We start from the raw sequence: 55696 nt of genomic DNA on the forward strand, positions 1-55696 counted from the left end.
CTTGATCAGGTCGGCCGCCGTGCCCTGCATCGGCGCGTTGATGGCCGCGCGCTCGGCCGCCTGGCGGCGCGGGCCGTTGCCGCCGTTGATCTCCGGCAGCCACAGGCGGCGACCGAAAACGGTTTCGACGTAGCCCTTCTCCTTCGCCACCGAGCGCGTGTCTTCCATGTACTGCGCGACGCCCGGGTAGCGCGCGAAATAACGGTCGATATAGAGTTTCGCGGCGTCACGCGTGATGCCGAGGTTCGACGCGAGGCCGAACGCGCTCATCCCGTAGATGAGCCCGAAGTTGATCACCTTCGCGATCCGGCGCTGGTCGGAATTGACCTCCAGCGGCGTCACGCCGAACACCTCGGCGGCCGTCGCGCGGTGGATGTCCTCGCCCTGCGAGAACGCACGCAGCAGCGACGCATCGCCCGAGATGTGCGCCATGATCCGCAGTTCGATCTGCGAATAGTCGGCCGACACGATCCGGTGGCCCGGCGGCGCGACGAACGCCTCGCGGATGCGCCGGCCTTCGGCCGTGCGCACCGGAATGTTCTGAAGATTCGGATCGTTCGATGCGAGGCGGCCCGTCACCGCGACGGCCTGCGCATAGTTCGTGTGCACGCGACCCGTCGAAGGGTTCACCATGCGCGGCAGCTTGTCGGTATAGGTCGACTTCAGCTTCGACAGCCCGCGATGCTCGAGCAGCAGCTTCGGCAGCGGGTAGTCCTCCGCCAGCTTCTGCAGCACCTCTTCGTCGGTCGACGGCGCGCCGCTCGGCGTCTTCTTCACGACGGGCAACTGCAGCTTCTCGAAGAAGATCTGCCCGATCTGCTTCGGCGAGCCGAGATTGAATTCGCCGCCGGCCAGTTCGTACGCCTGCGCTTCAAGCTCGATCAGGCGCGTCGCGATTTCGGTGCTTTGCGCCTGCAGGCGCGCATCGTCGATCAGCACGCCCGTGCGCTCCATCTTGCGCAGCACGAGCGAGACGGGCATCTCGATCTCGCGATACACGCGCTCGAGGCCCGGTTCGCGCGCGACCTGCGGATACAGCGCGTGATGAAGCTGCAGCGTGACGTCCGCATCTTCGGCCGCGTATGCAGCGGCCTCCGCAAGCGCCACTTCGTCGAAGCCGATCTGCTTCGCGCCCTTGCCCGCGACGTCTTCGTACTTGATCGTCTTGACACCCAGATGACGCAGCGCGAGGCTGTCCATGTCATGCGTGCGGTGCGATTCGACGACGTACGATTCGAGCAGCGTGTCGTGCTCGATGCCGTTCAGCGCGATGTCGTAGTTCGCGAGCACCTGCGCGTCGTACTTCATATGCTGGCCGACCTTCTTGCGATCGGCCGATTCGAGCCACGGCTTCAGGCGCGCAAGCACCTCGTCGATCGGCAGCTGATCGGGCATGTCGGGGCCGCGGTGTGCGACCGGCAGGTACGCGGCCTTGCCCGGCTCGACCGAGAACGACAGGCCGACGAGCCGCGCGAGCATCGGGTCGAGCGCGGTCGTCTCGGTGTCGAACGCGGTCAGTGCGGCCGCATCGATCTTCGCGAACCACGCGTCGAATTGCTCCCAGGTCTGGATCGTGTCGTATTCGCGCACGATGTCGGCCGCCACCACCGGTGCCGGCTCGCCTTCCGGCGCATCGGCGCCGCCGCCTTCGGCCGGTGCGCTGTCGACTTCGCGCAGCCAGGTCTTGAAGCCGTAGCGCGCGAAGATGTCACGCATCAGGTCGCGCGCTTCGCCGTCGCTTTTCAGCGATGCTTCGATCGATTCGAGATGCGGTGCAAGATCGCAGGCCGTCTCGACCGTCACGAGCGTGCGGCCGAGCGGCAGGAAATCGAGCGCACGGCGCAGGTTGTCGCCGACCACGCCCTTGATCTCGCCCGCGTGCTCGATCACACCATCGAGGTTGTCGTATTGCGCGAGCCATTTCACGGCCGTCTTCGGTCCGCACTTCTCGACGCCCGGCACGTTGTCGACGGTATCGCCGATCAGTGCGAGGTAATCGATGATGCGCTCGGGCGGCACGCCGAACTTCGCGATCACGCCGTCGCGGTCGAGCGTCTCGTTGGTCATCGTGTTGACGAGCGTGACGTGGTCGGTCACGAGCTGCGCGAGATCCTTGTCGCCGGTCGACACGATCACGTTCATCCCGTGCCGTTCGGCTTCGCGTGCGAGCGTGCCGATCACGTCGTCGGCCTCGACGCCTTCGACCATCAGCAGCGGCCAGCCGAGCGCGCGCACGGCGCCGTGGATCGGTTCGACCTGCAACGCAAGATCGGGCGGCATCGACGGACGGTTTGCCTTATAGTCGGCATAAAGGTCGTCACGGAACGTCTTGCCCTTTGCATCGAACACGCAAGCGCTATACTCTGCACTGACTTCCTTGCGCATACGGCGCAGCATGTTGATGATTCCGTAGAGCGCTCCGGTCGGCTCCCCGCCAGGGCCACGCAAATCAGGCATCGCATGGTAAGCCCGATACAGATAGCTCGAACCGTCAACCAATAGCAGGGTCTTACCTTCCAGATTTCGTTCTTCAGGCATTATGAACAAGAGAAAAGTGATTCCGAGTCTGCGTTCGCTCGCAGATCAAGAACGCGCGACGGCCAAGAAGGCGCGCGCATCGTGGCAGATGTTCACGATTATGGCAGAGTTTATCGAGGCGACCGAGTACCTGTCGGAGATCCGCCCGGCTGTCAGCATCTACGGTTCTGCCCGCCTCAAACCCGACACGCCGCACTACAAGCTCGCCGTGCAGATCGCACGCAAGCTGTCCGATGCCGGCTTCGCCGTGATCTCCGGCGGCGGCCCCGGCATCATGGAAGCCGCGAACAAGGGCGCGCACGCCGGCAAGGCGCCGTCGGTCGGCCTGAACATCGAGCTGCCGCACGAACAGGCCGGCAACCACTATCAGGACATCTCGCTGCGCTTCCGCCACTTCTTCACACGCAAGGTCACGTTCGTGAAGAACTCGGATGCGGTGATCGTGATGCCGGGCGGCTTCGGTACGCTCGACGAGCTGTCCGAAGTCCTCACGCTGATCCAGACGAAGAAGTCGCGCCTCGTGCCGATCATTCTCGTCGGCAGCGAATTCTGGAAGGGGCTGCTGCAGTGGTTCCGCGATCAACTGATTCCGATGGGCCTGATCAATCCGGACGACATGGATCTGATGCAGGTGATCGACGATCCCGACCAGGTGCTCGATGCCGTGCTCGCGTTCTACGAGGACCGCGGCGAAGAAGAAGGTTCGGACGAAGACGGGCATCCGCCGCGCCCCGAAGAAGACCGGATGTTCTATCTGTAACCACTTCGTGACGACAGCCGGCCCGACGGCCGGCGTACTGCTTTTCCCACGGCAGGCATCGCGATCCGCCCGCCAGCCGCGCGCGACTTTGTAACGCGTTGTTAATCCCGCGTCGAAGCCGCGCGCCGCCGAATGTCAAATTCGCGCGACCGGCGCGGCGCAATGCAGCATGGTCACCCGCACTCGCGGCCCGCCATTGTCAAATGTGCGGCCCAACACTCGCATCCCGCGCCTGCGAACCGCCAACCCGCTGTAATAAACCCCCCTCGCCTTTTCCATCGCGTGCCCGCACACTGCATTGTGTCGGCGCGGCGTTCCCCCGGTGGAACGGTCCCCCTCGCTTCCATCGCGTCGTGCCGGCCACCTCACAACGACATCACGGAAAAGAACATGAAGCGCTCTCTGATCGCCCTCGCCTTCACCGGGCTCGGCCTCTCGCTGTCGGGCCTCGCTCACGCCGTCAACGTCGACGTCAACATCGGCACGCCCGCGCCGGTCGTCGTCGCGCCTGCGCCCGTCATGGTCGCCCCCGCGCCGGCCGTCATCGTCGGCTGGCACGGCGACCGCTACTGGGATGGCCGCCGCTACTGGGAACGCCGTGAATGGGAAGATCACCAGCGTTATCGCGGGCATGACGATCGTCGCGGCTATCACTGCCCGCCGGGACACGCGAAGAAGGGCGAGTGCTAAGCGACGCCGCGCGCTCACCCGCCATGCAAGGCCGTCCGCGCGCTTCGGCGCCGGGCGGCCTTGCTGCTTTTGGCGACGCGCCTCACCTGCCCCGACCGGCCGGATCGACCCGGCCGGTCGGAAGGACGCCATCCATCGCCATCACCCTCCACAGCGAGCCATGTCAAGCACGGGCTTCCACAAACGAAAGCGGCTCCAGATCCGGATGCGCACCGAGCCGTGCAACGAGGAAGTCCATCAGCAAACGGTTCCTGCGCGGCAGATGCTCACGCTGCGGCATGCACAGGTAGAGGCCATACCGGCAAGTGACGTGCCGGGTCAGCAGCGGCACGAGACGTCCTTCGCGTACATGCTCGTGGACCGAATAGCCGAAGAACTGGCCGATCGCGGCACCGCTCAGCACCGTATCGAGTTCCGCGTCGATGTCGTTGGTCGCGATGAACGGGACGATCTGGCGCGTGTCGACTCGTCCGTCGACGAGGAATTCCCACGGGAACGGCTTGCCCGTACGAGGGTACAGGAACGCGGTGCAACGATGATCGCTCAGTGCGTCGATCGTCTGCGGTTCGCCATGGCGGCGCACATACGCGGGCGCCGCGCAGACAATCAGCTGCAGCCCGGCAATGCGCCGCGCGATCAGCCCGCTATCGGGCAGATCCCCGGTTCGAACCGCGATATCGATCCGCTGCTCGACGATGTCGGCCATGTCGTCGCTGACGATCAGCTCGGCGGTCATGCCCGGATGCTGGTCGCAGAATTCGCCGAGCAACGGTGCGAGAAAACGCCGTGCCAACGAGTAAGGCGCCGCAACGCGTAGCGTGCCGACCGCGTGCTCGCGAGCGTCGTCGAGCATGCGCAGTGCGGTCTCCAGTTCCCCGACGGCGCCGCGGCACTGCGCGAGGAGGCGCTCACCTTCGACCGTCAACGCAATCCGGTGTGTCGAGCGCTGGAACAATCGGATATTCAGCAAAGCCTCCAGCGCGGCCACCTGCTTGCTGGCCGCCTGCGGCGTCATGCCAAGCTCGCGGGCACCCGCGCTGATGCCGCCCGCGACTGCGACGCGGACGAACACCGTCAGCGCCTTCAAACGATCCATTCGATGCTCCCGTCGAACCGGGCACGCCCGGGCATTCATCCATGGCGTCGCGACATCGCTCCGTCAAGTTGAATCGGTTTCAACCGGACCGGCGCTATGCGCGTGCCGTTCCGCTTCGCACAATGGCGCGGTCTTCAACGATCAGCCCCAACGGGCCGTTCACCATGAAACTGCGCGCATTTTCCACCGCTTTCCGGGCCGCCGCCGTGGCCGCGCCGATCATCGCCGGTGCGTCATCGCCCGCGCTCGCGCAGGAAACCGGTGCGCCTGCCCGAACCGTCGAAACGGTACTGCTGCGAACCACGCACGCGTGGGACGGCTCGCCCTATCGCGCCTATCCGGCCGGTCGACCGGAGGTGACGGTCGTACGTTATCGCATCCCGCCGCACGCCGTCCTGCCGTGGCATACGCATCCGTCGATCAACATCGGCTACGTCCTGTCGGGGCATCTGACCGCCGTGCGCCGCAGCGACGGCAAGCGGCAAGCACTTGGCCCCGGCGACGTGGTGCCGGAAATGGTCGACGGCGCCCATCGCGGCGAGACCGGCAGCGAGACCGCCGAATTGATCGTGTTCTACGCAGGCACGCCCGGCACACCGCTGACGGTTCCGGACGGCGAAGACTGAACGCCGGCCCATCGGCCGCCTGATTTCACCCTGGCACGGAGTCCTGCACATCATGTCCGATTCACGCATCTTATCAACCCGCTCCACCGCGACGCACCACCGGCTCGGCGGGCGCGTCGCACTCGTCACGGGCGGCGGCACCGGCATCGGACGGGCAGCCGCGCTCGCGTTCGCGCGGGAAGGCGCTCGCGTCGTCGTCGCCGGACGGCGCGCGGCTCCGCTCGACGAAACCGTCCGGACAATTACCGAAGGCGGCGGCGAAGCCTTCGCAATAGCCGTCGACATCGCCTCCGCCGATGGCGTGCGCGCGCTCATCGACACGACGATCGCGCGCTACGGTGCATTGCACGCAGCCTTCAACAATGCCGGGACGGAAGGCACGTTCGCGCCGATCGTAGAACAATCGGAGGCCGACTTCGACGACGTGATGGCCACCAATCTCAAGGGCACATGGCTGTCGATCAAATACGAGATGGAAGCGATGCTCGCGCACGGCGGCGGGGCGATCGTCAACACGTCGTCGTGGCTCGCGAAAGGCGCACTTGCCGGCTCGTCGACCTATTCGGCGAGCAAGGGCGCACTCGATGCGCTGGTGCGCGCGGTCGCGCTCGAAGGCGGCCCGCACGGCATCCGGATCAACAACGTGAACCCCGGCATCATCGACACGCCGATGGCACGCCGCTTCGGCGACGACGAGATGTTTCGGCCGTTCGCCGCGTTTACGCCCGTACGGCGGATCGGCACCCCTGATGACGTGGCCGACGCAGCCGTCTGGCTCTGCAGCGACGAAGCACGTTTCGTGACCGGCGAGTCGATCCTTGTCGACGGCGGCTACACGATCGGCGGCATGCGCTGACCGGTGCCGCAACGGAGGTCGAACCGATGGAATACGTGAGACTGGGAACGTCCGGGTTGAAGGTATCGAAGCTGTGCCTGGGTTGCATGACCTACGGCCATCCGTCGTGGCGGCCGTGGGTGGTAACCGAGGAGGTGGCGCGCCCGTTCATCCGCGCGGCGCTCGACGCGGGCGTAACGTTCTTCGATACGGCCGACATCTACTCGGGTGGCGAGAGCGAGCGCATTCTCGGACGCGCACTGCGCGACTTCACGGCACGCGATGACGTGGTGATCGCAACCAAGGCGTTCTTCCCGACCGGCGACGGGCCGAATGCACGCGGGCTGTCACGCAAGCATCTGCTCGCGAGCATCGACGCGTCGTTGCAGCGCCTTGGCACCGACTACGTCGATCTCTACGTCATCCACCGGTTCGATCCGGATACGCCGATCGACGAAACGCTCGACGCGCTCGATGCCATCGTCAGGAGCGGCAAGGCCCGATATCTGGGCGCATCGTCGATGCACGCGTGGCAATTCATGAAGATGCTCGCCTTCCAGCGACATCACGGCCTCGCGCCGTTCGTGTCGATGCAGAGCCAGTACAGCCTGATCTGCCGGGAAGACGAGCGCGACATGCTGCCGCTGTGCGTCGAGGAAGGCATCGCGTACACGCCATGGTCTCCGCTCGGCCGCGGGCTGCTGGCCGGCTCGCGCAGCGCGGAGACGACGCGCGCCGCGACCGATCAGCAGATGGTGTCCTGGTACGACGGTCGCGATGCGGTCGCCGCAACCGTCGAAGCGGTCAGGCAGGTGGCGCAGGCGCGCGGCCTGCCTCCTGCCCGGATCGCGCTCGCATGGGCGCTGCGGCAACCCGGCGTGACGGCGCCGATCGTCGGGTTGTCGAAGCCGTATCACATGACCGATGCGCTCGCGGCACTCGATCTGGCGCTCGACGAACGCGAAACCGCGATGCTCGAGGCAGCTTTCGACAGGATGGTCGAACCGGTGCAATGGTGAGCGCGGCGCCTGCGGCCCGGTCGGACCAGGATATCGGTACCGCACCAGCCATGGCCGGCACGCGGTCGCGAACCGCCGGCTATCGCACTCGTTTCGTACGAGCGATCCGGCAGTCGGCTGGATCGCATGACGTCGATGGCGGGATTGCCCTTGTCCGAGGCCAATCCCGCCCGCATGCCGTTGATCCGAAGGGAGCAGCGGCTGGCGAGCAAGCGGCACGCGGATGCGCGCCGGGTCGTCGACGCAGTGTCCGATTCGATGCGGGAAACGGATCAGAACGGGGTGCACGAAGCGGCCGCCGGGGCCGTGCGCTGACGCCGGTTCGCAGGAGGAAAGCGGTGGTGCCCCGGTTGGCGGTTGCGTCGACCATCGCGGCGCGCGCCCCGACCGGGGCCGGCGTTCACATTACTGGAACGCCACTTCCGCAAAGCTCCGCAGCTTGCGGCTATGCAGCTTGTCGAGCCCGTTGGTACGCAGGATCTCCATCGCCCTCACGCCGATTTGCAGATGCTGGTCGACCTGCCCGCGATAGAAGGTGTCGGCCATGCCCGGCAGCTTCAGCTCGCCATGCAGCGGCTTGTCCGATACGCACAGCAGCGTGCCGTACGGCACCCGGAAGCGGAAGCCGTTCGCGGCGATCGTCGCGCTTTCCATGTCGAGCGCGACCGCGCGGCTCTGCGACAACCGCTGCACGGGCTCGCGATGATCGCGCAATTCCCAGTTGCGGTTGTCGACGCTCGCGACCGTGCCCGTGCGCATCACGCGCTTCAGTTCCACGCCCTCCAGCCGCGTGACGTCGGCCACCCCGCGCTCGAGCGCGAGCTGCACTTCGGCCAGCGCCGGAATCGGCACCCACAGCGGCAGGTCGTCGTCGAGCACGTGATCCTCGCGCACGTAGCCGTGCGCGAGCACGTAGTCGCCGAGACGCTGCGTGTTGCGCAGCCCCGCGCAGTGGCCGAGCATCACCCACGCGTGCGGACGCAGCACCGCGATGTGATCGGTGATCGTCTTCGCGTTCGACGGACCGACGCCGATGTTGACCATCGTGATCCCGCTGCCGTCCGCGCGCTTCAGGTGATACGCGGGCATCTGCGGCAGGCGCGGCGGCGCGGCGCCCTCGGCCGGCTCGCTGCCGAGGTTCGCGTTGTACGTGACGACATCGCCCGGCTCGACGAACGAGCTGTACTGGCTGCGATATGCGCGCACCTCGGGATCGTCGCTCTCCGTCATCACCGTGCGGCCCAGCTTCACGAACTCGTCGATGTAGAACTGGTAGTTCGTGTAGAGCACGTAGTTCTGGAAATGCGTGGGCGACGTCGCCGTGTAATGGCGCAGCCGGTGCAGCGAGAAGTCGACACGCGCGGCCGTGAACAGCGCGAGCGGATGAGGCTCGCCCGGGGCCGGCTCGAACGTGCCGTTGACGATGCGGTCGTCGAGATACGACAGGTCGGGCGTGTCGAAGATGTCGCGCATCGCGAGCAGGCGGTCGCGGTCGAGCTCGCCCTCGAGATGGATGCCTTCCGGAAACGCGAAATGAATCGGGATCGGCTGCGACGACACGCCGATCTCGATCTTGACATGGTGGTTCTTCGCCAGCAGGCGCAGCTGCTCACGATAGTAGTTCGCGAAGAGGTCGGGGCGCGTGACCGTCGTCTCGAACACGCCGGGGCCGGCGACGAAACCGTACGAGCGGCGCGAATCGACGTGCGTGTTGACATCGGTGCGGATCCGCACGAACGGATAGCACGCGCGCACGTGCTCGGTAATCGGTTCGTGGCGGCGATAGCGCGCGAACGCGTCGCGCAGGAACCCCGTATTCGTGTCGTAAATGGCGGACAGCCGCGCAACGGCGGCGATCGGATCGTCGAAAGCCTCGACCGACGGGCTTTCGGGCGACAGCACTCGGTGCCGGCGGCTCAAATCGTTCTTCATTTTCATCACCTCGTCTGATCGAACGACATTACCACGGAACCCGGTCACGCTTATGGCCGTCCCTGCGCACGCGAGGGCCGGATGGCCCGCAGTATTTGCTAAAATCGGTAGGTTCACTGGAGACTCATCATGAAGCCGCTCATTCTCGTCGTCGCTGCCGCCGCGCTTGCCGCCGCCAGCGCCGCTTACGCCGCCGGCGGCACGCCTGACGCCGATGCGCAGGCCCGGGCCGAGGCCAACGAGGCCGCCGGCCTGCCCGATCTCCGCAAGATCAACCGGCCGGGCGCCGAAGTCACGTCGAAAGTGGACTTCGCGGACATCCGCCGCACGCCGAGCTTCCACGAAAAAAGCAAGAACGGCACCGAGGTCACCGAGTACCGCGACCGCGGCAAGCCGGTCGAGATCGACGTGAAGTCGAATTTCGGCACGCGCTACCAGATGAGCTCGACGCCCGACACGTCGCCGAAGCCGCACGACGCGGGCATCCCGATCACGCGCCTGCCGTCGCTGAACCTGCGCTACTGATTCCGTGGCCCGCCGCGTCGTTCGCGGTGCGCCGCCTCCCTTCACCTGCTGTCGCGACGCACGCCGCCCGCGTGCCGACACCCTGACCTGACGCATCCCGCATGGCCGTTTTCACTGCTGTTTCCGACTCCGATCTCGCGCAATGGATGCGCCACTACGAACTGGGCGACGTGCTTGCGTTCCGCGGCATTCCGTCCGGTATCGAAAACAGCAATTTCTTCCTGACGACGACGCGCGGCGAGTACGTCCTCACGATCTTCGAAAAGCTGTCGGCGCAAGAGTTGCCGTTCTACCTCGACCTGATGCGCCACCTGGCCGGCCACGGCGTGCCGGTGCCGGATCCGGTTCCGCGTGACGACGGCGCCTTGTTCGGCGAGTTGCACGGCAAGCCGGCCGCGATCGTCACGAAGCTCGACGGTGCGGCCGAGCTCGCGCCGGGGGTCGAACACTGCATCGAGGTCGGGCAGATGCTCGCGCGCCTGCACCTTGCAGGGCGCGACTATCCGAACACCCAGCCGAACCTGCGCAGCCTGCCGTGGTGGCAGGAGAACGTGCCGGCGATCGTGCCGTTCATCACCGACGCGCAACGCGCACTGCTCGAAGGCGAGCTCGCGCACCAGGCGGCCTTCTTCGCGTCGGACGACTACGCGACGCTGCCGGCCGGGCCGTGCCATTGCGACCTGTTCCGCGACAACGTGCTGTTCGCGCACGCGGCGCCCGATACCGGCCACGACGTGCGGCTCGGCGGCTTCTTCGACTTCTATTTCGCCGGCTGCGACAAGTGGCTGTTCGACGTCGCGGTGACGGTCAACGACTGGTGCGTCGACCTCGCGACCGGCGTGCTGGACGCCGCGCGCGCCGACGCGCTGCTGCGCGCGTACCAGACCGTGCGGCCGTTCACGGCCGAGGAACGCCGCCACTGGAGCGACATGCTGCGCGCGGGTGCGTACCGCTTCTGGGTGTCGCGCCTGTACGACTTTTACCTGCCGCGTGCGGCCGAAATGCTCAAGCCGCACGACCCTGGCCATTTCGAACGCATCCTGCGCGAGCGTATCGCGCATACGCCCGCGCTTCCCGAGATCCAAACCGCATGCAACTGATCGAAGTGCCCGCCAAAACGGGCTATGTCTGGTTCCGTCAAGGCGTCTGGCTGTTCCGCCGGAACCCGCTCGCGTTCATCACCCTGTTCTTCACGTACCTGCTGGCGATCACGCTGGTGTCGAGGGTGCCCGTGATCGGCTCGGCGCTGCCGCTGGTGTTCATTCCCGGCATCGCGGTCGGCTTCATGGCCGCGTGCCGCGACACGGTGGCCGGCAAACCCGTGATGCCGACGATCCTCGTCGACGGCTTCCGCTCGTACGGCACCGTCGCGACTCAGCGGCTGCTGGTGCTCGGCGTGATCTACGTCGCGTCGATGGTGCTGGTGTTCGCGGCTTCGTCGTTCGTCGACGGCGGCGCGCTGTTCCACGTGATGATGGGCGCGGCCGACGAAGCGGGCACGACACCGGAAGCACTGGCCGCGCAAGGCACGCTCGGCGCGCTGTTCTTCGCGACGCTGCTGTATCTGCCGGTCGCGATGCTGTTCTGGTTCGCGCCGGTGCTGGTCGCGTGGCACGACGTGCCGCCTGCAAAGGCGCTGTTCTTCAGCGTCGTCAGCTGCTGGCGCAATCGCGGCGCCTTCGTCGTGTACGGCGTGCTGTGGTTCGCCGTCGCGCTCGGCACATCGCTCGCGCTGTCGCTGCTGCTGCAGGCGCTCGGCGCCGGCGCGTATGCGCTGACCATCATGATGCCGGTGACGATCATCATCGTCACGATGCTGTACTGCTCGTTCTACGCGACCTATCGCGGCTGCTTCGGCGTACAGGAACCGGGCGCGCCGACGACCACGTCGGGCCGCTGAAGCCTCCCCGGCCGGCGCGCGGCGCTGGCCGTCACGCCGTTCACCGCGCCGGGCCGCCTCCCGGCGCACTTCCGATCATCCCCCTTTTTCCGCGTCGATCACCGGCAACCTTCGCCGGGCGCCCCTGTTCAACCCGATCTTTTGCGCGCAAAATAATTTGCGTACAAATTGTTCGCGCGTCCGGCGCGCCAGCCGAATCATGGACCGACCACCCGCTCTGCCCCAGACGCTCGACGAGCAACTGTGCTTCGCGCTCTACTCGACTTCGCACGCGATGACGAAGGCGTACAAGCCGCTGCTCGACAAGCTGTCGCTGACCTATCCCCAATATCTCGCGATGCTGGTGCTGTGGGAGCGCGACGACATCGCGGTGAAGGACATCGCCGCGCGGCTCGATCTCGATCCGGCCACCGTCACACCGCTGCTCAAGCGACTCGAGGCGCTCGGTTACGTCGAACGCGCGCGCAGCGCGGCCGACGAACGCGTCGTGAACGTACGCGTGACGCCGGAAGGCCGCGCGCTGAAGGATCGCGCGCGCTCGGTGCCCGCCGATCTCTTTTGCGCGATGCAGCAGACGCCCGACTTCCTGATCAGGCTGCGCGCCGATCTCCAGCAATTGCGCACCGCGCTGTCGGCCGCCAACGAACGCTGACACGCGAGCGCCGACCACCCGGCCCGGCACTGCCGGGCTTTTTCTTCAAAATTTCATTTGCACACTAATGATTTGTGTTCTATATTTTCTCCGTGGCCGGCGACATCCCGTTTGACCGGACCGCTTTTCACCTTTTCCCGACAGGAGCTGCACGATGAACATTCTGTACAAGACCAGCGCCACGAGCACGGGCGGCCGCGACGGCCGCGCAGTATCCGCCGACAACAAGCTGGAAGTGAAGCTGGCCGCGCCGCGCGAACTCGGCGGCACGGGTGCGGAAGGCACGAATCCGGAGCAACTGTTTGCCGCAGGTTACTCGGCCTGTTTCCTGAGCGCGATGAAATTCGTCGCCGGCCAGAACAAGCAGGCGCTGCCGGCCGATACGCAGGTCACGGCGGAAGTGGGCATCGGCCCGAACGACGCAGGCGGCTTCGGGCTCGACGTCGAGCTGCGCGTGTCGCTGCCCGGGTTCGACAAGGCCGACGCGCAGGCGCTGGTCGAAAAGGCCCACCACGTGTGCCCGTATTCGAACGCGACGCGCAACAACGTGCCGGTGCGCCTAACGGTCGTCTGACGCGACGCCGGACCGCAAATGCAAAAAGGGCGCGTGCGGCATGTAGCCGCACGCGCCCTTTTGCGCGATTCGTCGAAACGGCGGGCCAGCGCGCCCGCCTGCGCTGCTTAGCGCGAGCCGATCGAGTACGGACGGTTCATCGCCGCTTCGCGATCGATCTTGCGCATGCGGAATTCGAGATCGTAGATGTCGGTGGCATCGGCCAGGTACGCCTCGGCGCGCTCTTTCGAGGCCTTTTCAGCGTTCTTGGTCAGCATCAGGAAGAGGTGGCTCAGCAGGTACATGTTCGATCTCGCAATCCAAAGGTTCTTTGACTAGGGTTTTCCCGAATTATAGGGAAAACCCTAGGCTTTGGCTAGCACTGATCGGACGGTGCGTCGTCAGGTCGCCACAGTCCGTTGATTGGCCTCGAAAAAGGCCCAGATCATCGCGCTTGCATCGGGGCCGACCGCTGCGTGAAACGGCACGGCTTCGTCGCCGCCGGACCACGCATGATCGAGCCCTTTCACATGACAAAGCCGCACGACCGGCTCGCCGTCGCGGCACACGTCGGTGATCTGCGCGCCTGCTTCGCGCGTCTCGACGCGTTCGCCGCCGCGCAGTGCGCCGCGGGCATCGGCCAGCCCGTTCAGGCGCATGAACTGCACCGTCAGCTGATCGGCATTCTTCGGCGCGACGACGTGGTCGCCGTCACCTTGGACGATCAGCGCGGGCATGCCGGGATACGCAGCCGCATCGACCAGCGCATCGATCACCGCGGCCGGGTTCTGCCGCAGGCCGCGCCGCATCACGTCCATCGCGGTGATGCCGGAATTCGCCTCGCCGAGCGCGGGGCCGGAATGCAGCGCCACCGCCGCGAAGCGGTCCGGATGGTGCAGCGCAAGAAGCGACGCAAGGCCCGCACCGGCCGACAGCCCCGCGACGTAGACGCGCGATGCATCGAAACCGTGTTCGTCGACGAGCGCGTCGACCAGCGACGCCACCGTGTTCGCCTCGCCACGGCCCGCGCGGTCGGTATCTTCATACCAGTGCCAGCAGCCGTGGGCGTGCGCGCGCAACGACTGTTCCGGATACAGCACCGCGAAACCGTGCTTGTCGGCCAGCAGGTTCATCCGCGTGCCCTGCACGAATTCGTCGACGGACTGCTGGCAGCCGTGCAGCATCACGACGAGCGGCATCGTGCCGCGCCGGCGGCCAGGCGGCACGTACAGGCCGTACGCGAGATTCTGGACGAGGCGCCCGAGCGCGGGCGCCATCGGATGTTCGCCGCGCGTCCACTCGCCCGCCGCCCATGCGGCAGCACGCGGACGCACGCGCGATTCGCGTGGCGGGGACAGATCGGATGCGGCGGGAGAGGCCGCAGCCTCGAGTGCGTCGCGTGTGATGCGCTGCGCATCGCGCGCCGCGCGCTTGGCGGCCGGAGACAGCATGCGTTTCATGCCGCCCACCCACACCTTGGTCAGACTTTTGGTCATCGATCGGGCTCGCAGTCAGGAAAAATAGGGGCGCCATGAAGGCACCGCAACGGATGCATCGTTCGACTTTGTGCAATGCACCATAACATTGTTTCTGGGATTTTTCCTGCATGCGGATAGTTCCCGGCGGCGCAAAAAACGGGCCTCATGCACACGCGGCGCTATACTGGGGTTTCGCCGCTTGTATCCGTTGTAGTCGTTCTTCCCGGCTCGCGCGTTGATTTAAGCATTCTCCCCGCCTTCGTTCGTCCCCTTCCCGATGTTCGACCTGTCGTCTCACCTGTGGATCATGATTACCGCGTTCGGCGGCGCCGGCCTGACCTTGCCGCTCGCGATCACGATCGCCGTCTGGCTTGCACTCGGCTACTCGTGGCAGCGCGCGGCCGCGTGGCTCGGCGTGCTGGCGGCTGCGATCGGCGTGGTGGCGCTCACGAAGATCGCGTTCCTCGGCTGGGGCATCGGCATCCGCGCGTGGGATTTCACCGGGTTCAGCGGCCATGCGATGCTGTCGACGTCGGTGTATCCGGTCGCGATCTTCCTCGCGCTGATCCGCACGCGCACGCCGGTGCGGATCGCCGGCATCGCACTCGGGCTCGCGGCCGGCGTCGCGGTCGGCGTGTCGCGCGTCGCACTCGACGCGCATTCGCCGTCCGAATCGATCACCGGCTGCATCGTCGGCGCGATCGCCGCACTCGCATTCATCGCCGGCTCGTGGCGCGCGGTGCCGCACCGCTGGTCGGTGCCCGCGGTCGTCGCGAGCCTCGCGATCGTCACCGTCGCACTGCACGGCATCACGGTGCCGTCGCATCGCTGGGTCACCAAGGTCGCGCTGCAACTGTCCGGCCACGAGCGCCCGTTCGTCCGTGCGCGCTGGAAGGCCAACCCGAACTACCGTCCCGCGTCGCAGCCGTCGTCGCTGCAGCGCACCGAATCGTCGACGCGCACGCTGCGCACGTGACTGGCCGCCCGGCCGCCCCTTTTCAGGTCTGACCATTTCATGCGCGCCGTCGCATGAACGGTATGTCGAGCGTTATAACCCGCCCTATATTACGATTACGGTTTCTACCCATTCCAAACGAATCCACCATGCGCTCATCCGTCCGTCCGCTTCGCCGCACCCTGCTCCGCCTGCTGCCGATCGCCACGCTTGCCGCCGCCGGTATCGCGTTCAGCGCGCCCGCTTCCGCCGCCGACGAACTGGTCGTGTCGGCCGCCGCCAGCCTGACGAACGCATTCAAGGCCGTCGGCGACGCGTACGAGAAGCAGCATCCGGACACCAAGGTGCTGTTCAACTTCGGCGCGTCGGACGTGCTGATGCAGCAGATCGCCAAGGGTGCACCGGCCGACGTGTTCGCGTCGGCCGACCAGAAGGCGATGGATCGCGCGGCGGACGAGAAGGTGATCGTGCCCGGCACGCGTCGCGATTTCGCGGCGAACTCGCTCGTGCTGATCGTGCCGGCTGACAGCCGCACGGCCGCACCGACGTCGTTGAACGACCTGACGGCGCCCGGCGTGAAACGCATCGCATACGGCGACCCGGCATCGGTGCCGGTCGGCCGCTACACCGAAGGCGCGCTGCGCGCGGCCGGCGTGTGGGATGCCGTCAGCGCGAAGGGTGTGCTGGCCGCCAACGTGCGCCAGAGCCTCGACTACGTCGCGCGCGGCGAGGTCGACGCGGGCTTCGTGTTCGGCACCGACGCCGCGATCATGCCGGGCCGCGTGAAGGTCGCGCTGACGGTACCGACCAAGACGGCCATCACCTACCCGATCGCCGTGGTGAAGGACAGCCGGCACGCCGCGCAGGCGCAGTCGTTCATCGACTTCGTCGCGTCGCCGCAAGGCCAGGCCGTGCTGTCGACGTTCGGCTTCAAGCCCGCGGGCAAGTGAGCGTCACGCGATGCAAGACGCCTGGGTACCGCTGCTGCTGTCGCTGAAGGTTGCCGGCTGGGCAACCGCGCTCGACATCGTGCTCGGCGTCGCGGCCGCGTTCGTGCTCGCGCGCTGGCGCTCGCCGCTACGCGACGTCGTCGATTCCATCCTGACGCTGCCGCTCGTGCTGCCGCCGACGGTACTCGGCTATTACCTGCTCGTGCTGCTCGGCCGGCGCGGCGTGTTCGGCGCGTGGCTCGACGACCTCGGCATCGAACTGGTCTTCACGTGGCAAGGCGCGGTGATCGCGTCGATGGTCGTCGCGTTTCCGCTGATCCTGAAGTCGGCGCGCGCCGCGTTCGAAGGCGTCGATCCGCATCTCGAACGCGCGGCGCGCACGCTCGGGCTCGGCGAAGTCGCGGTGTTCTTCCGCGTGACGCTGCCGCTCGCCACGCGCGGCATTCTCGCGGGCGCGCTGCTCGCGTTTGCACGCGCGCTCGGCGAATTCGGTGCGACGCTGATGATCGCGGGCAACCTGCCCGGCCGCACGCAGACGCTGTCGGTCGCGATCTACGCGGCCGTGCAGGCCGGCGACGACAACACGGCCAACTTCCTCGTGCTGGTGACGTCGATCACCTGCGTGCTCGTGCTGCTCGCGACCGGCTGGCTCGTGCCGTCGCGCACCGGGCGGAGCCAGCTGACATGAAGCAAGTGCCCCGTCCGTATCGTTCGACGGCCGGATTGCTTCGGCGGGGGCCCGCATGAGCCTCGTCGTCGACATCCGCAAGACCTACGCGAACGCCGAGCGGCGTTTCACGCTCGACATGTCGTTCACCGCGACGACGCAGCGCGTCGTGCTGTTCGGGCCGTCCGGCGCGGGCAAGAGCATGACGCTGCAGGCGATCGCCGGCCTGCTGTCGCCCGACGACGGCTCGATCACGCTGAACGGCGAAGCGCTGTTCGACGCCGCGCGCCGCATCGACGTGCCGACCCGCGACCGCCGGGTCGCTTACCTGTTCCAGGATTACGCGCTGTTTCCGCATCTGAACGTGCGCCAGAACATCGCGTTCGGGCTCACGCCGGGGCTGCGCAACCCGCGCGCGAAAGCAGTGCCGCCCGAGGTCGCGTACTGGCTGCGTGCGTTCGACCTGGAAACGCTCGCGGGACAGTATCCGTCGCAACTGTCGGGCGGGCAGAAGCAGCGCGTCGCACTGGCGCGCGCGCTGGTCGCGCAACCGCGAATCCTGCTGCTCGACGAACCGTTTGCGGCGCTCGACGGCGCGATGCGCCAGCGCATGCGCCACGAGCTCGCCGAGCTGCAGGCGCGACTCGATATCCCGATGGTGCTGATCTCGCACGACCCCGACGACGTCGCCGCATTCGGCGACCAGGTCGTGCAGTTGAGCGAAGGACGCGTGCAGGCGAACCCGCCGCACGCCGAGTGGCCGACGCGCGTCACCTGAATGCGCGAGGCCGTGGTCGTGGCAGGCAGGTTGGAGCCTGAGAGAAGCCGCGCGTAGCGGCATATGTCGAAAGCGGAAACGAAGCCGGCGCCGTGCACGTGCTGTGCGATGCCGGCTTCGCCCCGTCCGTCATACGATCTTCGAAGTGCACCGCCCCGGTGCTTCGTCAGCCCGTCACCGCGAGAATCACGCTCGATGCCTTGAACAGCGCGATCGCCGGCCGGCCCGCGTCGAGTCGCAACGCCGCGACGCTGTCGTTGGTGACGACGGCCGTCAGCGTCCCGCCGCCGTCGAGCGCCAGCGTCACCTCGCTGTTCACCGCGCCCGCCGCGACGGCTTCGACGCTGCCGCGCAACCGGTTGCGCGCGGACACCTTCAGGTCGGGCCCGCCATCGTCGACCGCGAGCACGACCCACGACGCCTTCACCAGTGCGCACGCATCCGCGCCTTCCCGCAGGCCGAGCGCATCGGCGCTTTCGTGCGTGAGCACGGCCACGACCGGCTGCCCGCCGGGCAGCGTGAGCGTCACCTCGTCGTTGACGGTGCCGCGCACGATCGATGCGACCTTGCCGAACAACTGGTTGCGCGCGCTGGTCTTCATCCCGATCCGGCCGATCAGCGCCCAGTCGACGTCGAAGCCGGCGACGGCCGCGCTCGCAGCCTCGATGAAACGGCGATGCTCGCGCTCGATCGTGCGGAACGCGGCGATCAGCGACGTCGCACGCGGTGTCAGCGTCGTGCCGCCGCCGCCCTTGCCGCCCGTCGAACGCGCGACGAGCGGTTCGCCGGCGAGATTGTTCATCGTGTCGACTGCGTCCCACGCGGCCTTGTAGCTGAGGCCGACGGCCTTCGCCGCGCGCGTGATCGAACCGGTATCGCCGATCGCCGCGAGCAGCGCGATGCGCGTCGCGCCGCCGAGCGTCTGCTCGCCGGCGCGCAACCACAGCTCGCCGCCCAGTTCGAGCGGTTCGGCGGACGAGGAAGAATGCGGTGCGTCGGTCATTGGGATGCGTGCGGAAAACGGGCGGCCATTATAGTCAGCGCGCCGCTCGGCCCGGCTTGCCGTCGAGCTTCGGCGGACGCAGGCTGGCCAGCAGCGTTTCGGCGTCGCGCGCCGCGCGCTGTTCGAGCGCCGCGCCGTAGCCGCGCACGAAACCGAGCTGGTACGGCGGCGCCGCCAGCTGTTCGAGGTGATGCAGCGCGACCATCGTGTCGTTCGCTTCGCCGAGCACGCTCTGCACGCGCGTGAGCGTCTTGACCGTCTCGCTGCGCGTGCGGCGCGACGCCAGCGACGCGAAGAACTCGAGCGCATAGCGTAGCCGCTTCGCATCGATCCGCACCTGGTGGCGCGCAGCCGTATCGAGCGACGTGAGCGACGGCGATGCGTAGAGATGGCCGAACAGCCGGCGCACACGCTTCGTCGCGTGCCGCCGCAGCGACGGCGCATCGCCGCCTTCAGCCGCCGGCAGCGCAAGCGTGCTCAGCCATTCGAGCCAGCCGAGCGTCAGCCGCGCATAGCGGGCCGAATGCAGCGCCTGCCGCAGTTCGACCCGCGCGGCCATCGACTGCGCGCGTGCCACGTCGAGCGTACCGTCCCAGTCGCCGTCACCGCCGTCGGCCGCGATCAGCGCAGGCAGGCTTTCGGTCGAAAACACGTCCCAGTCGCGCACCGTGCCGAGCAGCGCGGCGAGCCAGCGCAGATCGACGCCGAGCGTGTCGCGCCACTGGCGGTCGGCAAAGAGCGGGAAGAAACGCATCAGCGTGCGCAGGCGGCGCAGCGCGACGCGCATCTGGTGGACGAATTCGGGATCGTCGCGATCGAGCACGCCGCCCTCGTTGCCGAGCCACTGCGCGGTGATGTCGCCGGACAGCGCGAACAGTGCGGCGCGTTGCGTGCGGATGCCGGTCAGGTCGACGAGCTGCGCCTTGACCAGCCCGGTGGCGATCGGCTCGCCCGCACAGGCGCGGTCGATCACGCTCGTCAGTTGCACGAACGCGGGCCACGCGCCGCTCAGTTCGCGCGCCGCGGCGAACAGTGCCTGCAACGCGGCCGTGCGCGCGGCGACGGTTTCCCAGTCGGGTGCGGCAAGACGCAACTCGACATAACGGCGCGGCGGCTCGCCGCCGCCGTACAGCGTGATGTCGTCGAGCGTCATTTCGACCACGACGCCGCTGTCGTCGGCCCACCGCCCGCGCCGCCGTTCGCTGACGAGGTGCGGCGCCGACGCTTCGGGCTGCGCATCCGCCTCCGGGGGCGCGGCGGCGTCGGGCGCGACGCCATCGACGTCGTCGGTCGGTGCGTCGGCATCGGCTGCAGTCGTTGTCACGGGTACGGGTAACGGCATCGCGACGACGATGCCCGCATGCTCCGCATCGAACAGTTCACGCTCGGTGACGCCGGGTGCGAACGCCTTCGTGCGCGACGCGACGACACGCCTGCCATGCGCGTTCGATTCGACCCAGGTCCACCAGCTTGCGCCGGGGCTCGCCTCGGCCTCCTCGATCTGGCACGGCTCGATCGTCACGCGTTCATGGCCGCGCCGCATCCGCACCTGCGGGCAGATCCGCCACGCACGCACGAGTTCGGCGCCGAAGTCGCGCTGCGTGCCGCGGGTGCGACTCGCAGCCTTGACCGGCCAACCTTCCAGCGACAGCGACAACACGATTTCCAGCACACGCGACATGAAGGCTCCCGCACAAGAAGAATCGCCGGCGCATCGACCGCGCCGGCGTCGCCCGTGAAGCAGCTTCCATAGTACACGTCGCAAAAACGTGCCGGCGACGATCTGGCCCTGCTGCCCTGTCGGATATCAAACGGCGTATTGCGCGAGGCCGTTGCCGAACGACCAGTCTTCCTTCAGCACCTCGACAAGACTGATGAATACGTCCTGCTGTCGCACGCCGGGCTTCTGCGAGAGGTTCTCCGCGATCGTCCGGTACAGCGCCCGCTTCTGCTCGAGCGTGCGCGTGTTGTTCGCGGTGATCTGGATCATCACCAGATCGTCGCTGCGTTCGACGTCGAGGTAATGGCGGCCGTACACGAAGTTCTCGGCCGCATGCTCGGTCACGACCATGAAGATGTCGTCCTCGGGCACGTTGAAGGTCTGCATCAGTGCGCGATGCACGCCGTCGACGAGTGCCGCGCGGTAGGCGGCCGGTTTGCCTTCGCGTACGGCGATACGGGTGAATGGCATGGTCCTGCTCCTGTCGGTGAGTGACGTTGAAGAACGGAAACACAGGATCAGGTTAGGCTCGCAGAACTATAATGAACAGTCATTGATGAATATTTCATTCATTTATATCTGAAATGAAAGTACTCGATCTCGATGCCGTCCGCGCGTTCGTGCTGGTCGCCGATCTCGCCAGCTTCACGCGCGCCGCCGATGCGCTCGGCACCACGCAATCGGCCGTCAGCCTGAAGCTGAAGCGGCTGGAAGCCCATCTCGGCAAGCCGCTGCTCGCGCGCACGCCGCGTGTCGTCAAGCTGGCTGCCGACGGCGAGAATTTCCTGCCGGCCGCCCGCGCGCTGCTCGACGCGCACGAGCACGCGCTCGGCGCGATCTCGGCCGGCACGGTCCGTCTGTCGCTCGGCGTCAGCGAGCACGTCGCGGTGCCCGACCTGCCGGCCGTGCTCACGAGCCTGCATCGGCAGGATCCGGGGCTGTCGCTGGAAATGCATCTCGGGACGTCGACGAACCTGCTCGCGCAATACGACGAACGCCGGCTCGACGCGGTGATCGTGCGGCACGAGCCGGGCGAGGATCCGCCGCGCGAAGACGGTACGCTGCTGTTCGCCGAGCCGCTGGCCTGGCTCGCCGCGCCCGACTGGGCGCCGCGCGCGGACGAGCCGTTGCCGCTCGCGGTGCTGGCCGGCCCGTGCGGCGTGCGGGCCGCCGCGCTGCGCGCGCTCGATCGCGCAGCGCGGCCGTGGCGCGAGCGCTTCATCGGCGGCGGGATCGCGGCGGTCACGGCCGCCGCCGCCGCGGGGCTCGCCGTCTGCCCGCTCGCGCGGCGCGTCGCACCGCGCACGCTGGTCGACGTCGGCGCGAAATTCGGGCTGCCGCCGCTGCCGCAATCGCAGGTCGTGCTGTATTCGCGCGTACGCGACGCCCGGGCGGCGGCCGCGCTGCGCAGGTTTGCCGACAGCCTTGCAATCTCGGCGTAAACTAGCGGGTTCCGCTGCCCGCAATCTCCAGAAGAATTCCGATGAAGCCCGAAGCCCGCAAGCACCTCCGCGCCAACCTGCTGATGCTCGCCGCCGCCGCGATCTGGGGCTCGGCGTTCGTCGCGCAACGCCTGAGCCTCGACGTAATCGGGCCGTTCCTGTTCACCGGGCTGCGCTTCCTGCTCGGCGCGCTCGTGCTGGTGCCGCTGTTGATGCTCAACACCGCGTCGCGCATGCAGCTCGCAGCGATCCGCCGCGCCCCCGCGCTGCTGCTGCCGGGCCTCGCGCTCGGCGGCCTGCTGGCGGTATCGATCTCGCTGCAGCAGTTCGGCCTGCAATACACGCGCATCGCCAACGCGGGCTTCATCAGCTCGCTATACGTCGTGATCGTGCCGCTGATTGGCGTGTTCGCCCGTCACCGGATCGGCCCGGGCACGTGGTTCGGCGCGCTGCTCGCGGCGATCGGCCTGTATTTCCTCAGCATCAACGAGCACTTCTCGGTGCTGTACGGCGACTGGTTCCAGCTCGCCGGCGCCGTGATCATCGCCGCGCACGTGATGGCCGTCGGCCATTTCGCGAAGCGCCACAATCCGCTCGTGCTCGCGTTCATGCAATTCGTCGTATGCGGCGTGACATGCCTCGCGGTCGGCCTCGTCATTGAGCCGGTGAGCGGCGCGATGCTGCGCAACGCACTGCCGACGCTGCTGTATGGCGGGCTGCTGTCGGTCGGCGTCGGCTATACGCTGCAGGTCGTCGCGCAGCGCGACGCAGCGCCCGCGCACGCGGCCGTGATCTTCAGCATGGAAGGCGTATTCGCGGCGATCGCAGGGTGGGCCGCGCTCGGCGAAACGCTGACGCTGCGCGCGCTCGTCGGTTGCGCGCTGATGCTGGCCGGCCTGCTCGCCTGCCAGTTGCTGCCGAACGGCGACGCCCGGAAAAAGGACGAGGACGCGCTGCCGGCGTGACACGCGCCGTCCCTATAATGGCGGTTCGCGTGACTTCCACGCCAACCGCTTCCGACAGGCCAGCTCCGTGACGTCCACTTCCGTCGATCCCGCCGCCGACCTGCTGCGCGAACGCGCAGCGCATTACGCCGCCCAGGCCGCGCTGTTCCTGCGCGACCAGGCGCTCTCCACCGCGTCGCACGACCTGCGCAGCCCGCTGAACGCGATGCACAGCTGGGCGTACGTGCTCGAGCGCCAGCTCGCCAATGCCGACCCGAACCTGCAACGCGCGCTCGCGGGCATCCGCACGGGCATCGACCAGCAGGTTGCGCTGATCGACGACGTGCTCGACGCGCCGCGCGCGGAAACCCGCGCGCTCGCACTCGAGCCGCAGCCGTTCGCGCTGCGCGCGCTGCTCGACGACACGATCGCGCTCGTGCGCGCGACGCTCGCCGATGCGCGGCAGGTCGCGCTCGATGCGACGCTGCCGGACGGCGAGCCGTCGCTGACCGTCGACCGCGCGCGCATCGCGCAGGCGCTGTGGACGATGCTGACGACCGCCGTCGAAGCCAGCGCCCCCGGCGCACGCGTGACGTTCGAATGCGCGCGCGACGGCGCGCAGTTCACCGCACGCGTCACCTGCACCGTGAATGCCGCCGCACTCGCCGATCCCGCGCAGCCGCACGCGTTCGAAGCGTTCGCCCGGCGCGAGATGCTGCGCGAGCGCGACGCGAAGCGGATCGCATGGACGCTCGCGCTGTGCCAGCGCGTCGCGCTCGCGCACGGCGGCACGTTCTCGCATACCGCGTTCGCCGACGGTGCGTCGGCAACCCTCACGTTCGCCATCCCCTGCGAGGCGCCGGTGTAAGTATTCGGCCGCCCGACACATTACAAATTCCTTTCTGGCTCTATACTGATGGGCCTGTCATAACCGGAGCGATTCTTTGTTACAGATCTTCGCGCTCATCGGCGCGTTGTTCCTGGTGGCCCTCAACGGGTTCTTCGTCGCGGCCGAATTCGGCCTCGTCAAACTGCGCGCCACGCGCGTCAAGACACTGGCCCGCAAGCACGGCCTGCGCGGCCGCATCCTCGGCATCGTGCATGGCCGCCTCGACGCGTACCTGTCCGCGTGTCAGCTCGGCATCACGCTCGCGTCGCTCGGCCTCGGTTGGGTCGGCGAACCGGCCTTCGCGCAACTGATCGGCCCGCTGCTCGACCTGATCGGCGTGGAGTCCGAACGCGTCGTGCACCTGATCTCGCTCGTGTTCGCGTTCTCGCTGATCTCGTTCCTGCACATCGTCGTCGGCGAACTGGCGCCGAAATCGATGGCGATCCGCCAGTCCGAGAAGGTCGGCCTGTGGGTCGCGCTGCCGCTGTATGCGTTCTACTGGGCGATGTATCCGGCAATCTGGGTGCTCAACAACAGCGCCAACGCGGTGCTGCGGCTCGCGGGGCTGTCGGCCGACCACGGCGGCGACGCACACTACTCGACCGACGAGCTGAAGCTGATCCTGCGCAGCCGCCGCAGCACGGCCGGCAATGCCGCCCAGCCGGCGCGCGGCACGTACAGCAACGACGAGTGGAACACGCTCGCGCATTCGCTCGATTTCTCGTCGATGACCGTGTCGGACCTGATGCGGCCGGCCCATGAAATGATCGGCCTGCGGCGCGACCTGCCGCTGCCCGACAACATGGAGATCGTCGCGCGGCACCGTTTCAGCCGTTATCCGCTGTTCGAGGATGCGTCGCGCGAACAGGTGAGCGGGCTGATCCACCTGAAGGACCTGCTGCTCGCGCGTCATGCGGGCGCGGCGCTCGAAGACCTGTCCGACTACGTTCGTCCCGTGCAGTACGTACGGCCCGACACGCCGGCGCTCGACCTGTTCCGCCGCTTCCGCAAGGGCGCGCCGCACTTCGCGCTGGTCGGCAACAAGGGCGAGAAGCCGATCGGCTTCCTCACGCTCGACAACCTGCTCGGCGCGCTGGTCGGCCAGATCCACGACGAATTCCGCCAGGGCGATGCCGACTGGAGCCGCCTCGACGACGGCACGCTGATGGGCAAGGGCAGCCTGCCCGTCGTGTCGCTCGAGCAGGCGCTCGGCATCGACATCGACGAAGGTCGCGCGGAATCGGTCGGCGGCCTCGTGATCCATGCACTCAGCGACCTGCCGACCGAAGGGCAGCGCGTGTCGTTCGACCGCTTCGACATCGTCGTGAAGAAGATGAACGGGCCGCGCATCGTGCTCGTGCGCGTCTATCCGAAGGTCGTGAAAGAGGCCGACGAATGACGGCCTCGCCGCGCCGCACGCGATGAACGCCACGGCCGCGCCGCTGCCGCGCTGCTACGTGATCACGCCGGAACCGGTGTCCGCGTCGGCGGCCGATTGCGCGGCGTTCCTCGACCGACTGTCGGCCGTGCTCAAGCGCGGTGAAACGCTCGTGCAACTGCGCGTGAAATCGCTCGACGCAGCCGCGTTCGCGCAACTCGCCGCCGCGGCGCTCGCGCGCTGCGATGCAGCCGGCGCGCACCTGATGCTCAATGGGCCGATCGATGCAGCCGGCGTCATGCGGCTCGACGGCGCCGGCCGGCATCTCGACGGCACCGCGTTGCGCGCCGCCACGCAGCGGCCGCTGCCGGCCGGACGATGGGTGTCCGCCGCCTGTCACACGCACGACGATCTGCTGTTGGCCGCGCGCGCGGGCGCGGACTTCGTCACGCTGTCGCCCGTATTGCCGACGCTCAGCCACCCCGGTGCGCCGACGCTCGGCTGGGCGCAATTCGATGCGCTGGCCGCGCAGGCCGCGATGCCCGTCTTCGCGCTCGGCGGAATGACGCACGCGCATCTCGACGACGCGCGCCGCCACGGCGCGTACGGCATCGCGGGCATTCGCGGGTTCTGGTAAATCCGGGCGGTCCTGCCGCACAGCCGGGCGCGCATGCACCCGGCCTTCCAACCGTCACGCCGTCATCGGCTCATGCGTTCAGGTTCGGACGCATGCCGCGCCACGAACCGTCATCGATACGCCGCGCGTCGTGCGTCAGCGCGTAGCGATTGACGTCGCCCGTCAGCCACGCGACGAGCGAATAAGGCGGCAACTCCCCTTCATCGACGCGGTCGCGCGCGCGTGCCGGTGTCTCGAACACGACACGGCCTCTCGGCGCATCGAAGCGCAGCGCATCGGGCGACAGGTTCAGCGCGATCGTCAATGTCTCGTCGTCGGCGAGCCGCCACGACGCAAGCAGCGCGTCGGCATCGCCGTCGCCGTCCGCCTTCAGCGCATGCGCGTCCTGCGGCCGGCAATCGGACAGCCGCGGCGCAATCAGCTTCGCGCGCACCGCGAGCGCCGACTGCACGAAATGCGCGCGATCGGCATCGCGCGCGGTTTCATCGAAGATCAACGGGATCTGCGGCGTGAGCAGCGACAGCGCGAGCGCGGCCAGGCCGGCCTCCTGCGCCTGGTCGCTTTGGCCGCTGTCGCGCCATGCGCCGTCGGACAGCACGAGCGACGTCAGCGCCAACCCGCTGTCGGCCGCCATGCCCTCTCCCGACGCGGCCGGCTGGAATGCCGCACCGGCCGCGGTCAGTGCCCGCGCGAGCGTGTGGATCGACTGGTGCGCGGAAATGCCTTCGTGGGCCGACGCATCGCGCCCCGTCAATCGGTGCAGCGCGCGTTCGCCGCACCCGTTCCACTGCGCATCGAAATGGGTATCGGCGAGATGCGCGGGATGCCGCTCGCTGCCGAGCACGAGATGGATGAGCCGGTCGGCCGGCACGGCCGCGCGCACGCGGTCGGCGATCTCGCGCAGCCACGACACGCCGATCCGGTCGGCCTCGCGCAGGCGCAGCCCGTCGCAACGGTATTCGTCGATCCAGTACAGCGCGTTGTCGCAGAAGAAATCGCAGACTTCCGGATGATCGAGCGCCAGCGGCGCAGCCTGCAGCGGATCGTCGCGCGTATGGAAGAACGGCGCCGCGTAGTGACGCAGCGCATCGGTGCCGCTGCCGAAGCGCGCGTAGTCGAGTTCCAGCAGCACCGCGAAACCGTAGCCGTGCGCTTCGTCGATCAGCGCCTTCAGCGCGTCGGGGCCGCCCTCGGCCGCGAGCGGCGCGAACGGCAGGCTGTCGTGCGGCGACGCGAGCAGTTCCAGCGCGGTCACGCCGAGCCGCGCGAGCTGCGGCAGGCGGCGACGCACGCCTTCGAAGCCGCCCACCGCGTGCGGGCGGATCGCGTAGAGCGCCATGTCTTCCCACGCCCGCCCGCGCCAGAACGTGTTGCGCCACGTGAACGCGCGCGGATCGACGACCTCGCTCGGGCCGTTGAGCCCGTCGGGTTGCGAGCGCGACGCGGGATCGGGAATCGACACGGCATCGTCGAGGCGATAGCGGTAACGCGTGCCCGCGCCGCAGTCGGCGAAGACTTCGAACCAGTTCGGGCCGGCGGCCGACATCGGAACGAGCGTCGGGTCGGAGCCGGAATCGAGTTCGAGCTGGACCTGTGTACTGCCCGGCGCCCACACGCGGAAATGCGTGCGCGGTGTCGTGCAGAGCGCGCCACAGGGCTGCGCGCCAAACGGCAAACAATGGATGTAGTGCTGCGCGTACGGATCGTGTGGACAATCGGACATCATGCGCTCCTCGTGCGTGCCGAGCGGCATGGCCGCGCCCGTGGCGCGGCGCATCGGGGCCCGGCATGCGACGGCCAGGCGGGGGGAGAGAACCGAGTATGCGCCGGATTCGCTATCGCGATGCGGGCTGGTCAGACATTTTTAAATGCGAATCGACCCCTGGAAAACAGGCACGCCGGCACGTGCCGGCGAGTCGGGTAGTCGGCATACCGGAATGTCTGCCCGCCTTGTTGCGCGGGCCGCGCGCCCCTACGCTCAGCGTCATGCTCGCGGACACGTCGCCCGCGACAAACCCAAGGAACCTGCCATGTCGCTTCCCGCCAGCGCCGCGAAATTCGATCCGTCACGCGCGCAAGAATATGCCGAGCAATCGCGCATCGCGCTCGCCGGCTACGATGCGTGCCACGAACTCGGCGCATGCATGCTCGCGTCGGCGATCGGCGTGACCGATGCGCAAATCCTCGTCGCGGGTGCAGGCGGCACGGGGCAGGAAATCTGCGTGGCGGCCGCGCTCGAACCAGGCTGGCAATTCACGGCGGCCGACCCGTCCGCGTCGATGCTGGCGCTTGCGCGCTCGAACGTCGAGGCCGCAGGCTTCGGGTCGCGCACACGCTTCGTCGAGGACGGCGTCGATGCGCTGCCCGATGCCCCCGCGTTCGACGGCGCGACGCTGATCGGCGTGCTGCATCACGTGCCGGGCGACGATGCGAAGGCCGCGCTGCTGCACGCGATCGCGCGGCGCCTGAAGCCCGGCGCGCCGCTCGTGCTCGCCGGCAACCACCGCCGCTACGCGGACCACCCTCGCCTGCTCGACGCGTGGCAGCAGCGCTGGCGCATGAAGGGCGCCACACCCGACGCCGTGCGCGCGCAACTCGCGAAGATCCTGCAGGGCGCCGATCCGCCCGCCTCCGAGGAAGCCGTGTTCGACCTGCTGCGCGATGCGGGCTTCGATACGCCGCTGCGCTTTTTCGCGAGCCTGTTCTGGGGTGCGTGGGTCGCGGTGCGGCGCGCATAGCGGCCCATGGCAGCCCAAAGCGGCGCGGGACCGGATTCGCGTGCGTGTCGTGCGCGCTGGGTATGATGTCGTTCCCGCCCCCTTCCGGCCTCGACATGCTCACCGTCCATCACCTGAACAACTCGCGCTCGCAGCGCGTGCTCTGGCTGCTCGAAGAACTGGATGTGCCGTACGAGATCGTCCGCTACGAGCGCGATCCGAAAACGATGCTCGCGCCGCCCGAACTGCGCGCGATCCATCCGCTCGGCAAGTCGCCCATCGTTACCGACGAGGGCCGCACGTTCGCCGAATCGGGCGCGATCATCGAGTACCTGGTCGAGCGCTACGGCAACGGACGCCTCGCGCCGCCGCCCGGCACGCCCGAGCGGCACGACTACACGTACTGGCTGCATTACGCGGAAGGGTCGGTGATGCCGCCGCTGCTGCTCAAGCTGGTCGCGCTGCGGATCGCGCATGCCCCGATGCCGTTCTTCGCGCGGCCGATCGCGCGCAAGATCGCCGACACGCTGCAGTCGGGCTTCGTCGATCCGCAAATCGCGCTGCATCTCGGCCATATCGACGGTGCGCTGCAGCGCACGGGCTGGTTCGTCGGCGACAGCTTTGGCGCGGCCGACATCCAGATGAGCTTTCCGCTCGAAGCCGCGACCGCGCGCGGCGGCGGCAGCCGCTATCCCGCGATCGCGCGCTTCCTCGACGCAATCCATGCGCGGCCCGCGTACCGGCGGGCGCTGGAACGCGGCGGCCCGTACGACCTGCTCAAGTAACCGGCGTCAGCTCAGCAGGCCGGCCGCGACGTTGATCGACAGCCCGAGCACGGCCATGTTGAAGTAGAACGACAGGATCGACTGCGCCAGCACCGAGCGCCGCGCGGAGCGGTTCGCCAGCGACACGTCGGCCGTCTGCGACGCGACCGCGAGCGTGAACGCGAAATACAGGAAATCCCAGTAATCGGGTTCGGGATTGCGGTCGGGGAAACGCAGCGCGCGGTCATTGGATGGCGAGCCGTAATAGAGCCGCGCGTAGTGCAGCGTGAAGATCGTCGGGATCAGGAACCACGCGCCGAACAGCGTCGCGCCCGTGATCGCGTAGTGGCTGAGCCCCGCGCTGAAGCCCACGCTCTTGGCGGTCGCGAGTTCGATCGCGATCGCCGCCACGCTCGCGACGGTCGCGAAACACACGACGGTCAGCACCGTCGTCGCGTTTTCGTCTTCGCGGATCGCGACTTCGCGCACCTTGTGATGATGCGCGGTGACCATGCGCACCCACATCAGCACGAGATACAACCAGACCGCGCAATCCCAGCCGATCAGCGCGCGCACGGCCGGACGCAGCGGAAACGGCAGCAGCACCGCGCACAGCACGCCAGCGACGAACGCCGCGACCATGCGCGGCCGGTTGCGTAATACCTGCGGATAAAGCGTCATCGTGTGATTCCGAAAGCGGATGGAAAGGGTTCGAACGGTGCGCGGGGCGGCCCGCTGCGCCGCCCCGGCGGGTACCGCGCCCCGATTATCGCCATTCCATCGTGACGTGGCGATGGGCGCGAGCGCCTAAGATAAGGGGATGACTGCCACCGCCCCCCTCTGCCACCACCCCGCGAACACCGCTGGCCGTGACCTGGTCGTCGGCGACCTGCACGGGTGCGTGGACGTGCTGCGCGCGCTGCTGCACGACATCCGCTTCGATCCGGCCCGCGACCGCCTGTTCTCGGTCGGCGATCTGGTCGACCGCGGCCCTGCCTCCGAAGCCACGCTGGACCTGCTCGACCGCCCGTGGTGCCACGTCGTGCGCGGCAACCACGAGGAAGTGCTGAGCCTCGTGTCGCGCGGCAAGCTGTCGCCGGACGCGTGGCGCGGGATCGGCGGCGACTGGGGCGCCGACCTGCCGCCGGAACGGCTGCACGCGCATGCGGCGCGCGTCGACGCACTGCCGCTGGTGCGCGTGATCGGCGACGGCCCCGGGCGCTTCAACGTGCTGCATGCGGAATTCTTCGGCTCGGACGCCGATCTCGACACGGGCAGCTATGCGCACGACGTGCGCGAGCGGCTGATCTGGGGCCGCGATCTCGTCCAGGGGCTCGCCGATCCGGCGCGGCAGACCGGGCTGTCGCTGACCTGCACCGGACATACGCCCGTGCGTGCGCCGCAGCGGATCGGTGCGCAATGGTTCATCGACACGGGGGCGTTCGCGCCGTCCGGGCGGCTCACGCTCGCCGAGCCGCGTACCGGCAGCACGTGGTCGATGACGCAGGCCGAGGCGTGCGAACGCCACGCGGGCGACTGGCCGCTGCCCTGACGGGCCGATGCACCGGCTGACACCCTCGTCCTGAGAGCGCCCGCGAGCGTACGCACGCTAGCCGACCTGGTTCAATTCGAACACCGCATCGACGCCCGAGCCGTTCCAGTTGTATTCGAGATAGGCGGCGTGATGGCAATCGCGCAGCAGTGCGGTGCGGAATGCCGCCAGGCACTCGCCGCGCGGGTCGCGCACCGACGGATAGACGATCCCCGCGCCGCCCGCATTGCGCACCGCGCGACCGAGCGCCTGCCCCGCGCCGTAGTCGAGCGGATGCAGCAAGGCCGGATCGCGCTGCGGCCACGTACGCACGTCGACCACGCTGCCCTGCGCGACCACGGTGTAGAGCCGCATTTGCTGGCGCATCGGCGGCTCCTTCGTCGCGGCCAGGAACAGCGCGCTGTGATAGCGCGTTTCGGCGATCGCCGTATCGCGCGAGCGGGTGCAGTAGAACACGCCGTAGCTGCCGTCGGAAAAGCGGCTGCCCTGCGGATTCAGGTGCGTGAACGCGGCCATGATCGGCCCCCAGCCCAGCCCGTAGCGGCGCTCGGCAGGCGGTACGAGATCGAGTGCGCCGATTTCGTTGCGGATGCGGTCGTTGGTCAGCGATTCGAGCGCATACAGCGCGTCGAAATCGTCGGCCGACGCCACGCGGTCGAACAGGTTGATCGCCGGAAAACGGGTGGGGATCACGCGATAGGCAGGTGCCCAATCGACCGTGGTCGTGGGCCATTGTTGTGCTTCGATCGGCATCGTCACGCCCAGCCACCTCGCATCGCGTCGAGATATTGCCGGACGGCGACCAGATCGCCGACGTTGCCGGCGAGCATCCGGTCGAGTGCGCGCTTGCCGCCGAACGGCGCCGCGTCGTTGGGCCGCTTGACCCAGGCGTCGGCCGCGGCCGGCTGCGGCAGCAGGATCTGCAGCGCCTTGTAGATGCCGAGCAGCAGCGACAGCCGCTCGAGCGTATCGCGCGGCAACCGCGCCGATTCCGGCGTGGCCTTCCACTTGAAGAACGTCGATCGGCCGGGCGACCCGAGCAGCACGATCTGCTCGTCGATCGTCAGCTGCCAGTCGCGCGCGATGTTGAAAAACGCACGCAGGCCGGCCGCCGACATCTGCGCGACCGAAGCCTGCGGCGGGGCGGAATGCGAATCGTAGGCGGGCTGTGACATGATCGTTAGTCTCGAAACGAATTTACTAACAAGATTAGTCCATTTTCATATTTTTGCAAGGGTCACACCCGTCGATCGGCCATTGCTTCCGTCGAAACGATATTTTTTGTCCATTCTGGACTCTTATTTTATTTTCTGCGTTAATGACCGTGCGGACACCGCGCAGAGACGCGGCTCGTATCCGTGAAACCGTGTCGCCCAGAACCCGGAAGCACCCGCCAAGGAACGCACCATGAAGAGACTGATTGCCGCTGTTTCGATCGCCCTGCTCGCGGTATCCGCAGGCCCCGCCGTCGCGAAGGACTGGACCACGATCCGCTTCGGCACCGATGCCAGCTATGCGCCGTTCGAGTCGAAAGCGCCCGACGGCAAGCTCGTCGGCTTCGACATCGACCTCGGCAACGAGATCTGCACGCGCCTGAAGGCCAAGTGCGTGTGGCTCGAGAACGATTTCGACGGGATGATTCCGGCGCTGAAGGCGAAGAAGTTCGACGCGGTGCTGTCGTCGATGTCGATCACGCCGCAACGCGCGGAGCAGATCGGCTTCACGACCAAGATCTACAACCAGCCGACGCGACTCGTCGTGAAGAAGGGCTCGCCGCTGCTGCCGACGGCCGAATCGCTGAAGGGCAAGTCGATCGGCGTCGAGCAGGGCACGACGCAGGAAACGTATGCGAAGGCGTACTGGGGCAAGCAAGGCGCGAACGTCGTGTCGTACCAGAACCAGGACGGCGTGTACGCGGACCTGACGTCAGGCCGCCTCGATGCAGCGCTCCAGGATGAAGTGCAGGCCGCGATCGGGTTCCTGAAATCGCCGCGCGGCGCGAACTATACGTTCGTCGGGCCCGAACTCGTCGACGAGAAGATGCTCGGCATCGGCGCCGGCATCGGACTGCGCAAGGAAGACACCGACCTGAAGGCGAAGATCGATCGCGCCATCACCGACATGGTCAAGGACGGCACCTACAAGCGGCTCGCGTCGAAGTACTTCGACTTCGACATCTACGGCGGCTGAAACGGCGTCGCGCGCGTACGGGTACCACTCCCGTCGCGCGCGTCCGACCGCCCCTCCCCTTCAACCGGATGGCAACGGCATCGCGCGGTGCGCCGTTGCATCGAATGCCTGTCGTCTGGCGTCGCGTGTGCAACGCAATGCATCGATCATCGTTCGGATTGCAGATCAATCGTTCAGGGAACGACAGGTCACGCGAACGGATGTCGTGCTGCTTGAGTCAATAGGCGAAGATCGGGCGCCGCGGTACCGGCGCCCGTGCGCACATGCCCATGCGAACCGGGTTGGCGTGCAGGAAAGTGCCGACCCGGCGCGGATGACCGGCAACCAGCCGGATCCGCCTCGCACCGGGCGCGGAGAGATGGCCTGTCGAAGCATGCCGGTCGGCTGCGAGTGCGACGTTCGACCTGCGATGCCCCAAATCACTGCGATCGCGGCCTGCCGGCCGCGGCGTGTGGCGATCGTTCATTTTTCTACCCCGTTTGCAGTGTGATGTTTGTTCCGGCAACCGGACGATGCCGGTGCCCCGACGATCAGGCGACGACGTCCCGTGCCCGCCGGAACGCGGCGACTACGCCGCGCTCCGCCGCCGCATCCCCGCGGAGTGCGTCCTGGCCGTTGGAACCGGCCGGACCTCGCGTCGTCGACTTTCGCATGACAACCTCCGCAAGGAGCGGGCCAGCCGCGCGCGAGCCCGTCCGGACAAGGGGTTGGCCGGGCCGACAGGCAGCCGGAACGGGGGCGGATTGGCGAAAGTTGCGAATCTGAAACATGCGGCGCGCGGCCCGCGCCGGACGGGTGGCGGCGAAGCCTTGCGGGATAAGGCTGAACAATGGAGCGCGAGGTTTTTACCGATACGTGCCGGGCCGTTCAGCCCGCTTTGCCGCGAGAATTCGCCCGGCTGCCGAGGCGAAATGTTTCATGCGCTTTACATGCCCGTCGACGCGATGGATCGGCCGGCGCGGGACCGGGACGAACACACGGACGCACGACGGGATGCACGACGCAACCGGCGCGTTCGTGCCGCGCCGGCTTCCGCTCAGCCGACCCGTTGATGCCCCGCGTCGCCGGACGGCGCGCCGTCGTGCCCGCCGTTGTCGCCGTTCCCGCCGTTGTTGTCGTGATCGTTCAGCCCGTGTTCGATCATCATCCGGTAGAGCGTCACGCGCGAGATGCCGAGTTCGGCAGCAGCCTTGTTGATCCGGTGATCGTTGCGCAGCAGCGCGTTCTCGATCGCGGTGCGCTCGGCGAGCGCCCTCGCCTGTTCGAGCGTCACGGGTTCGGTTTCGCCGGGCGTCTCGAGCCCAAGGTCGTGCGGCGTCAGCAGCCGGCTCTCGGCCATCACGATCGCGCGCCGCACGCGGTTGATCAGCTCGCGCACATTGCCGGGCCATTCGTAGCGACGCATCGCATCGAGCGCGGCCGACGTGAAGCCGCTGATCTTGCGGCCGCTGTCGGACTTGAATTTCTGCAGCACGTAGTGCGCGAGGATATCGATGTCCTTGCCGCGCGCGCGCAGCGGCGGCTCGTGGATGCGCAGCACGCACAGCCGGTGATAGAGGTCCGCGCGGAAGCGCCCGGCCTCGACCGCGCCGTCGAGATCGACGTGCGTGGCCGAGATGATCCGCACGTCGACCGCGATCGATTCCTGCCCGCCGAGCCGCTCGATCTTCCCTTCCTGCAGGAAGCGCAGCAGGCTCGCCTGGCTCTCGACCGGCATGTCGCCGATTTCGTCGAGGAACAGCGTGCCGCCGTTCGCCGATTCGATCCGGCCCGCGCGCCGCTGGTTCGCGCCGGTGAATGCGCCACGCTCGTAGCCGAACAGTTCCGACTGCAGCAGGTGATGCGGAATCGCACCGCAATTGATCGCGATGAACGGCCCCTTGCCGCGCCCGGAGCGCTCGTGAATCGCGAGCGCCGTCAGCTCCTTGCCGGTGCCCGACTCGCCCGAGATGAACACGCTCGCATCGGTCTTCGCGACCTTGCGGATCGTGCTGAACAGCTGCTGCATCGCTTCGCAGTTGCCGATCATCCCGTGTTCGCCGATCGACGCCGCATAGGCCGCGCCGTCGACGCGATCGAGCGCGGCCATCCCGCGCGCATGGCCGAGCACGTGCGAAATCCATTCGTAGGGCAGCGGCAGCGTCACGTAGTCGAAACAATAGCTGCGGATCAGCTCGCGCACGGCGGGGCTGATCGTGACGCCGGCCTGCGCAATGGAAATCCAGCCGATCGCCGGCTGGCTCAGGCACGCCTTCAGCGCGGGATAGTCGCGCGACGTGAAGCCCGTGAAATCGACCAGCCCGGCCGCGACGCTCACGCCGGAGGTCATGTTCTGCGCGGCGCCGGCCGTCTTCGCGACCGCGATCTCCCAGCCGAGCCCGCGCAGTTGCGCCAGCAACGGCTCGTCGGGCGTCCGCATGATCACGAACAGCTTGCGTCCGGCCTCGGGAGCGGTGACGGATACATCCGTCATCTCGGGCGCCGCCTGCCCGTTTGCGTCGGGTGACCTTGCAACCATCGTTGTTCCCCGCTTGGCGTTGGTATCGTGCGCCGGCTCGCCGCCGTGTACGACGGACCACGATTGAACCGACATATTGGCCGCATTTCCGTCCGAATAAAATCCCCCCGCGCACGAATCGCGCGCGAGGTGGACGTTGTCATGAACGGTATATCGATGCGGCCGGCGGGCGGCTAGATGGGTGTTATCCCTGTGGCGCGCGCGGCGAGAACCGGGAACGGGACGGTGCGCTGCGCGCAAACCCGCGCCGGTGCTGGCGCGCGGCGTTTGCATGTGATGCGGCTACGCAGGATCGGCACGCCGGCGCGGGCGGGCGCAACCGGCCGGCCGGGCACGCATGCGCGCGCGCAACCGTTTCCGATTGACGTCCGTCAATCGTCATAAGAAGCCCGCTGATGCGGGAACGCAACATGCTCCGCGCGACGCCGCGCGTCGGGACGTGTCAGCGGCCCGACGCGAGCGATGCCGGCGCGTTCGCGCGGCCACGGCCGGCAGGTGTGCCGCCCTGTTCGCCGTAGGTGGCGGCAAGCGCGTCGACGCGCGCCAGATGGTGATGGTTGTCGTGATCCCACGGATGGAAGCCCGGCCGGAAAAAGCTCAGCCATTCGCCCGCGATGCGCGGGAACAGGCCGCGGCGCGGCCCGTACAGGAACGCGATCATCCGCAGCATGCCGCGCACGTGATGACCGGCGCCGCGATCGCGCCACAGCAGCGTCGCGTGCATCAGGAACACGGTCGGCCAGAACGTCAGCGTCGTCAGCAGATACACGCCGATGCGGATCAGGTAGCGGCGCAGCCCCGGCTTCATCGCGGCATTCCACACGTCGAACGACACCGCCTTGTGCTCAGTTTCCTCGAGCGCGTGCCAGATCCACATCTGGCGGTAGCCTTCGACCGAGCCGTCGAGGCGCGTCGGGTCGCGCAGCAGCCAGTCGGCGAGCATCGCCGTGTAGTGCTCCGCCGCGACCGTATGCGCGAGCTGCACCGAATGCGGCAGCTTGCGCTTCATGAAGGCGAGCACCGTCCAGACGCGCTTGTCGAGCTTGCGGGCAGGCAGGTGGTTCGCCTGCATCAGCTCGTTGTATTCGATGTGCTCGCGCGTGTGCATCGCCTCCTGGCCGATGAAGCCGAGCACCTGCTGCTTCAGCACGGGATCGTCGATCCGGTCGCGGTAATTGCGCACCGAATCCATGAAGAAGCGCTCGCCGGCAGGAAACAGCAGCGACAACGCATTGAAGAAATGGGTCACGTGCGACCCGAGGCCATGCCAGTCCTTCGCATGTTCGACCGGCAGGTCGAAGCGCAGGTCGCGGCGCACCGGCATGATCCCGGCTGCGGTGGCGGCAGCGGCTGACTTCATGTTCATGGTTCTCCTGGTTCCGGAGCGGCCCGGCGCGTCATTCGACGCGGCCGGCGCGGGCCCGGGCGGCGCGTCGCGCACCGCCAAAATCTTGACATCGACAGATGTAAAGATAGGCCGCCCGCGCCGGCGGGCGCAAGCCGCGCGGTAGATGCGCGCTTCCAAACAGGGCACGGTCGAAAAGGCAGAAAAAAAGGCGCTCGAGCAGCGCCCGGAGCGGCCGCGATTCGAACGCGGGAGCTGGCCGGAACGTGATGCATGACGCTCGGCCGCGCGTCCTGCCGGCTACCTGAAAGCACCGCGGGACGGGCGTTTCGCGGCATCCGGCGGCGGCCGCACGGGAAGCGGCCGGGCACCCCGGCGGCCCCGATTCATACGCGCGGCGCACTGGCCTGGTGCAACCGCGATCGTCCGGCTCGCGAAAAATTCAAACGCGCGTTCCAATCGTGTTTCGGGCGACCGCATGCAAGGTGATCCGTCGCGGCCCCCGATCCGCATGCAGCGACGCAAAAACCACGCGCGCCGGCCCGTTGCGCGCTCGCCTACAATAGCGGTTTTACGCAACCCTCTTTCAGGAGAAGTCATGTCTGTCATCACGACCGAATCGGGCCTCAAGTACGAAGACCTGACCGAAGGCACCGGCGCCGAAGCGCAAGCCGGCAAGACCGTCAGCGTCCACTACACGGGCTGGCTGACCGACGGTCAGAAATTCGATTCGAGCAAGGACCGCAACGACCCGTTCGCATTCGTGCTGGGCGGCGGCATGGTCATCAAGGGCTGGGACGAAGGCGTGCAGGGCATGAAGGTCGGCGGCGTGCGTCGCCTGACGATTCCGCCGCAACTCGGCTACGGCCCGCGCGGCGCAGGCGGCGTGATTCCGCCGAATGCGACGCTCGTGTTCGAAGTCGAACTGCTCGACGTCTGATCGCGCACCCGGCCGTTTCCTTCCGATGGAACGCATCGCCTCCCCCGCCATCGCGCTGCGCCGCTACGACACGTGCGAAGCGTCGGACGTGCACGACTTCCACCAGGTCGTGCTCGGCGTCGATGGCGCGATGGTGATGGCGGTGGACGGGATCGGCCAGCGCATCGACCGGCACGCGGCCTGGCTGATTCCGGCCGGCGCGCGCCACGACTACGCGGGCCTCGGCGACAATCGCCAGCTCGTGATCGACCTGCCCGCGGCATCGCTCGCGGTGCCGCAGCGGTTGTTCGACCGCGCGCGCGCCGTGTCGATCGACCCGGCGCTGACGTCGCTCGTCGCGCAGGTCGCGGCGGCCGCCGTGCAACACGATGCGCCGGCCGGCGACGCAAGTCACGCAGCCGCGCACCGTTTCCAGTGGCAGGCTGCCGCGCGCCTGTGCGACGCGCTGCTCGACGACGCCGGGCTTGCCGCGCCCGCATCGGGCCTCGATTTCCCGCGTATCGACCGCTGGCTGCGCGCGCGGCTCGCGGAGCCGCTGCGCATCGCCGATCTCGCCGCGCACTGCGGCTACGGGATGCGCCGGTTTCATCAACTGTTCGTCGATGCATTCGGCGAAACACCGCATCGCTACCTGCACCGGCTGCGGCTCGACGCAGCGGTCGTGCTGCTCGCCGACGGCCGGCATCCGCTCGTCGACATCGCGGGCATGGTCGGCTTCGCGGACCAGAGCACGTTCACGCACGCGTTCACGAAGCGCTTCGGCGTCGCGCCCGGACGCTGGCGCGGCGAACGGCACTGAGCGCATCGGCCTCGCCGGACACGCATCAACGCACGCATCAAGGCACGCATCAACGCACGTAACAAGCATGACGCAGCCGCGCCGGCATACGTATCGACGCTTCACCTCCCGCTGAAACATCACCCGTCCGTCGCGTCCTACGATGGGTGCATGGATACGACCACCCCCTCCTCCGCCTTTCCGCCCGCGCTGGCCCGCGTCGTCGCGACCGTCAGCATCGGTTTCGTCGTCACGCAGCTCGACGTGACGATCGTCAACATCGCGCTCGCGCATCTCGCGGCCGACCTGCGCTTGCCGGTCGCCGGCCTGCAGTGGGTCGTCGATGCGTACACGCTCGCGTTCGCGGTCCTGATGCTGTCGGGCGGTGCGCTCGGCGATCGCTTCGGTGCGCGCCGCCTGTATATCGCGGGCCTCGTGCTGTTCGCACTCGCGTCGCTCGCGTGCGGCGCCGCACGCGCGCCTGCCATGCTGATCGCGGCCCGTGCGCTGCAGGGTGTCGGCGCCGCGGCGATGCTGCCCAATTCGCTCGCGCTGCTCAACGACGCGTGCCGGCACGACCCGCACCTGCGTGCCCGCGCGGTCGGCTGGTGGACGGCGGCCGGGTCGATCTCGATCGCGGCCGGCCCGGTGGTCGGCGGCCTGCTGATCGCCGCGTGGGGCTGGCGCGGCATCTTTCTCGTGAACCTGCCGTTGTGCGCGGCGGGGCTTGCAGCCGCAATCGCCTGGATGCCGGCACGCCGCGAGCACGCTGCACCATCGCGCGCGGCACGCGCACTCGACCTGCGCGGCCAGCTCATCGCGATCGCGATGCTGACCGCGCTGACCGGCGCCGTGATCGAATGGCGGCCGCTCGGTTTCGCGCACCCGGTCGTTGCCGGCGGCTTCGGGTTCGCTGCACTCGCCGCGCTCGCCTTCGTCGCGGTCGAATCGCGCACGGCCACGCCGATGCTGCCGCTGTCGCTGTTCCGTCATCGCACGTTCAGCGCGGCCGTACTGTTCGGGATCTGCGTGAACCTCACGTACTACGGCACCGTGTTCGTGCTGGCGCTCTACCTGCAGCGTGCCCGCGGTGAATCGGCGTTGCAGGCCGGCCTCGCGTTCCTGCCGCTGACGGGTGGCTTCCTGCTGTCGAATCTCGCGAGCGGCCGTGTCGTCGCGCGGCATGGCCCGCGCGTGCCGATGCTGGCGGGCGCGCTCGTCGCCGCGCTCGGCTACGGATCGCTGCATTTCGTCGACGCATCGACACCGCTCGCCGCGCTGCTCGTGCCGTTCCTGCTGATTCCGTCGGGCATGGGGTTCGCGGTGCCCGCGATGACGACGGCCGTGCTCGCGTCGGTCGCACCCGAGCGGGCCGGCATCGCGTCGGCCGTGTTGAATACCGCGCGGCAGGCCGGCGGCGCGATGGGTGTCGCGGCATTCGGTGCGCTCGCGGGCGGCGGCGGCGCGTGGCAGGTCGTCGGCGGCCTTCGGATCGAAGCGGCCGTGTCGGTCGCGTTGCTGGTCGCGGCCGCGCTGCTCGCGACGCTCGTGCGGCCCGACGCGCATCGCAGCGCGGCGCCCGCGCGTCACGCGATGCCGGCGGCCGATTGAACGCGTGCGGTCACGCGTCGCCGGGGTCGGGCTGGATCAGGTGACGCCACGGAAACGCGTCCTGCCTGGAGTGGCTCGCCGCATGCTTCGCCGAAGTACCGAATATGCGGCCCGGCCCGCTTCGGCGCGACATCGACGTGGTTGAAATCGGTCAGCTACAGTGGCTCGGCCCGATCCGCATCGGTCGCGCCCATCGTCGGCGCCTTCGCTTTCGCCGTAGCCGTGGATACGGCGCTGCAGGTCGAGCCGCCGGCGAAATCCAGCGGATGGGTCCTGGCAATGCGGCTCCGGTCAACGGCGATCGCGACAGCCCGGCCGACCGGCCGGCCGCCGCGCATCGCGCTCATTGCCGTGTCGCGCCCGCTTCGTCGCCGATCTTCTTCACGACCGTCTCGGCCGCCTTCAACGGCCGGCCGTCCTCGTGCCGCAGTGCGAGCTTGCGGATCGCGCGCCCGGTGCTGCGATCGACCAGCACCGAATGCGGCTCGCCGCGCGCGAACAGGTTCGCCTCGCCCCACTGCCGCAGCATCACGATGACCGGAAACAGCCCTTCGCCCTTTTTCGTCAGCGCGTACTCCTGATACGCGGTGCCGTCCGACGCCGGCACGACGTCGAACACGCCGGCGTCCACCAGCATCTTCAGCCGGTCGGACAGGATGTTGCTCGCGACGCCGAGGCTCGCGCGGAAATCGCCGAACCGGCGCACGCCGTCGAACGCATCGCGCACGATCAGCAACGCCCAGCGATCACCGACGATATCCGTCGCCCGCGCCACCGGGCACGGCGAATCCGCAAGACTTTTCTGCCTGGCCATGTTCCTCTCCGCAATCGTGCCGGCCGCCCTCGCGGCAGTGCCGGCCATCCGTGCCCGAGCTGTCGCCCGCCGCACAACAAGTTGCATTTTAAAACCACTTTTCCTACACTCACACTAGTTTTAATTTGCAACTACTTTGCATGAGGGAACCCATGGCGTCTTCCTGTCATTCCAGCACCGTTGCTTCGAACGAGCCGACCCATGCAACGCATCCGGCCGATGGCGCCCCCCTGTCCTCGGCACGCGTCGCGTTGCTGGCCGTCTGCTGTGCGGCGAGCGTCGCGAACGTCTACTACGCCCAGCCGCTGCTCGATTCGATCGCGCGGGATTTCGGCGTGTCGCAGGCCGCCGTCGGCGGCGTCATCACCGCGACGCAGCTCGGCTGTGCGCTCGCACTGCTGTTCGTCGTGCCGCTCGGCGACCTGCTGAACCGCAAGCGCCTGATCACCGTGCAGCTTCTGCTGCTGACGGCAGCCTGTATCGGCGTCGCCGCATCGTCGACGCGCATCGCGCTGCTGGCGGGGATGGTCGCGGTCGGGCTGCTCGGCACCGCAATGACACAAGGGCTGATCGCGTGCTCGGCCGCGCTCGCGGGCGCCGGCGAACGCGGGCGCGTGGTGGGCGCCGCCCAGGGCGGCGTCGTGGTCGGGCTGCTGGCCGCGCGCTCGCTGGCCGGCGTCGTCACGGACTTCGCGGGCTGGCGGGCCGTCTACCTCGTGTCGGGTGCGCTCGCGCTCGCGATGCTCGTCGTGCTGTCGCGGCTGTTGCCCGACACGAACGCGCCCCGCGAGCGCATCGGCTACGCGGCGCTGCTGAAGTCGATGGTGTCGTTGCTGCGCCATGAACGCGTGCTGCGCGTGCGCGGTGCAATCGCGCTGCTGATGTTCGCCGCGTTCAGCATCTTCTGGAGCGCGCTCGTGCTGCCGCTGAGCGCACCGCCACACGCGATGTCGCATACGCAGATCGGCGCATTCGGCCTCGTCGGCGCGCTGGGCGCCGCGGCCGCCGCCCGCGCAGGCCGGCTCGCGGATCGCGGGCGCGGCGAAGCGACGACCGGCGCCGCGCTCGCGCTGCTCGCGTGCTCCTGGCTGCCGCTCGCATTCGGCGATACGTCGATTGGGTGGTTGATCGTCGGCATCGTGCTGCTCGACGTCGGCGGCCAGGCTGTCCACGTCGTCAACCAGAGCATGATTCTCGGCGCGCGGCCCGATGCGCACGCGCGCCTCGTCGGCTGCTACATGCTGTTCTACTCGGTCGGCAGCGGACTCGGCGCGATCGCGTCGACGATGATGTATGCGCGCGCCGGATGGACGGGCGTCTGCGCGCTTGGCGCGATCGTGAGCCTGGCTGCGCTCGGCGTCTGGGCCGCGACGCTCAGGCGCGCGTGATGCGCGCCGGCCATCCCGATCGAACGGAACGAGCCGGCCCGACCTCGTCGGGCGGCCGGCACGCGAACCGGCCACACGCATGCGCCGGTCCGGCTTCAGGTCCGGCGCGCAGGATGCGCGCCGCGGCGTTCAGCCTGCCGCCTGGATCGCCTCTTCGTACACGCCGGCGACGCGTCGCGCGATCACCGCGTTGTCGAAATGATCACGCGCGTAGCGCTTGCATGCGGCCTCGTCGGGCAGCGCGATCGCACCCGACAGCGCGCCGCCGAGCCCTTCCGCGATCGCATCCGCGCCCGTCGACGGCAGCACGAGGTCGTTCGACAACCCGGCGACCGCCTCCGGCAGCCCGCCGACCGGCGTCACCAGCACGGGTGTGCCGGACGCCAGCGATTCGACGGTGATCAGCCCGAACCCTTCGAGCGCGACCGTCGGCACGACGCTGACCGTCGCCGCGCGGTACAGCGCCGCGAGATGGTTGTCGGGCACGAAGCCGAGCAGCTTCACGTTGTCCTGCAACCCGGCAGCGTCGATGCGCTGCTGCAGTTCCTCGCCGATCTTGCCCTTGCCGGCGATCAGCAGCAGCACGTCCGGGTGACGGTGCTTGACGAGGCCGATCGCGTCGATCAGGTCCTCCAGCCCCATGCGCCGCACGAGCCGGCGCACGGCCAGCACGATCGGCCGGTCCTGCGGCAACTGCAGCTTGTGCCGCGCCTCGGCGGGCGTGAGCGGCGTATCGAACTGCGCGGTATCGACGCAGCCGGGAATCACCCGCACACGCGACGGATCGATCCCGTAGCGGTTCGTCAGGATCTGGCCGAACGCTTGCGACAGCACGATCAGCCGCGACGAGCGCGTATAGACGGCCTGTTCGAGATAGCGCTTCGCACGCTGCCCGAGCGACGCGGCGCCCTCGACCTGGCTTTCGTCGGCCCACGGCCCCTGGAAGTGCGACACCTGCGGAATCCCGCGCGTGACGTCGAGGCCGGGGAACGTGTACAGCGCGAAGTGCGACGAGATCACGTCCGGCCGTTCGCTGCGGATCTCGTCGCGCAGCGCGCGCCGCGCGGCCAGCATCCGGCGCGCGAGCGGCTCCGACGCGGGACCGAAGCCCTGGATCGCGCCGCCCGTGTCGTCGGCGACCTTCGGCGAGCCGGCGACGAGCCCGCGCACCTCGACGCCCGCGCCCGGCAGCGCACCGACGAGCGAGTAGTACATCCGGTCGAGGCCGCCCGCGCGTTCGGGGAACCAGTGCATGCCGATTTGCAACGATTTGATCGGCCGGGAAGATTGAGACATCACGACTGCTCCTGCGTGACTGCATGCTCGACCCGCTCGAAGGCGGACGGCTGCGTGGGTTGGCCGATGCGCCGGTAAAGCGCGACGTACTGGGCACCCATGTGCGCCCAGCCGAAACGGGTCATCAGTTCGCGGGCCGCGTCGCCCATCGTGCGGCAGGTGTCGCGCGACGCCGCGAGCGAGCCGATCGCCTGCGCGAGCGCGGCCGGATCGTCCGGGTCTTCCAGCACGATCCCGCATTCGCGCGTGATGATTTCCGCGCCGCCCGCCGTGCGCGCGGTGACGACCGGCAAACCGGCCGCCATCGCTTCCAGCAGCGACAGGCTCATCGCCTCGTAGCGCGACGGAAAGACATACGCGTCGACCGAGCGCATCAGCGTCGGCATGTTTTTCACGAGGCCGAGGAAATGCACGCGCGAATCGATGCCGAGCGCGCGCGCCTCTTCCGGATACGGGCTGCCGGGCAGATAGCCGGCCACCGCCAGGTGCACGTTCGCCGGCAGTTTCGTCAGCGCCTTCAGCACGGTGCCGAGGTTCTTGCGCGGCGTGCGCAGGTCGCCGACGAACAGCAGCAGGAACGCATCGTCCGGCAGCTTGAACGCCGCGCGATCGGCCTGCGCACCGGCGAACGCGCTGCCGTCGACGCCGTTGTAGATCACGCTGATCTTGCGGCTGTCGATGCCGAGCCCGGCGATCTCGTCGGCCACCTTCTGCGACACGGCCGTGATCGCGCGCGACCGCTTGTACGCCCAGCGCTCGAGCGTGGTGTTCACGCGCGTATAGACGTACTGGTAAGCCGACCAGATGCCCTTCGTCGGCCCGAACGGATAGTACGGACTCTTGAACCAGCCGCCGTGCACGAAGTGCGCGGTATTCACGTCGGCCTTGATCCACGAGATGAAGCCGTTCACGTGCAGCACGTCGTATTCGCTGCGGTGTGCGCGCAGCCAGGCCGCGCTCTTCAGCGCGAACACCTGCTGCTTGACGAGATTCGACGGCCAGAAGCCGCCGACCTTCACGGGCACCCAGCGCACGCGCGGGTCGGCCAGCAGCTCGGGCGCGACGTGCGACGCGACCAGCGTGACTTCGTAGTTCTCGGCCAGCGCCGCGCGCGCGATTTCGTAATTGACGCGGCCCTGCCCGTCGTTATGTCGCACGACATGCGTGACGATCGCGATTCTCAATGGTCGCCTCCCCGTGAATGCGCGGCGGCCAGCAGGCGTTGTGCCTTTTGCCAGTGCGCCGCGGCTAGTATCGAAAAAATGGCTGTGAACATCAGCAGGCCGCCCGTGCCGATCAGCGAGTTCGTGAACACGAGCATCGCGAAAGTCGACAGGCACAGGCTCAGGCACGCGCCGACGAACTTGTCCTTGCGCAGCTTGAATGCCGCGCGCAGCGTGCGGCCGAACAGCATCACGACGCCGGCGAGGTAGAGCAGCGTGCCGGGCCAGCCGAGCACGAACGGCACGTTCATCACGCCGCTGTCGAAGCTGCCGTACTTGCCGAGCTCGCCGCTGTCGCTGGACAGCTTCGTGGAGGCGCCCGTCGCGCCCATCCCTTCGCCGGCAACGTCGGTAAATGCCGTCTGCGCGAAGGTGGCGTAGAACTTGTTGCGGTCGTCGTAGCTGCGGTCGTCCTTCAGGTTCGTGATCGACTGCAGACGCGCGCCGAGACGGTCGGCCACCGGCCCGACGGTCAGGAGCGGCACGCAGAGCCCGACCAGCACGACGCCGCTGATCAGGATCCGCATCCGCACGCGGTTGTTCGACTGCGCGAGCTGGATCGCGAGCGCGATCACCCAGCCGCCCCACGTCGAACGCACGAGACACAGCGCGAACGACACGAAGCCGGCCGCCCCGGCGAACCAGCGGATCTTCTGCGGCGCGGCGAACACGAACACCAGCGCGCCCATGATCGCGAACGCGAACGGCCCGGACGAGTTCATCGTGCTGAACACGCGCACGCCGTACGGCACCGGCTCGCCCTGCGAACCCATGTCGGACCCGATCATCCACAGCACGTCCCACTGCGGCATCACGAAGTACTGCACGACGCCGTACAGGCCCATCACGAGCATGCCCCACATGAACGTGGACAGCAGCACATCGCGGTACTCGGGATAATCTCGCGCGTTGACCATGATGTGGAAACCGATCAGCACCGGATACACCCAGTTCGCCAGGTCATAGGTCGCGGCCATCACGCCGCTCGACACGATCCCGACGAGATACGCGTACGTGAGCCCGAACAGCATCAGCAGGATGGGGATCCCGCGTCGCTGCGCGAGCACGCGGTAATGCCGGATCAGACCCAGGCCGGCGATCATCGTCACCGCGAGCGGCGCGACCTGGATCAGGCTCGTCGGCGTGAACGCTCCCTTCGACCAGTCGGCGAGCCGCCGCACTTCCGGGCTCAGGAACCACACCCACCACATGAAGCCGACGTAGCGCGCCGGGCTCTTGAAATACAGCCAGATGCCGACCGCGATGGCCAGCACCGGAAACGCGAGCGTCAGCACCTTGCCCTGGTGAATGGCGATCAGCGCGGCGGTGAAGGACCACAGCGCGGCCTGCCCGACCCAGTGCTTCGGCTCGGGTAGCCGACTGCGCTTGCGCGACGGTGCGCGTTCGGCGGTAATCGTACTCATCGATCCGCTCTCACCGCGACGACGGGCGCGAATCCGCGAGCGGCATCGCCACGCCCGCGGCCGCCGGCGTACGGCGCCGGCGCAGCATGTCGCGCGTGATCCGCACGTGCTGCTCCGCGAACGCCTGCGTGGTCAGGTCGCGATCGCGCAGGCACGCGGCGGCGGCCCGCGCGCAGTCGAGCGCCGCCACCGGATCGGCGACGAAGCGGTCGGCGGCCTGGCGCATCGCCTGCGCGTCGAACGCCGGCACATACGCGGCCGTATCGTGCGGGAAGTAGTCGCTGAGCCCGCCGACATCGGACACGATCATCGGCTTGCCGACAGCCGCCGCCTCGAGCATCACGGTGATGCCCGACGCGTGGAAATTCGGCCGCAGCGGCACGACGATCACGTCGGCCCATGCGTACAGTTCGTGCTGCTTCGCGAGCCCCGACGCCGAGCCGATCTTCACGTTCGGCGCATGCCATTCGCGCGGCACGCGGCGGCGCGTCGCGAGCCGCACGTCGTAGCGCTCGTCGCCGCCGAACGCGGCGAGGAAGGTGCGCCAGTCGCGGTCGCGGTCGTTGCCGATCGCGGCGATCCGCAACGGCCGGTTCGGCTTCCATTGCCGCGGCTCGGTCAGCGGGAAATCCTGCGTGTTCAGCCCGTAGTAGACGAACTCGGCTTCGCGGCCGAGATAACGACGGCACAGGTCGGCGTTGTCGCGCGCCAGCGTGGTCAGCGCGTCGGCGCGCTTGAGCAGCTTGCGGTACAGCCAGCGGCGCGGACCGCCGAAGCTGCCCCACTTGTCGAACAGCCACACGCTCTGGGCAAGCAGCAGCGGGCGCTTGCCCTGCGTACCGGCGAGCTTCAGGACCAGCGAGGCCGCCAGGTGCTCCTGTTCCGTGTGCGTCCAGATCACGTCGGTGTTCAGCAGCGCGGCGCGATTGCGCCATGCGTGCACGACGTCGAAGCCGAGCGCCGCCTTCAGCGCGCGGCGCGCGAGGCCGGCGACGCGGTTCTCGCCGCCGTCCTGCGAATAGGTCAGCCGGAATTCGTCGGATTCGGCGTGGTGATAGCCGTACAGGCAGCCGATGTTCTCGCCTTTCCGGTAGGTACGCGGATCGGCGCCGTAGAACAGGTGGACGTGAACGTTGGTTGCCGCTTTCGTAGTCATGCAAGCCCTCCGAGGGTGGCCGCGCGCGAGGCGCGCCGGCCGTTCAAGACGTCACCGGCGGCATCGCCGCGCGGTGGGGGGCAAGGTTCGCGCGGCGGGCATCGCGCGCACCGCGGCGCACCGCGCGCCAGTGCTCGCGGATCCGCTCGCGCTTCGTCGTATGCAGCGACAGCAGCACGTGCGCGAAGCCCGGGTAGACGCGCGTACCGACCAGCGTCCACCACCACCACGCGATCTCGCGCCGCAGCGGCGGCAGGTGCTCGCGCAGGATCAGGTGCATGTTGTACGCGCCGTTGCTGATCGCATTCAGCGACGCGGCATCGCGCCGGTCGTCGTCGAAGCGTTCCGCCGGATAATGATCGACCGCGATCGCCGGGTCGTAGACGAGCTTCCACCCGTCGCGCTGCACGTGCATGCTGAAACCCATGTCGTTGTGCACCTGCGCACCGGCGCCGCGCAGCCGCGTGTCGAAGCGCAGCCGCTCGATCGCGGCGCGGCGATAGCTCATGTTCGCGCCTTTCAGCATGTCGACTTCGCGTGCGCCGCCGACGCCGAGATGATGATTGCCGACGATCTTGCCGGACAGCGTGAGCTGGCCGACGAGTTCGCGCGATTCGTCGAGCACGCGGCCCTTCTCGTGGACCCAGTCGCGCCCGCCGACCGCGCCCACGCGCGGATCGGCCGCGAATACCGATTCGACGCGCGCGAGCCAGTCGGGGTGCGGCGCCGCATCGTCGTCGGTGATGGCCACGATGTCGCCGTGCGCGGAGTCGAGCCCCTTGTTCAGCGCGGCGACCTGCCCCGGCACGTCGACCGCCACGATGCGCAGCGGCAATGCGCCGCCGACCGCCGGATCGGCGAGCCGCTCGTGCGTGGCGTCGTCCTCCGGGCGCGCGACGACGATCACCTCGTCGGGCAGCCGCTGCTGCCGCTGCAGCGCCAGCAGGCAGCGCGCGAGGTCGGCAGGACGCCGGTAGGTCGGAACGAGCACGGAAATTTTCATCGATGGTTCTCCAGTCGGCCGGGGGACAGCACGCGCTGCCCCCCGGTTACGCGCCAGATGGATCAGGCGCTCAGGTATTCATGCACGGCCGCATAGCCGCGGCCGTAGCCGCGCGCCTTCGGCGGCACGCCGTTGAAGATCCCGCCTTCCAGGTCGACACCCGCGGTGCGCAGGCGCTTGATCGCATCGGCGATCTCGCCTTCGGTATGCATGCCCGAGCGCAGCACGAGGAACGTCGAGCCGGCCATGCGGCCGATGATCGTCGCGTCGGTCACCGCCAGCACCGGCGGCGAATCGATCAGCACGACGTCGTAGCGCTTGCCGAGCCCTTCGAGGTATTGCGGCAGACGCGTCGACATCAGCAGCTCCGACGGGTTCGGCGGGCGCGTGCCGGCCGAGATGAACGACAGGCCCTGCACCGGCGTCTCGCGCACGGCGTCCTCGAGCGCCGACTGGTCGCTCAGCAGCTCGGACAGGCCCGGCTGCGAGGTCAGGCCGAAGTAGCGGTCGAGCAGGCCGCGGCGCATGTCGGCGTCGATCAGCAGCACGCGCTTGCCCGAATGCGCGAGCAGCACCGCGAGGTTGACCGTCAAGAAACTCTTGCCGATACCGGGCGTCGGGCCCGTCAGCACGATCACGCGGTTCTTCGCGTCCATCATCGCGAACTGCATCGCGGTGCGCAGGCTGCGCAGGCTCTCGACGCTGAGATCCTTCGGACGCAGGCTCGCGAGGATCGGCCTTGCGCGGCTGCCGCCCTTCTCGGCCGCCGCGTCGAGCTTCACCTGCTCGGCGCTTTGCGGCACCAGCCCGTACAGCGGCAGGTTGAACGCGCGCTCGATGCGGTCCGGATCCTCGATGCCCTGGAACATGTTGCGGCGCAGGAACACGACGCCGGTGCCGAGGATCAGCCCGAGGAACACCGCGGCCGACAGGATCAGCACCTTCTTCGGCTTGACCGGATCGCCCGGACGCAGCGCCGAATCGACGAGGTGGATGTTGCCGCCCGTGCCGGCCTTCTGCACCGACAGCTCCTGCACGCGGTTCAGCAGCAGCACGTAGATGTCCTCGGCGACCTTCGCGTCACGCTGGAGCTGGACGGCCTTCACTTCGGTGGCCGGCAGGCTGCGGAAGCGGTTGCTGAACTTGTCCTTCTCGCCCTGCAGCTCGGCGAGCTGCTGCTTGGCCGCGATCACCATCGGGTGCGAATCGGTGAAGCGCTGCGCGAGCGACGCGAGCTGCAGGCGCTGCGCGGCGATCTGCTGTTCGTACTGCACGCTGCCTTCGAGGTAGACCTTCGCCTCGTCGCTCGCGTTGATCGAGCCCGACGTGCGCTGGTATTGCGTCAGTGCGGCTTCCGCGCGTTCGAGGTCGGACTTCAGGCGCGGTTCCTCGCCCTTCAGGAAGTCGAGCATCTTGGTCGCTTCGGCCTGCTTCGCGACCACGTGCTGGTTCAGGTACGACTGCGCGAGCGCGTTCGCGATCGCGGCGGTCTGGTCCGGGTCCTTGCCTTCGAGCGAGATCTGCACGACGCCCGTCTGCTTGCCCTGCTCGGTCACCTGGATGCCGGTCTGGAAGCCGCTGATCGCGTCGAGATCGTTGTAGCGGACCACCGTGAACTGCGTGCCGGGACGCGCGACCAGCTTCGACACGAGCAGCGTCACGCCGCCGCCCTGCGTCGATTCGCCGACCTGGCCCGCCAACAGCCGCGTACCGTTCTGGTCGACCAGCGAATAGGTGCCGTTCGGGCCGGCCGTCAGCGTCAGCTTCTTGCCTTCGAGCGCGGGCACGACGCTGATCGAATCGACGTCGGCAATTTCACCGCCCCATGCGTACGATTTCAGGCCGAGCCACGGCCGGGCCGGCGTGCCCGGCGACGCGACGCGCGCGGCGAGGCTGCCGATCACCGGCAGCGTCTTCGGCACGACCGAGAAATTCAGCTTGAACTGCTCGACCACCGGCGCGACCACGCCGCGGCTCTTGATGATCTCGATTTCCGCGTCGGTCTGCGCCTGCTGCGGACCGGAGTTGATCGTCGCACCGGTCTGCGTCTGCGTGAGCGCCTGCGACGTGTTGTCGTTGCTCTCGACCCGCACGTGCACGTCGGCCTGATACACCGGCTTCGCGATATAGCAGTAGAGGCCGGCGAGCGCGACGACCGTCACCGCGATGCCGAGCAGCAGCCAGATGTCGTCCATGATCACCTGGAGCAACTGGCCGAGGACGACGTCCTCTTCCTCGGTTTTCACGGACAGATCCGCGTAGGAGTGTTTCGCTTGCGTGTTCACCATTCGTTCCCGCTTGAGTGGTGCCGGGGCGGAGGTGCCGCCCCGGCGGGCTATCAGCGCGTGATTTGCTTCATGTAGAAAATCGTCTGAATCGTCGGAAGCACCTGCTGCAGCACCCGGTTGAACTGCACCGAGCCGGCCGTGCTGACGTAGACGACGTCGAGCGGCTGAAGCGGGAAGCGGCTCGACAGCATCAGCGCATCAGGCTGCGTCATGTCGAGACGGAACACTTCAGGCTTCGTCGGGTTGTCGCGCATGCCGCGCATCACGTAGATCTTGCGCGGGTTCGCATCGGTGTCGAGGATGCCGCCGCCGGCCGTCAACGCATCGGCGATGGTCAGCTTGCCCTTGAGCATCGGCACCGTGACCGGCGTCTTGACCTCGCCCATGATGAACACGCGGCTGTCGCTGCGATCCGGCACGTTGACGATGTCGCCCTGCTGCAGCATCACGTTCTGCCGCACTTCGCCGCGGTCGAGCACGCCGTTCGCGTCGAGCGTGTAGAGCTTGCCGTCGCGCGTCAGGCGCACGCGCTGCAGATCGGCGTCGGTGGTCGAGCCGCCCGAGCGCGAGATCGCGTCGACCAGCGTCAGCGGCACGTCGCTCATCGCGAGCGGGCCCGGTGTCTTCACCTCGCCCGTCACCTGCACCTTCTGGCTGCGGAACGACAGCACGCGCACGTCGAGTTGCGGATTCTTCACATAGCGCGCAAGACGCGTGGCGAGCTCGTCACGGGTCTGCGCGATCGTCTTGCCCGCCACGTGGATGCGGCCGACGAACGGGAAGAAGATCGTGCCGTCGGCCGCCACCGTCTGGCCGTAAGGATCGGCCTGGCCCGGCAGCGACGACGAATACGGCTGCTGCAGCGCGCCTGCGATCGTCTGCGTCGTGTTGCCGCCGCTCGAGAACGACTGGCCCTGCGGCGTCGTCAGCTCGGGGTGGTCCCAGACGGTGACGCCGAGGATGTCCTGCGGCCCGATCCGGTACACGTATTGCGACGGATCGGTATAGCGCGCGGGCGGCAGCGGATGGTCGACCTGCGCCTTCTGCAGCTGGTCCATCACCACTTTGGCGTCGATGTAATGAACCGGATAGGTTTCGGCGGCTTGCTGCCGGCCTTCGTCCTTCAGGTTCGACGAGTCGAGGTAGTTGCCGGGAGCGGTTGCACAGGCCGACAGGAAAGTCGTCAGCGCGACGGCAAGCGCCACCGGGCGCATCGGGCGTTTCAGCATAGTTTCTGTAGCCATCCTTGAACCAGACGTTCGATCAGTGAGTAGCTCTCGCGGTAATCGGCTTCGGGGCCGCCGTGCGGGTCGGCAATCTCGGCCCCTTCCCACTTGCCGAGCAGGTGGACCTTGCCGCGCGCGAACGGATCGACCTTTTCGACGGCCGCAATCTGTCCGCGCTCGCTGACGAGAATCAGGTCGGCGTCGCGCACGATCCGGCGCGACAGCCGCCGCGAGCGATGGGTCGTCGCATCGACGCCCCGCTCGGCGAGCAGTTGCCGCATCACCGGATCGATGCCGTCGCCGTCATTCGCATGCACGCCGGCCGAGTGAAACGTCGGGCGCACGCCGCCCCGCGACGCGGCGTGCGACTTGAACAGCATCTCCGCCGCCGGGCTGCGGCAGACGTTCGCGTGGCAGACGATCAGGATGTTCCGGAACATGGCGTCTCGTAACGAGTGACGGGAAACGGGTTACGCGCTTGCGCGCGCGGTGCCCGGCACGCGGGCGGCGACGGCCTGGCGCGAGCCCGGCCGGCCGATCGGGTGGTATTCGATGCCCTGCTCGCTCATCGTCTCCGGCTCGTACAGGTTGCGGCCGTCGAAGATCACCGGCGACTTCCACAGGCGGCCGAGCGCGACGAAGTCGGGGCTCTTGAAGATCTTCCATTCGGTGACGATCACGAGCGCGTCGGCGTCGCGCGCGGCCTGCGCTTCGTCGTCGACGAAGGTCAGGCGCTCGAGCCAGCTCGGGTGATCGGCGAGATCGAGTGCGATCACGCGGCGCGCCTCCTGCTGCGCGACCGGGTCGTACGCGGCGATGCGCGCGCCGCGCGACAGCAGCTCGGCGATCAGCTCGCGACTCGGCGCTTCGCGCATGTCGTCGGTGTTCGGCTTGAACGCCAGGCCCCAGATCGCGAACGTGCGGCCCGTCAGGTCCTCGCCGAAGCGCGCGACGATCTTGTCGGCGAGCACGCGCTTTTGCGTCGCGTTGACCGACGACACGGCCTTCAGGATCTGCAGCGCCTGCCCGTGCTCGTCGGCCGTGCGGATCAGCGCCTCGACGTCCTTCGGGAAGCACGAGCCGCCGTAGCCGCAGCCGGCATACAGGAAGTGATAGCCGATGCGCGGATCGGACCCGATCCCGCGGCGCACGGCCTCGATGTCCGCGCCGAAACGGTCGGCGAGGTTCGCCAGCTCGTTCATGAACGAGATGCGCGTCGCGAGCATCGCGTTGGCCGCGTACTTCGTGAACTCGGCCGAGCGCACGTCCATGTGCAGCGTGCGTTCGTGGTTGCGGTTGAACGGCGCGTACAGCTTCTTCATCAGTTCGCGGGCGCGTTCGCCCGGCACGTCGTCGTCGCAGCCGATCACGATGCGGTCGGGGCGCGTGAAATCGTCGACGGCCGCGCCTTCCTTCAGGAATTCCGGATTCGACACGACCGAGAACATCTGGTCGCCGCCGCGCTTCGCGAGCTCCTCGGCCACCGCCGCGCGCACGCGCTCGGCCGTGCCGACCGGTACCGTCGACTTGTCGACGATCACCTTGAAGCCCGTCATGTAGCGGCCGATGTTGCGCGCGGCCGCGAGCACGTACTGCAGGTCGGCCGAACCGTCCTCGTCGGGCGGCGTGCCGACCGCGATGAACTGCACGTCGCCGTGCGCGACCGCGGCCTCGACGTCGGTCGAGAAGCGCAGGCGGCCGGCCGCGCGGTTGCGCGCGATGACTTCCTTCAGGCCCGGCTCGTGGATCGGCACGCCGCCGTTGTTCAGGACGTCGATCTTTGCCTGGTCGACGTCGAGACAGAACACGTCGTGCCCGATGTCGGCGAGACAGGCGCCGGTGACAAGACCTACGTAACCGCTGCCGATGATAGTCAGATTCATGATGTGTCGGACCTCGTGACCAATGATTCGAAATTCGTAAAACCGGAGTGCCGGCGTGGTGGCGCTGCGCGTCGGCGTCAGTAAGCGTTGCTGCCGGTGAAGCCTTTCCAGAGCGTCAGCACGACGATCTTGATGTCGAGCCAGAACGACCAGTTCTGCATGTAGTACAGATCGAGCTTCACGCGTCCCATCATCTTCTCGATCTGGTCGGTCTCGCCGCGATAGCCGTTGATCTGCGCCCATCCGGTGATGCCCGGCTTGATCCGGTAGCGGAACATGTAGCCCTTGACCAGGTCCTTGTAGATGTCGTCGTGCGCAAGCGCATGCGGGCGCGGGCCGACGACCGACATCTCGCCCTTCAGCACGTTGATGAACTGCGGCAGTTCATCGAGGCTCGTGCGGCGCAGGAACCGGCCGACCGGCGTCACGCGCGTGTCGTTCTTCGTCGCCTGCGTGACCTGCCCGGACACTTCCTGGTGCACCTTCATCGAGCGAAACTTGTAGATCTCGAACTCGTGCCCGTCGATGCCCTTGCGCTTCTGGCGAAAGAACACCGGCCCGCGCGACGTCAGCTTGATCAGGCCCGCGATCATCACCATCACCGGCGCGAGCGCCGTGAGCGCCGCCAGCGCGAACATCCGGTCGAACACGAACTTCGGCAGGATCCGCACGTCGGTGATCGGCGACGCCGCGAGGTTGATCGCCGGCACGCCGAGCACCTCGACCACTTCCTGGTTGAAGAACGACAGCGTGCGCACGTCCGGAATGAAGCGGATATTCACGAAGTCGTGGCGGAACACCGTCACGATCTGGTGAATCCGGCGCTCCTCCGTGATCGGCAGCGTGAGCCACAGCTCGCTGATCGCGCGGCTGCGCACCAGCCACACCAGCGATTCGAACTGCCGCTCGATACGCACGTCGTCGAGCGCCACTTCGCCCGGCGCTTCGCTTTCGTCGTACACGCACACCGGGTTGAAACCGGCTTCCGGCCGCGCCCGCATCTGCGCGATCAGCCGCCGCGCCGCCGGCGTACCGCCGACGATCGCGACCGCCTTCAGGTTGTAGCCGCCGCGGCGCAACTGCCGCAGCACGACGTGCACGCAGGCCTTCGAGCCGGCGAGCAGCACCATCGTCACGAGCGCCCAGTAACCGAGCCACATCCGCGACAGGTCGCCCGACTGGTGGAAGCTGAAGCTCATCAGGATGCCCGCGAGCTCGACCACGAGCCACGCGAACGCCACCCGGCCCACCAGCCCGACGAGACGCTTGCCGCGCCACGACTGGTAAATGCCGATGGCCGGAAAGAACACGACGACGAGCAGGCAGTCGAACAGCACCGTCGTGCGCTGCAGGTCGTTGAGCCAGATGCTGCCGCCGTGCAGGGCGGCGGCGATCAGCGCCCCCGCCACGACCATCGCGATATCGATGACTCTCGCCAGCACGCTCAACATGTCTGCTTCCTCTTTGAACAGGCGTTTGCCGAACAGCTCCTCGTGCGACCCGTGCCGCACCTTCGATTCAAACGTTGCATGACGCTATTGAAGCGGTAAGAAAATTCCGCCTCAAGCGCACAAGTATTTCGAAAAATAATCGGAAATTCTTGCCGCGAAGTT

The 55696-nt window shown here is 67.9% G+C and carries 54 protein-coding genes (1 of these 54 cut by a window edge); 28 read left to right on the forward strand and 26 right to left on the reverse strand.

What is annotated here, in order from left to right:
* A protein-coding gene (polA, locus tag HWX87_RS04590; RefSeq protein ID WP_176045994.1) for a DNA polymerase I crosses the window boundary here: on the reverse strand, positions 1 to 2538 show its 5' portion. Its footprint begins 216 nt before the window's first position; 2538 of the gene's 2754 nt are visible here — the first part of the coding sequence; the start codon lies at positions 2536 to 2538; its stop codon lies beyond the left edge, outside the window.
* A gap of 1 nt (position 2539) precedes the next feature.
* Between polA and HWX87_RS04595 the strand changes: the two genes are divergently transcribed.
* Positions 2540 to 3298, forward strand: coding sequence for a TIGR00730 family Rossman fold protein (locus HWX87_RS04595; RefSeq protein WP_176045995.1), 759 nt, complete (start codon positions 2540 to 2542; stop codon positions 3296 to 3298).
* A 390-nt stretch (positions 3299 to 3688) separates the two neighbouring features.
* The gene (locus HWX87_RS04600; RefSeq protein WP_176045996.1) at positions 3689 to 3988 is read left to right on the forward strand and encodes a hypothetical protein; all 300 of its coding nucleotides are present in this window, start codon (positions 3689 to 3691) and stop codon (positions 3986 to 3988) included.
* Positions 3989 to 4151: 163 nt separating this feature from the next.
* Here HWX87_RS04600 and HWX87_RS04605 read toward each other — a convergent pair whose 3' ends face one another.
* Positions 4152 to 5084, reverse strand: a complete 933-nt coding sequence (locus HWX87_RS04605) for a LysR family transcriptional regulator (RefSeq protein WP_176046341.1) — start codon at positions 5082 to 5084, stop codon at positions 4152 to 4154.
* Positions 5085 to 5125: 41 nt separating this feature from the next.
* Between HWX87_RS04605 and HWX87_RS04610 the strand changes: the two genes are divergently transcribed.
* From HWX87_RS04610 to HWX87_RS04625, 4 genes are all read left to right on the forward strand, one after another.
* Entirely contained in the window at positions 5126 to 5710 is a 585-nt protein-coding gene (locus HWX87_RS04610; RefSeq protein WP_244137595.1) for a cupin domain-containing protein, read from the forward strand.
* A 52-nt stretch (positions 5711 to 5762) separates the two neighbouring features.
* Entirely contained in the window at positions 5763 to 6566 is an 804-nt protein-coding gene (locus HWX87_RS04615) for a glucose 1-dehydrogenase (RefSeq protein ID WP_176045997.1), read from the forward strand.
* Between the two features lie 26 nt (positions 6567 to 6592).
* Entirely contained in the window at positions 6593 to 7564 is a 972-nt protein-coding gene (locus HWX87_RS04620; protein ID WP_176045998.1) for an aldo/keto reductase, read from the forward strand.
* A gap of 126 nt (positions 7565 to 7690) precedes the next feature.
* A complete protein-coding gene (locus HWX87_RS04625) occupies positions 7691 to 7879 on the forward strand; it encodes a hypothetical protein (protein WP_176045999.1) in 189 nt (62 codons plus the stop codon).
* A gap of 90 nt (positions 7880 to 7969) precedes the next feature.
* Here the strand turns inward: HWX87_RS04625 and HWX87_RS04630 are convergent, their stop codons facing one another.
* Positions 7970 to 9496 carry an AMP nucleosidase gene (locus tag HWX87_RS04630; RefSeq protein ID WP_176046000.1) on the reverse strand — a complete coding sequence of 509 codons (1527 nt, stop codon included), beginning with the start codon at positions 9494 to 9496 and terminating at the stop codon, positions 7970 to 7972.
* A gap of 129 nt (positions 9497 to 9625) precedes the next feature.
* On the opposite strand from HWX87_RS04630, the gene HWX87_RS04635 reads away from it, so the two are divergent.
* The 5 genes from HWX87_RS04635 to HWX87_RS04655 all read left to right on the forward strand — a co-directional run bounded on the left by HWX87_RS04635 (position 9626) and on the right by HWX87_RS04655 (position 13147).
* Entirely contained in the window at positions 9626 to 10021 is a 396-nt protein-coding gene (locus tag HWX87_RS04635; protein ID WP_176046001.1) for a hypothetical protein, read from the forward strand.
* A gap of 101 nt (positions 10022 to 10122) precedes the next feature.
* The gene (locus tag HWX87_RS04640; RefSeq protein WP_176046002.1) at positions 10123 to 11121 is read left to right on the forward strand and encodes a homoserine kinase; all 999 of its coding nucleotides are present in this window, start codon (positions 10123 to 10125) and stop codon (positions 11119 to 11121) included.
* On the forward strand, positions 11112 to 11921 hold the full coding sequence (locus tag HWX87_RS04645) for a BPSS1780 family membrane protein (RefSeq protein ID WP_176046003.1): 810 nt from the start codon (positions 11112 to 11114) through the stop codon (positions 11919 to 11921). Before HWX87_RS04640 ends, HWX87_RS04645 begins: the two co-directional genes overlap by 10 nt.
* A 199-nt stretch (positions 11922 to 12120) precedes the next feature.
* A complete protein-coding gene (locus tag HWX87_RS04650; RefSeq protein ID WP_176046004.1) occupies positions 12121 to 12573 on the forward strand; it encodes a MarR family transcriptional regulator in 453 nt (150 codons plus the stop codon).
* Between the two features lie 154 nt (positions 12574 to 12727).
* Positions 12728 to 13147 carry an organic hydroperoxide resistance protein gene (locus HWX87_RS04655; protein WP_176046005.1) on the forward strand — a complete coding sequence of 140 codons (420 nt, stop codon included), beginning with the start codon at positions 12728 to 12730 and terminating at the stop codon, positions 13145 to 13147.
* Positions 13148 to 13254: 107 nt separating this feature from the next.
* On the opposite strand, the gene HWX87_RS04660 is transcribed toward HWX87_RS04655, so the two are convergent.
* Together HWX87_RS04660 and HWX87_RS04665 are read right to left on the reverse strand one after the other, a co-directional pair.
* Positions 13255 to 13431 carry a DUF3563 family protein gene (locus HWX87_RS04660; protein WP_081051934.1) on the reverse strand — a complete coding sequence of 59 codons (177 nt, stop codon included), beginning with the start codon at positions 13429 to 13431 and terminating at the stop codon, positions 13255 to 13257.
* 96 nt (positions 13432 to 13527) lie between these two features.
* Complete coding sequence (locus HWX87_RS04665) at positions 13528 to 14622, reverse strand: PHB depolymerase family esterase (RefSeq protein WP_176046006.1); 1095 nt, start codon at positions 14620 to 14622, stop codon at positions 13528 to 13530.
* A 259-nt stretch (positions 14623 to 14881) separates the two neighbouring features.
* Here HWX87_RS04665 and HWX87_RS04670 point away from each other — a divergent pair, with 259 nt between their 5' ends.
* The 4 genes from HWX87_RS04670 (at position 14882) to HWX87_RS04685 (ending at position 17954) form a co-directional block, all read left to right on the forward strand.
* Complete coding sequence (locus tag HWX87_RS04670) at positions 14882 to 15580, forward strand: phosphatase PAP2 family protein (protein WP_176046007.1); 699 nt, start codon at positions 14882 to 14884, stop codon at positions 15578 to 15580.
* A gap of 128 nt (positions 15581 to 15708) precedes the next feature.
* A complete protein-coding gene (gene modA, locus HWX87_RS04675) occupies positions 15709 to 16509 on the forward strand; it encodes a molybdate ABC transporter substrate-binding protein (protein WP_176046008.1) in 801 nt (266 codons plus the stop codon).
* Between the two features lie 10 nt (positions 16510 to 16519).
* The gene (gene modB, locus HWX87_RS04680) at positions 16520 to 17197 is read left to right on the forward strand and encodes a molybdate ABC transporter permease subunit (RefSeq protein ID WP_176046009.1); all 678 of its coding nucleotides are present in this window, start codon (positions 16520 to 16522) and stop codon (positions 17195 to 17197) included.
* Positions 17198 to 17252: 55 nt separating this feature from the next.
* Complete coding sequence (locus HWX87_RS04685; RefSeq protein ID WP_176046010.1) at positions 17253 to 17954, forward strand: ATP-binding cassette domain-containing protein; 702 nt, start codon at positions 17253 to 17255, stop codon at positions 17952 to 17954.
* 166 nt (positions 17955 to 18120) lie between these two features.
* Here the strand turns inward: HWX87_RS04685 and HWX87_RS04690 are convergent, their stop codons facing one another.
* The 3 genes from HWX87_RS04690 to HWX87_RS04700 all read right to left on the reverse strand — a co-directional run bounded on the left by HWX87_RS04690 (position 18121) and on the right by HWX87_RS04700 (position 21148).
* Entirely contained in the window at positions 18121 to 18957 is an 837-nt protein-coding gene (locus HWX87_RS04690) for a TOBE domain-containing protein (protein ID WP_176046011.1), read from the reverse strand.
* Positions 18958 to 18991: 34 nt separating this feature from the next.
* Positions 18992 to 20638, reverse strand: coding sequence for a CHAD domain-containing protein (locus HWX87_RS04695; RefSeq protein ID WP_176046012.1), 1647 nt, complete (start codon positions 20636 to 20638; stop codon positions 18992 to 18994).
* Positions 20639 to 20764: 126 nt separating this feature from the next.
* Positions 20765 to 21148, reverse strand: coding sequence for a tautomerase family protein (locus HWX87_RS04700; protein WP_176046013.1), 384 nt, complete (start codon positions 21146 to 21148; stop codon positions 20765 to 20767).
* A gap of 113 nt (positions 21149 to 21261) precedes the next feature.
* Here HWX87_RS04700 and HWX87_RS04705 point away from each other — a divergent pair, with 113 nt between their 5' ends.
* The 5 genes from HWX87_RS04705 (at position 21262) to HWX87_RS04725 (ending at position 25967) form a co-directional block, all read left to right on the forward strand.
* The gene (locus tag HWX87_RS04705) at positions 21262 to 22119 is read left to right on the forward strand and encodes a LysR family transcriptional regulator (protein WP_176046014.1); all 858 of its coding nucleotides are present in this window, start codon (positions 21262 to 21264) and stop codon (positions 22117 to 22119) included.
* A 41-nt stretch (positions 22120 to 22160) separates the two neighbouring features.
* Complete coding sequence (locus HWX87_RS04710; protein WP_176046015.1) at positions 22161 to 23084, forward strand: DMT family transporter; 924 nt, start codon at positions 22161 to 22163, stop codon at positions 23082 to 23084.
* A gap of 67 nt (positions 23085 to 23151) precedes the next feature.
* Entirely contained in the window at positions 23152 to 23931 is a 780-nt protein-coding gene (locus tag HWX87_RS04715) for a HAMP domain-containing sensor histidine kinase (protein WP_176046016.1), read from the forward strand.
* Between the two features lie 76 nt (positions 23932 to 24007).
* A complete protein-coding gene (locus HWX87_RS04720; protein WP_176046017.1) occupies positions 24008 to 25351 on the forward strand; it encodes a hemolysin family protein in 1344 nt (447 codons plus the stop codon).
* A 22-nt stretch (positions 25352 to 25373) separates the two neighbouring features.
* Complete coding sequence (locus HWX87_RS04725) at positions 25374 to 25967, forward strand: thiamine phosphate synthase (RefSeq protein ID WP_176046018.1); 594 nt, start codon at positions 25374 to 25376, stop codon at positions 25965 to 25967.
* Between the two features lie 70 nt (positions 25968 to 26037).
* Here the strand turns inward: HWX87_RS04725 and HWX87_RS04730 are convergent, their stop codons facing one another.
* Entirely contained in the window at positions 26038 to 27690 is a 1653-nt protein-coding gene (locus HWX87_RS04730) for a DUF3459 domain-containing protein (RefSeq protein ID WP_176046019.1), read from the reverse strand.
* Positions 27691 to 27997: 307 nt separating this feature from the next.
* Here HWX87_RS04730 and HWX87_RS04735 point away from each other — a divergent pair, with 307 nt between their 5' ends.
* Entirely contained in the window at positions 27998 to 28705 is a 708-nt protein-coding gene (locus HWX87_RS04735) for a class I SAM-dependent methyltransferase (protein WP_176046020.1), read from the forward strand.
* Positions 28706 to 28800: 95 nt separating this feature from the next.
* Positions 28801 to 29469, forward strand: a complete 669-nt coding sequence (locus HWX87_RS04740) for a glutathione S-transferase (protein WP_176046343.1) — start codon at positions 28801 to 28803, stop codon at positions 29467 to 29469.
* 6 nt (positions 29470 to 29475) lie between these two features.
* Here the strand turns inward: HWX87_RS04740 and HWX87_RS04745 are convergent, their stop codons facing one another.
* Entirely contained in the window at positions 29476 to 30129 is a 654-nt protein-coding gene (locus HWX87_RS04745) for a DUF1345 domain-containing protein (protein ID WP_176046021.1), read from the reverse strand.
* Between the two features lie 139 nt (positions 30130 to 30268).
* On the opposite strand from HWX87_RS04745, the gene HWX87_RS04750 reads away from it, so the two are divergent.
* A complete protein-coding gene (locus HWX87_RS04750) occupies positions 30269 to 31000 on the forward strand; it encodes a metallophosphoesterase (protein WP_176046022.1) in 732 nt (243 codons plus the stop codon).
* A 57-nt stretch (positions 31001 to 31057) separates the two neighbouring features.
* Here the strand turns inward: HWX87_RS04750 and HWX87_RS04755 are convergent, their stop codons facing one another.
* Positions 31058 to 31753 carry an RES family NAD+ phosphorylase gene (locus tag HWX87_RS04755; RefSeq protein WP_176046344.1) on the reverse strand — a complete coding sequence of 232 codons (696 nt, stop codon included), beginning with the start codon at positions 31751 to 31753 and terminating at the stop codon, positions 31058 to 31060.
* Positions 31754 to 31755: 2 nt separating this feature from the next.
* On the reverse strand, positions 31756 to 32175 hold the full coding sequence (locus HWX87_RS04760; protein WP_176046023.1) for an MbcA/ParS/Xre antitoxin family protein: 420 nt from the start codon (positions 32173 to 32175) through the stop codon (positions 31756 to 31758).
* Between the two features lie 232 nt (positions 32176 to 32407).
* Between HWX87_RS04760 and HWX87_RS04765 the strand changes: the two genes are divergently transcribed.
* Positions 32408 to 33190, forward strand: coding sequence for an ABC transporter substrate-binding protein (locus tag HWX87_RS04765; RefSeq protein ID WP_176046024.1), 783 nt, complete (start codon positions 32408 to 32410; stop codon positions 33188 to 33190).
* Positions 33191 to 34226: 1036 nt separating this feature from the next.
* Here HWX87_RS04765 and HWX87_RS04770 read toward each other — a convergent pair.
* Positions 34227 to 35708, reverse strand: a complete 1482-nt coding sequence (locus HWX87_RS04770; RefSeq protein WP_176046025.1) for a sigma-54 dependent transcriptional regulator — start codon at positions 35706 to 35708, stop codon at positions 34227 to 34229.
* 442 nt (positions 35709 to 36150) lie between these two features.
* On the reverse strand, positions 36151 to 37068 hold the full coding sequence (locus HWX87_RS04775; protein ID WP_176046026.1) for a metal-dependent hydrolase: 918 nt from the start codon (positions 37066 to 37068) through the stop codon (positions 36151 to 36153).
* 583 nt (positions 37069 to 37651) lie between these two features.
* Between HWX87_RS04775 and HWX87_RS04780 the strand changes: the two genes are divergently transcribed.
* The 3 genes from HWX87_RS04780 (at position 37652) to HWX87_RS04790 (ending at position 40382) form a co-directional block, all read left to right on the forward strand.
* Positions 37652 to 37993, forward strand: a complete 342-nt coding sequence (locus HWX87_RS04780; protein WP_006479474.1) for an FKBP-type peptidyl-prolyl cis-trans isomerase — start codon at positions 37652 to 37654, stop codon at positions 37991 to 37993.
* A 25-nt stretch (positions 37994 to 38018) separates the two neighbouring features.
* Positions 38019 to 38792, forward strand: coding sequence for an AraC family transcriptional regulator (locus HWX87_RS04785; protein ID WP_176046027.1), 774 nt, complete (start codon positions 38019 to 38021; stop codon positions 38790 to 38792).
* A gap of 150 nt (positions 38793 to 38942) precedes the next feature.
* Positions 38943 to 40382 (forward strand): MFS transporter, encoded by a 1440-nt coding sequence (locus tag HWX87_RS04790; protein WP_176046028.1) that lies wholly within the window; start codon positions 38943 to 38945, stop codon positions 40380 to 40382.
* A 155-nt stretch (positions 40383 to 40537) separates the two neighbouring features.
* On the opposite strand, the gene HWX87_RS04795 is transcribed toward HWX87_RS04790, so the two are convergent.
* Together HWX87_RS04795 and HWX87_RS04800 are read right to left on the reverse strand one after the other, a co-directional pair.
* Positions 40538 to 40729, reverse strand: a complete 192-nt coding sequence (locus HWX87_RS04795) for a hypothetical protein (RefSeq protein ID WP_176046029.1) — start codon at positions 40727 to 40729, stop codon at positions 40538 to 40540.
* A complete protein-coding gene (locus HWX87_RS04800) occupies positions 40726 to 41196 on the reverse strand; it encodes a helix-turn-helix domain-containing protein (RefSeq protein WP_176046030.1) in 471 nt (156 codons plus the stop codon). Before HWX87_RS04800 ends, HWX87_RS04795 begins: the two co-directional genes overlap by 4 nt.
* Positions 41197 to 41348: 152 nt before the next feature.
* Here HWX87_RS04800 and HWX87_RS04805 point away from each other — a divergent pair, with 152 nt between their 5' ends.
* Positions 41349 to 42584: an MFS transporter gene (locus HWX87_RS04805; protein ID WP_176046031.1), complete on the forward strand. Its 1236-nt coding sequence runs from the start codon at positions 41349 to 41351 to the stop codon at positions 42582 to 42584.
* 129 nt (positions 42585 to 42713) lie between these two features.
* Here the strand turns inward: HWX87_RS04805 and HWX87_RS04810 are convergent, their stop codons facing one another.
* From HWX87_RS04810 to HWX87_RS04855, 10 genes are all read right to left on the reverse strand, one after another.
* Positions 42714 to 43880, reverse strand: a complete 1167-nt coding sequence (locus HWX87_RS04810) for a glycosyltransferase family 4 protein (RefSeq protein ID WP_176046032.1) — start codon at positions 43878 to 43880, stop codon at positions 42714 to 42716.
* Entirely contained in the window at positions 43880 to 45064 is a 1185-nt protein-coding gene (locus tag HWX87_RS04815; protein ID WP_176046033.1) for a glycosyltransferase family 4 protein, read from the reverse strand. The genes HWX87_RS04810 and HWX87_RS04815 overlap by 1 nt, the downstream gene beginning before the upstream one ends.
* Positions 45061 to 46527 (reverse strand): glucose-6-phosphate isomerase, encoded by a 1467-nt coding sequence (locus tag HWX87_RS04820; RefSeq protein ID WP_176046034.1) that lies wholly within the window; start codon positions 46525 to 46527, stop codon positions 45061 to 45063. Before HWX87_RS04820 ends, HWX87_RS04815 begins: the two co-directional genes overlap by 4 nt.
* 10 nt (positions 46528 to 46537) lie before the next feature.
* Complete coding sequence (locus HWX87_RS04825) at positions 46538 to 47683, reverse strand: glycosyltransferase family 4 protein (protein ID WP_176046035.1); 1146 nt, start codon at positions 47681 to 47683, stop codon at positions 46538 to 46540.
* 43 nt (positions 47684 to 47726) lie between these two features.
* Entirely contained in the window at positions 47727 to 48686 is a 960-nt protein-coding gene (locus HWX87_RS04830; protein ID WP_176046036.1) for a glycosyltransferase family 2 protein, read from the reverse strand.
* A 62-nt stretch (positions 48687 to 48748) separates the two neighbouring features.
* Complete coding sequence (locus tag HWX87_RS04835) at positions 48749 to 50974, reverse strand: polysaccharide biosynthesis tyrosine autokinase (protein ID WP_176046037.1); 2226 nt, start codon at positions 50972 to 50974, stop codon at positions 48749 to 48751.
* 50 nt (positions 50975 to 51024) lie between these two features.
* Entirely contained in the window at positions 51025 to 52203 is a 1179-nt protein-coding gene (locus HWX87_RS04840) for a polysaccharide biosynthesis/export family protein (RefSeq protein ID WP_176046345.1), read from the reverse strand.
* Positions 52197 to 52640 carry a low molecular weight protein-tyrosine-phosphatase gene (locus HWX87_RS04845; RefSeq protein ID WP_176046038.1) on the reverse strand — a complete coding sequence of 148 codons (444 nt, stop codon included), beginning with the start codon at positions 52638 to 52640 and terminating at the stop codon, positions 52197 to 52199. Before HWX87_RS04845 ends, HWX87_RS04840 begins: the two co-directional genes overlap by 7 nt.
* A gap of 30 nt (positions 52641 to 52670) precedes the next feature.
* Positions 52671 to 54083, reverse strand: a complete 1413-nt coding sequence (locus HWX87_RS04850) for a UDP-glucose/GDP-mannose dehydrogenase family protein (RefSeq protein WP_176046039.1) — start codon at positions 54081 to 54083, stop codon at positions 52671 to 52673.
* A 77-nt stretch (positions 54084 to 54160) separates the two neighbouring features.
* Entirely contained in the window at positions 54161 to 55534 is a 1374-nt protein-coding gene (locus tag HWX87_RS04855) for an undecaprenyl-phosphate glucose phosphotransferase (RefSeq protein ID WP_176046040.1), read from the reverse strand.
* Positions 55535 to 55696: the final 162 nt, after the last annotated feature.

Source organism: Burkholderia sp. BCC1644, from assembly GCF_902833225.1.
Taxonomy (GTDB): domain Bacteria; phylum Pseudomonadota; class Gammaproteobacteria; order Burkholderiales; family Burkholderiaceae; genus Burkholderia.

Bases quoted from the DNA above. Each gene is read 5' to 3' on its own strand.
- HWX87_RS04710 (WP_176046015.1), top strand. From the start codon at position 22,161: ATGAAGCCCGAAGCCCGCAAGCACCTCCGCGCCAACCTGCTGATGCTC.
- HWX87_RS04660 (WP_081051934.1), bottom strand. From the start codon at position 13,431: ATGTACCTGCTGAGCCACCTCTTCCTGATGCTGACCAAGAACGCTGAA.
- HWX87_RS04850 (WP_176046039.1), bottom strand. From the start codon at position 54,083: ATGAATCTGACTATCATCGGCAGCGGTTACGTAGGTCTTGTCACCGGC.
- HWX87_RS04750 (WP_176046022.1), top strand. From the start codon at position 30,269: ATGACTGCCACCGCCCCCCTCTGCCACCACCCCGCGAACACCGCTGGC.
- HWX87_RS04665 (WP_176046006.1), bottom strand. From the start codon at position 14,622: ATGACCAAAAGTCTGACCAAGGTGTGGGTGGGCGGCATGAAACGCATG.
- HWX87_RS04695 (WP_176046012.1), bottom strand. From the start codon at position 20,638: ATGTCGCGTGTGCTGGAAATCGTGTTGTCGCTGTCGCTGGAAGGTTGG.
- modA (WP_176046008.1), top strand. From the start codon at position 15,709: ATGCGCTCATCCGTCCGTCCGCTTCGCCGCACCCTGCTCCGCCTGCTG.
- HWX87_RS04595 (WP_176045995.1), top strand. From the start codon at position 2,540: ATGAACAAGAGAAAAGTGATTCCGAGTCTGCGTTCGCTCGCAGATCAA.
- HWX87_RS04780 (WP_006479474.1), top strand. From the start codon at position 37,652: ATGTCTGTCATCACGACCGAATCGGGCCTCAAGTACGAAGACCTGACC.
- HWX87_RS04805 (WP_176046031.1), top strand. From the start codon at position 41,349: ATGGCGTCTTCCTGTCATTCCAGCACCGTTGCTTCGAACGAGCCGACC.
- HWX87_RS04600 (WP_176045996.1), top strand. From the start codon at position 3,689: ATGAAGCGCTCTCTGATCGCCCTCGCCTTCACCGGGCTCGGCCTCTCG.
- HWX87_RS04770 (WP_176046025.1), bottom strand. From the start codon at position 35,708: ATGGTTGCAAGGTCACCCGACGCAAACGGGCAGGCGGCGCCCGAGATG.
- HWX87_RS04810 (WP_176046032.1), bottom strand. From the start codon at position 43,880: ATGTCTCAATCTTCCCGGCCGATCAAATCGTTGCAAATCGGCATGCAC.
- HWX87_RS04845 (WP_176046038.1), bottom strand. From the start codon at position 52,640: ATGTTCCGGAACATCCTGATCGTCTGCCACGCGAACGTCTGCCGCAGC.
- HWX87_RS04625 (WP_176045999.1), top strand. From the start codon at position 7,691: ATGACGTCGATGGCGGGATTGCCCTTGTCCGAGGCCAATCCCGCCCGC.
- HWX87_RS04610 (WP_244137595.1), top strand. From the start codon at position 5,126: ATGGCGTCGCGACATCGCTCCGTCAAGTTGAATCGGTTTCAACCGGAC.
- HWX87_RS04730 (WP_176046019.1), bottom strand. From the start codon at position 27,690: ATGTCCGATTGTCCACACGATCCGTACGCGCAGCACTACATCCATTGT.
- HWX87_RS04790 (WP_176046028.1), top strand. From the start codon at position 38,943: ATGGATACGACCACCCCCTCCTCCGCCTTTCCGCCCGCGCTGGCCCGC.
- HWX87_RS04820 (WP_176046034.1), bottom strand. From the start codon at position 46,527: ATGAGTACGATTACCGCCGAACGCGCACCGTCGCGCAAGCGCAGTCGG.
- HWX87_RS04705 (WP_176046014.1), top strand. From the start codon at position 21,262: ATGAAAGTACTCGATCTCGATGCCGTCCGCGCGTTCGTGCTGGTCGCC.
- HWX87_RS04830 (WP_176046036.1), bottom strand. From the start codon at position 48,686: ATGAAAATTTCCGTGCTCGTTCCGACCTACCGGCGTCCTGCCGACCTC.
- HWX87_RS04755 (WP_176046344.1), bottom strand. From the start codon at position 31,753: ATGCCGATCGAAGCACAACAATGGCCCACGACCACGGTCGATTGGGCA.
- HWX87_RS04765 (WP_176046024.1), top strand. From the start codon at position 32,408: ATGAAGAGACTGATTGCCGCTGTTTCGATCGCCCTGCTCGCGGTATCC.
- HWX87_RS04840 (WP_176046345.1), bottom strand. From the start codon at position 52,203: ATGCTGAAACGCCCGATGCGCCCGGTGGCGCTTGCCGTCGCGCTGACG.
- HWX87_RS04605 (WP_176046341.1), bottom strand. From the start codon at position 5,084: ATGGATCGTTTGAAGGCGCTGACGGTGTTCGTCCGCGTCGCAGTCGCG.
- HWX87_RS04630 (WP_176046000.1), bottom strand. From the start codon at position 9,496: ATGAAGAACGATTTGAGCCGCCGGCACCGAGTGCTGTCGCCCGAAAGC.
- HWX87_RS04645 (WP_176046003.1), top strand. From the start codon at position 11,112: ATGCAACTGATCGAAGTGCCCGCCAAAACGGGCTATGTCTGGTTCCGT.
- HWX87_RS04775 (WP_176046026.1), bottom strand. From the start codon at position 37,068: ATGAAGTCAGCCGCTGCCGCCACCGCAGCCGGGATCATGCCGGTGCGC.
- HWX87_RS04760 (WP_176046023.1), bottom strand. From the start codon at position 32,175: ATGTCACAGCCCGCCTACGATTCGCATTCCGCCCCGCCGCAGGCTTCG.
- HWX87_RS04800 (WP_176046030.1), bottom strand. From the start codon at position 41,196: ATGGCCAGGCAGAAAAGTCTTGCGGATTCGCCGTGCCCGGTGGCGCGG.
- HWX87_RS04725 (WP_176046018.1), top strand. From the start codon at position 25,374: ATGAACGCCACGGCCGCGCCGCTGCCGCGCTGCTACGTGATCACGCCG.
- HWX87_RS04795 (WP_176046029.1), bottom strand. From the start codon at position 40,729: ATGAGCGCGATGCGCGGCGGCCGGCCGGTCGGCCGGGCTGTCGCGATC.
- HWX87_RS04685 (WP_176046010.1), top strand. From the start codon at position 17,253: ATGAGCCTCGTCGTCGACATCCGCAAGACCTACGCGAACGCCGAGCGG.
- HWX87_RS04690 (WP_176046011.1), bottom strand. From the start codon at position 18,957: ATGACCGACGCACCGCATTCTTCCTCGTCCGCCGAACCGCTCGAACTG.
- HWX87_RS04650 (WP_176046004.1), top strand. From the start codon at position 12,121: ATGGACCGACCACCCGCTCTGCCCCAGACGCTCGACGAGCAACTGTGC.
- HWX87_RS04670 (WP_176046007.1), top strand. From the start codon at position 14,882: ATGTTCGACCTGTCGTCTCACCTGTGGATCATGATTACCGCGTTCGGC.
- HWX87_RS04615 (WP_176045997.1), top strand. From the start codon at position 5,763: ATGTCCGATTCACGCATCTTATCAACCCGCTCCACCGCGACGCACCAC.
- HWX87_RS04640 (WP_176046002.1), top strand. From the start codon at position 10,123: ATGGCCGTTTTCACTGCTGTTTCCGACTCCGATCTCGCGCAATGGATG.
- HWX87_RS04620 (WP_176045998.1), top strand. From the start codon at position 6,593: ATGGAATACGTGAGACTGGGAACGTCCGGGTTGAAGGTATCGAAGCTG.
- HWX87_RS04785 (WP_176046027.1), top strand. From the start codon at position 38,019: ATGGAACGCATCGCCTCCCCCGCCATCGCGCTGCGCCGCTACGACACG.
- HWX87_RS04825 (WP_176046035.1), bottom strand. From the start codon at position 47,683: ATGACTACGAAAGCGGCAACCAACGTTCACGTCCACCTGTTCTACGGC.
- HWX87_RS04745 (WP_176046021.1), bottom strand. From the start codon at position 30,129: ATGACGCTTTATCCGCAGGTATTACGCAACCGGCCGCGCATGGTCGCG.
- HWX87_RS04700 (WP_176046013.1), bottom strand. From the start codon at position 21,148: ATGCCATTCACCCGTATCGCCGTACGCGAAGGCAAACCGGCCGCCTAC.
- HWX87_RS04855 (WP_176046040.1), bottom strand. From the start codon at position 55,534: ATGTTGAGCGTGCTGGCGAGAGTCATCGATATCGCGATGGTCGTGGCG.
- HWX87_RS04635 (WP_176046001.1), top strand. From the start codon at position 9,626: ATGAAGCCGCTCATTCTCGTCGTCGCTGCCGCCGCGCTTGCCGCCGCC.
- HWX87_RS04740 (WP_176046343.1), top strand. From the start codon at position 28,801: ATGCTCACCGTCCATCACCTGAACAACTCGCGCTCGCAGCGCGTGCTC.
- modB (WP_176046009.1), top strand. From the start codon at position 16,520: ATGCAAGACGCCTGGGTACCGCTGCTGCTGTCGCTGAAGGTTGCCGGC.
- HWX87_RS04735 (WP_176046020.1), top strand. From the start codon at position 27,998: ATGTCGCTTCCCGCCAGCGCCGCGAAATTCGATCCGTCACGCGCGCAA.
- HWX87_RS04835 (WP_176046037.1), bottom strand. From the start codon at position 50,974: ATGGTGAACACGCAAGCGAAACACTCCTACGCGGATCTGTCCGTGAAA.
- HWX87_RS04655 (WP_176046005.1), top strand. From the start codon at position 12,728: ATGAACATTCTGTACAAGACCAGCGCCACGAGCACGGGCGGCCGCGAC.